This window comes from Pseudomonas sp. 3A(2025) (assembly GCF_054589175.1).
On record NZ_BAAILM010000050.1, the window covers coordinates 55,929 to 112,684 of the forward strand.

At 60.4% G+C, this 56,756-nt stretch carries 50 protein-coding genes, 1 tRNA gene and 2 pseudogenes (2 of these 53 cut by a window edge); 21 read left to right on the plus strand and 32 right to left on the minus strand.

The genetic code is table 11. The annotated features are described in order from the left end of the window. From ACYP2A_RS19670 to ACYP2A_RS19700, 7 genes are all read right to left on the minus strand, one after another. Positions 1–939, minus strand: partial view of an aldehyde dehydrogenase (NADP(+)) gene (locus tag ACYP2A_RS19670; protein WP_459747453.1) — the 5' portion only. 642 nt of this gene lie to the left of the window's left edge; 939 of the gene's 1,581 nt are visible here — the first part of the coding sequence; the start codon lies at positions 937–939; its stop codon lies beyond the left edge, outside the window. Positions 940–975: 36 nt separating this feature from the next. Beyond that, positions 976–2,517: a UxaA family hydrolase gene (locus tag ACYP2A_RS19675; protein WP_459747456.1), complete on the minus strand. Its 1,542-nt coding sequence runs from the start codon at positions 2,515–2,517 to the stop codon at positions 976–978. A 215-nt stretch (positions 2,518–2,732) separates the two neighbouring features. Then, a complete protein-coding gene (locus ACYP2A_RS19680; RefSeq protein ID WP_459747457.1) occupies positions 2,733–3,701 on the minus strand; it encodes a LysR family transcriptional regulator in 969 nt (322 codons plus the stop codon). Positions 3,702–3,757: 56 nt separating this feature from the next. Further along, on the minus strand, positions 3,758–4,453 hold the full coding sequence (locus ACYP2A_RS19685; protein ID WP_459747458.1) for a hypothetical protein: 696 nt from the start codon (positions 4,451–4,453) through the stop codon (positions 3,758–3,760). 21 nt (positions 4,454–4,474) lie between these two features. Continuing rightward, positions 4,475–5,368, minus strand: a complete 894-nt coding sequence (locus ACYP2A_RS19690; RefSeq protein ID WP_459747461.1) for a fumarylacetoacetate hydrolase family protein — start codon at positions 5,366–5,368, stop codon at positions 4,475–4,477. A 3-nt stretch (positions 5,369–5,371) separates the two neighbouring features. Further along, entirely contained in the window at positions 5,372–6,169 is a 798-nt protein-coding gene (locus ACYP2A_RS19695) for a 2-keto-4-pentenoate hydratase (RefSeq protein ID WP_459747463.1), read from the minus strand. 5 nt (positions 6,170–6,174) lie between these two features. Further along, on the minus strand, positions 6,175–6,969 hold the full coding sequence (locus tag ACYP2A_RS19700) for an IclR family transcriptional regulator (protein ID WP_459747464.1): 795 nt from the start codon (positions 6,967–6,969) through the stop codon (positions 6,175–6,177). A gap of 262 nt (positions 6,970–7,231) precedes the next feature. Here ACYP2A_RS19700 and ACYP2A_RS19705 point away from each other — a divergent pair, with 262 nt between their 5' ends. From ACYP2A_RS19705 to ACYP2A_RS19720, 4 genes are all read left to right on the plus strand, one after another. After that, complete coding sequence (locus ACYP2A_RS19705) at positions 7,232–8,659, plus strand: MFS transporter (protein WP_459747465.1); 1,428 nt, start codon at positions 7,232–7,234, stop codon at positions 8,657–8,659. Positions 8,660–8,770: 111 nt separating this feature from the next. Continuing rightward, the gene (locus tag ACYP2A_RS19710) at positions 8,771–9,553 is read left to right on the plus strand and encodes a shikimate dehydrogenase family protein (protein ID WP_459747466.1); all 783 of its coding nucleotides are present in this window, start codon (positions 8,771–8,773) and stop codon (positions 9,551–9,553) included. Between the two features lie 252 nt (positions 9,554–9,805). After that, complete coding sequence (locus ACYP2A_RS19715; protein ID WP_459747467.1) at positions 9,806–10,813, plus strand: Gfo/Idh/MocA family protein; 1,008 nt, start codon at positions 9,806–9,808, stop codon at positions 10,811–10,813. Positions 10,814–10,859: 46 nt separating this feature from the next. After that, positions 10,860–11,648, plus strand: coding sequence for an IclR family transcriptional regulator (locus tag ACYP2A_RS19720; protein ID WP_459747468.1), 789 nt, complete (start codon positions 10,860–10,862; stop codon positions 11,646–11,648). Between the two features lie 43 nt (positions 11,649–11,691). Here the strand turns inward: ACYP2A_RS19720 and ACYP2A_RS19725 are convergent, their stop codons facing one another. Next, positions 11,692–12,078: a sugar phosphate isomerase/epimerase family protein gene (locus ACYP2A_RS19725; protein ID WP_459747469.1), complete on the minus strand. Its 387-nt coding sequence runs from the start codon at positions 12,076–12,078 to the stop codon at positions 11,692–11,694. 152 nt (positions 12,079–12,230) lie between these two features. Between ACYP2A_RS19725 and ACYP2A_RS19730 the strand changes: the two genes are divergently transcribed. After that, a complete protein-coding gene (locus ACYP2A_RS19730) occupies positions 12,231–13,022 on the plus strand; it encodes an SDR family NAD(P)-dependent oxidoreductase (protein ID WP_459747470.1) in 792 nt (263 codons plus the stop codon). Between the two features lie 169 nt (positions 13,023–13,191). Here the strand turns inward: ACYP2A_RS19730 and ACYP2A_RS19735 are convergent, their stop codons facing one another. From ACYP2A_RS19735 to ACYP2A_RS19755, 5 genes are all read right to left on the minus strand, one after another. Beyond that, entirely contained in the window at positions 13,192–13,908 is a 717-nt protein-coding gene (locus tag ACYP2A_RS19735; RefSeq protein ID WP_459747471.1) for an ABC transporter ATP-binding protein, read from the minus strand. A 1-nt stretch (position 13,909) separates the two neighbouring features. After that, positions 13,910–14,683: an ABC transporter ATP-binding protein gene (locus tag ACYP2A_RS19740; protein ID WP_459747472.1), complete on the minus strand. Its 774-nt coding sequence runs from the start codon at positions 14,681–14,683 to the stop codon at positions 13,910–13,912. After that, positions 14,680–15,927 (minus strand): ABC transporter permease subunit, encoded by a 1,248-nt coding sequence (locus ACYP2A_RS19745; RefSeq protein WP_459747473.1) that lies wholly within the window; start codon positions 15,925–15,927, stop codon positions 14,680–14,682. Before ACYP2A_RS19745 ends, ACYP2A_RS19740 begins: the two co-directional genes overlap by 4 nt. A 13-nt stretch (positions 15,928–15,940) precedes the next feature. After that, the gene (locus ACYP2A_RS19750; RefSeq protein WP_459747474.1) at positions 15,941–16,879 is read right to left on the minus strand and encodes a branched-chain amino acid ABC transporter permease; all 939 of its coding nucleotides are present in this window, start codon (positions 16,877–16,879) and stop codon (positions 15,941–15,943) included. A gap of 144 nt (positions 16,880–17,023) precedes the next feature. Continuing rightward, positions 17,024–18,172 (minus strand): branched-chain amino acid ABC transporter substrate-binding protein, encoded by a 1,149-nt coding sequence (locus ACYP2A_RS19755; protein WP_459747475.1) that lies wholly within the window; start codon positions 18,170–18,172, stop codon positions 17,024–17,026. 361 nt (positions 18,173–18,533) lie between these two features. Between ACYP2A_RS19755 and ACYP2A_RS19760 the strand changes: the two genes are divergently transcribed. Beyond that, positions 18,534–19,259 (plus strand): FadR/GntR family transcriptional regulator, encoded by a 726-nt coding sequence (locus ACYP2A_RS19760; protein WP_459747476.1) that lies wholly within the window; start codon positions 18,534–18,536, stop codon positions 19,257–19,259. Positions 19,260–19,266: 7 nt separating this feature from the next. On the opposite strand, the gene ACYP2A_RS19765 is transcribed toward ACYP2A_RS19760, so the two are convergent. From ACYP2A_RS19765 to ACYP2A_RS19805, 9 genes are all read right to left on the minus strand, one after another. Further along, positions 19,267–20,718 (minus strand): NAD-dependent succinate-semialdehyde dehydrogenase, encoded by a 1,452-nt coding sequence (locus ACYP2A_RS19765; RefSeq protein WP_459747477.1) that lies wholly within the window; start codon positions 20,716–20,718, stop codon positions 19,267–19,269. Positions 20,719–20,784: 66 nt separating this feature from the next. Further along, positions 20,785–22,470 (minus strand): thiamine pyrophosphate-binding protein, encoded by a 1,686-nt coding sequence (locus ACYP2A_RS19770; RefSeq protein ID WP_459747478.1) that lies wholly within the window; start codon positions 22,468–22,470, stop codon positions 20,785–20,787. A 27-nt stretch (positions 22,471–22,497) separates the two neighbouring features. After that, the gene (locus tag ACYP2A_RS19775) at positions 22,498–23,694 is read right to left on the minus strand and encodes an NAD(P)/FAD-dependent oxidoreductase (protein ID WP_459747479.1); all 1,197 of its coding nucleotides are present in this window, start codon (positions 23,692–23,694) and stop codon (positions 22,498–22,500) included. A gap of 26 nt (positions 23,695–23,720) precedes the next feature. Beyond that, positions 23,721–24,533, minus strand: a complete 813-nt coding sequence (locus tag ACYP2A_RS19780; protein WP_459747480.1) for an NAD-dependent epimerase/dehydratase family protein — start codon at positions 24,531–24,533, stop codon at positions 23,721–23,723. Positions 24,534–24,559: 26 nt separating this feature from the next. Then, entirely contained in the window at positions 24,560–25,762 is a 1,203-nt protein-coding gene (locus ACYP2A_RS19785) for a pyridoxal phosphate-dependent aminotransferase (RefSeq protein WP_459747622.1), read from the minus strand. 15 nt (positions 25,763–25,777) lie between these two features. Further along, the gene (locus tag ACYP2A_RS19790; protein ID WP_459747481.1) at positions 25,778–27,442 is read right to left on the minus strand and encodes a hydantoinase B/oxoprolinase family protein; all 1,665 of its coding nucleotides are present in this window, start codon (positions 27,440–27,442) and stop codon (positions 25,778–25,780) included. Positions 27,443–27,469: 27 nt separating this feature from the next. Then, a complete protein-coding gene (locus tag ACYP2A_RS19795; protein ID WP_459747482.1) occupies positions 27,470–29,545 on the minus strand; it encodes a hydantoinase/oxoprolinase family protein in 2,076 nt (691 codons plus the stop codon). A 124-nt stretch (positions 29,546–29,669) separates the two neighbouring features. Next, a complete protein-coding gene (locus ACYP2A_RS19800) occupies positions 29,670–30,428 on the minus strand; it encodes an SDR family oxidoreductase (RefSeq protein ID WP_459747483.1) in 759 nt (252 codons plus the stop codon). Continuing rightward, positions 30,421–31,170, minus strand: a complete 750-nt coding sequence (locus tag ACYP2A_RS19805) for an SDR family NAD(P)-dependent oxidoreductase (protein ID WP_459747484.1) — start codon at positions 31,168–31,170, stop codon at positions 30,421–30,423. Before ACYP2A_RS19805 ends, ACYP2A_RS19800 begins: the two co-directional genes overlap by 8 nt. A 106-nt stretch (positions 31,171–31,276) precedes the next feature. Here ACYP2A_RS19805 and ACYP2A_RS19810 point away from each other — a divergent pair, with 106 nt between their 5' ends. Then, entirely contained in the window at positions 31,277–31,882 is a 606-nt protein-coding gene (locus tag ACYP2A_RS19810) for a TetR/AcrR family transcriptional regulator (RefSeq protein WP_459747485.1), read from the plus strand. Between the two features lie 491 nt (positions 31,883–32,373). Here ACYP2A_RS19810 and ACYP2A_RS19815 read toward each other — a convergent pair. Next, positions 32,374–32,449: transfer RNA gene (locus ACYP2A_RS19815), tRNA-Asn, on the minus strand. 162 nt (positions 32,450–32,611) lie between these two features. Here ACYP2A_RS19815 and ACYP2A_RS19820 point away from each other — a divergent pair. Beyond that, positions 32,612–34,237, plus strand: coding sequence for an NADP-dependent glyceraldehyde-3-phosphate dehydrogenase (locus ACYP2A_RS19820; RefSeq protein WP_459747486.1), 1,626 nt, complete (start codon positions 32,612–32,614; stop codon positions 34,235–34,237). A 61-nt stretch (positions 34,238–34,298) separates the two neighbouring features. On the opposite strand, the gene ACYP2A_RS19825 is transcribed toward ACYP2A_RS19820, so the two are convergent. The 4 genes from ACYP2A_RS19825 to ACYP2A_RS19840 all read right to left on the minus strand — a co-directional run bounded on the left by ACYP2A_RS19825 (position 34,299) and on the right by ACYP2A_RS19840 (position 39,950). Further along, a complete protein-coding gene (locus ACYP2A_RS19825) occupies positions 34,299–35,852 on the minus strand; it encodes a tetratricopeptide repeat protein (protein WP_459747487.1) in 1,554 nt (517 codons plus the stop codon). 212 nt (positions 35,853–36,064) lie between these two features. After that, positions 36,065–37,675: an amidohydrolase family protein gene (locus tag ACYP2A_RS19830; RefSeq protein WP_459747488.1), complete on the minus strand. Its 1,611-nt coding sequence runs from the start codon at positions 37,673–37,675 to the stop codon at positions 36,065–36,067. Positions 37,676–37,780: 105 nt separating this feature from the next. Beyond that, positions 37,781–39,010: an MFS transporter gene (locus ACYP2A_RS19835; RefSeq protein ID WP_459747489.1), complete on the minus strand. Its 1,230-nt coding sequence runs from the start codon at positions 39,008–39,010 to the stop codon at positions 37,781–37,783. A 49-nt stretch (positions 39,011–39,059) separates the two neighbouring features. Further along, positions 39,060–39,950 (minus strand): amidohydrolase family protein, encoded by an 891-nt coding sequence (locus ACYP2A_RS19840; protein ID WP_459747490.1) that lies wholly within the window; start codon positions 39,948–39,950, stop codon positions 39,060–39,062. 592 nt (positions 39,951–40,542) lie between these two features. Here ACYP2A_RS19840 and ACYP2A_RS19845 point away from each other — a divergent pair. Both ACYP2A_RS19845 and ACYP2A_RS19850 read left to right on the plus strand, forming a co-directional pair. Beyond that, a pseudogene (locus ACYP2A_RS19845) lies at positions 40,543–41,304 on the plus strand (MCP four helix bundle domain-containing protein); the annotation flags it as partial. Between the two features lie 135 nt (positions 41,305–41,439). Beyond that, positions 41,440–42,168, plus strand: coding sequence for a methyl-accepting chemotaxis protein (locus ACYP2A_RS19850; protein ID WP_459747623.1), 729 nt, complete (start codon positions 41,440–41,442; stop codon positions 42,166–42,168). A 24-nt stretch (positions 42,169–42,192) separates the two neighbouring features. Here ACYP2A_RS19850 and ACYP2A_RS19855 read toward each other — a convergent pair whose 3' ends face one another. Beyond that, positions 42,193–44,085 (minus strand): sigma 54-interacting transcriptional regulator, encoded by a 1,893-nt coding sequence (locus ACYP2A_RS19855; RefSeq protein WP_459747491.1) that lies wholly within the window; start codon positions 44,083–44,085, stop codon positions 42,193–42,195. Positions 44,086–44,324: 239 nt separating this feature from the next. On the opposite strand from ACYP2A_RS19855, the gene ACYP2A_RS19860 reads away from it, so the two are divergent. The 7 genes from ACYP2A_RS19860 to ACYP2A_RS19890 all read left to right on the plus strand — a co-directional run bounded on the left by ACYP2A_RS19860 (position 44,325) and on the right by ACYP2A_RS19890 (position 50,114). Then, positions 44,325–44,807 carry an MSMEG_0572/Sll0783 family nitrogen starvation response protein gene (locus tag ACYP2A_RS19860; RefSeq protein WP_459747492.1) on the plus strand — a complete coding sequence of 161 codons (483 nt, stop codon included), beginning with the start codon at positions 44,325–44,327 and terminating at the stop codon, positions 44,805–44,807. Positions 44,808–44,885: 78 nt separating this feature from the next. Next, positions 44,886–45,839, plus strand: a complete 954-nt coding sequence (locus tag ACYP2A_RS19865; RefSeq protein ID WP_459747494.1) for a Nit6803 family nitrilase — start codon at positions 44,886–44,888, stop codon at positions 45,837–45,839. After that, positions 45,832–46,956: an MSMEG_0568 family radical SAM protein gene (locus tag ACYP2A_RS19870; protein WP_459747496.1), complete on the plus strand. Its 1,125-nt coding sequence runs from the start codon at positions 45,832–45,834 to the stop codon at positions 46,954–46,956. Before ACYP2A_RS19865 ends, ACYP2A_RS19870 begins: the two co-directional genes overlap by 8 nt. Positions 46,957–46,971: 15 nt before the next feature. Further along, a complete protein-coding gene (locus tag ACYP2A_RS19875) occupies positions 46,972–47,529 on the plus strand; it encodes an MSMEG_0567/Sll0786 family nitrogen starvation N-acetyltransferase (protein ID WP_459747497.1) in 558 nt (185 codons plus the stop codon). Continuing rightward, entirely contained in the window at positions 47,526–48,524 is a 999-nt protein-coding gene (locus ACYP2A_RS19880) for a sll0787 family AIR synthase-like protein (RefSeq protein WP_459747499.1), read from the plus strand. Before ACYP2A_RS19875 ends, ACYP2A_RS19880 begins: the two co-directional genes overlap by 4 nt. Position 48,525: 1 nt before the next feature. After that, positions 48,526–48,852, plus strand: a complete 327-nt coding sequence (locus ACYP2A_RS19885; RefSeq protein WP_459747500.1) for an MSMEG_0570 family nitrogen starvation response protein — start codon at positions 48,526–48,528, stop codon at positions 48,850–48,852. Positions 48,853–48,881: 29 nt separating this feature from the next. Continuing rightward, positions 48,882–50,114 carry an MSMEG_0569 family flavin-dependent oxidoreductase gene (locus tag ACYP2A_RS19890; protein WP_459747502.1) on the plus strand — a complete coding sequence of 411 codons (1,233 nt, stop codon included), beginning with the start codon at positions 48,882–48,884 and terminating at the stop codon, positions 50,112–50,114. 15 nt (positions 50,115–50,129) lie between these two features. Here ACYP2A_RS19890 and ACYP2A_RS19895 read toward each other — a convergent pair whose 3' ends face one another. From ACYP2A_RS19895 to ACYP2A_RS19905, 3 genes are all read right to left on the minus strand, one after another. After that, positions 50,130–51,113 (minus strand): LysR family transcriptional regulator, encoded by a 984-nt coding sequence (locus ACYP2A_RS19895; protein WP_459747503.1) that lies wholly within the window; start codon positions 51,111–51,113, stop codon positions 50,130–50,132. A gap of 110 nt (positions 51,114–51,223) precedes the next feature. Next, on the minus strand, positions 51,224–52,162 hold the full coding sequence (gene ctlX / locus ACYP2A_RS19900; protein ID WP_459747504.1) for a citrulline utilization hydrolase CtlX: 939 nt from the start codon (positions 52,160–52,162) through the stop codon (positions 51,224–51,226). Between the two features lie 33 nt (positions 52,163–52,195). Then, positions 52,196–53,248 carry an ornithine cyclodeaminase gene (locus ACYP2A_RS19905; protein ID WP_459747506.1) on the minus strand — a complete coding sequence of 351 codons (1,053 nt, stop codon included), beginning with the start codon at positions 53,246–53,248 and terminating at the stop codon, positions 52,196–52,198. A 180-nt stretch (positions 53,249–53,428) separates the two neighbouring features. Between ACYP2A_RS19905 and ACYP2A_RS19910 the strand changes: the two genes are divergently transcribed. From ACYP2A_RS19910 to ACYP2A_RS19925, 4 genes are all read left to right on the plus strand, one after another. After that, the gene (locus ACYP2A_RS19910) at positions 53,429–53,851 is read left to right on the plus strand and encodes an Lrp/AsnC family transcriptional regulator (protein WP_459747507.1); all 423 of its coding nucleotides are present in this window, start codon (positions 53,429–53,431) and stop codon (positions 53,849–53,851) included. A 272-nt stretch (positions 53,852–54,123) separates the two neighbouring features. Continuing rightward, on the plus strand, positions 54,124–54,843 hold the full coding sequence (locus tag ACYP2A_RS19915) for an ABC transporter substrate-binding protein (protein WP_459747509.1): 720 nt from the start codon (positions 54,124–54,126) through the stop codon (positions 54,841–54,843). 50 nt (positions 54,844–54,893) lie between these two features. Then, entirely contained in the window at positions 54,894–55,682 is a 789-nt protein-coding gene (locus ACYP2A_RS19920; protein WP_459747510.1) for an amino acid ABC transporter permease, read from the plus strand. After that, positions 55,679–56,431: an amino acid ABC transporter ATP-binding protein gene (locus tag ACYP2A_RS19925; RefSeq protein WP_459747511.1), complete on the plus strand. Its 753-nt coding sequence runs from the start codon at positions 55,679–55,681 to the stop codon at positions 56,429–56,431. Before ACYP2A_RS19920 ends, ACYP2A_RS19925 begins: the two co-directional genes overlap by 4 nt. An 18-nt stretch (positions 56,432–56,449) precedes the next feature. Here the strand turns inward: ACYP2A_RS19925 and ACYP2A_RS19930 are convergent. After that, positions 56,450–56,756 (minus strand): annotated as a pseudogene (locus ACYP2A_RS19930) (LysR family transcriptional regulator) (it continues 661 nt past the right edge of the window).

A 56,756-nucleotide genomic window follows, 5' to 3' on the forward strand; every position in this document is an offset into this window, starting at 1 on the left:
CGCCGTCGAGCGAATCCCCAGTACCAGGCCAGGGTTGGTACAGAACTGGCCACACCCCTGAACAACCGAGGCCGTTAGTTCCCTGGCCATTTGCGCCCCCCGGCTGGCCAGAGCTTGCGGCAGTAACACCACCGGGTTGATGCTCGACATCTCGGCAAACACCGGTATCGGCTGCGGTCGGGCGGCGGCCATGTCGCACAGGGCCCGGCCACCGTGCAGCGAACCGGTAAAACCCACCGCCTGGATGCCTGGGTGCTTGACCAACGCCTCGCCGACGCCGCTGCCAAAAATCATGTTGAACACACCGGCTGGCATGCCGGTGCGCTCGGCGGCGCGGATCAGTGCTTCGGCCACCCGTTCGGCCGTGGCCATATGACCGCTGTGGGCCTTGAATACCACCGGGCACCCAGCTGCCAGGGCAGCGGCGGTATCGCCGCCGGCCGTCGAAAACGCCAACGGGAAATTACTGGCACCGAATACCGCCACCGGCCCGACCCCGATGCGGTATTGACGCAGGTCGGGGCGCGGTAGCGGTGTACGCGCCGGCAACGCCTGGTCGATACGGGCACCGTAGAAATCACCACGGCGCAGCACGTGGGCAAACAGGCGCATCTGGCCGCTGGTACGTCCGCGCTCACCCATAATGCGCGCACCGGGCAGCGCCGTTTCCTGACAGGTCAAGGCAACGAAGTCATCGCCAAGGCTGTCCAGCTCGTCGGCAATGGCCTCCAGAAACTCGGCCCGACGAGTCGCCGGCAAGTTGCGATACAGCGGGAACGCCGCGCTGGCAGCCGCCACGGCGGCATCGACTTCGCCCAGTGTGGCTTGGTAAAAAGCGCCAGGCAGGCGCTCGCCAGTGTGAGCATCGATGCTGTAGACCAGGGTCTGGCCTTGAGCACTGCGCTGGCCGGCAATGAAGTTGTATCCGCTAGGGTGCATGAGTAAATGCCTTGATATTCAGGAATGGGCTGTCAGTCAGGTCACGGCACCGATCTGCCAGGGCACGAACTCGTTCTGCCCATAGCCGTGCTGTTCACTTTTGCTGCGCGCACCGGAGGCGATGCGCAGCATCTGTTCGAAGATGTAAGCGCCGCGCTCTTCGATACTGGTAGAGCCATCGGCGATGCCGCCGCAGTTGACGTCCATGTCCTCCTCCTGGTGCTCGAACACCCGGTTATTGGTCGCCAGCTTGATGGAAGGCGCAGGCGCACAGCCGTAAGCCGAGCCGCGACCGGTGGTGAAGGCAATCAGGTTGGCGCCGCCTGCCACCTGGCCGGTGGCCGACACCGGGTCGTAGCCCGGTGTGTCCATGAACACCAGGCCTTGAGCCCGGACCGCTTCGGCGTACTGGTAGACATCGACAAGGTTGCTGGAGCCGGCCTTGGCCACTGCGCCCAGCGATTTTTCGAGGATGGTGGTGAGGCCACCGGCCTTGTTTCCGGCCGAGGGATTGTTGTTCAGTTCGGCGTTCATGCGCTGGCAGTAGTCTTCCCACCAGTGAATGCGGGCGATCAGCTTTTCGCCGACCTCACGGCTCACCGCACGACGCGTCAGCAGGTGCTCGGCACCATAGATTTCAGGTGTTTCCGACAGAATCGCGGTGCCCCCGGCTGCCACGAGGCGGTCGACGGCATTACCCAATGCCGGGTTGGCCGTGATGCCCGAGTAACCATCGGAACCGCCGCATTGCAGACCGACAATCAGGTGGCGCGCACTGACCGGCTCGCGTTCGACCTGATTGGCCTCTGCCAGTAGCGCCTTGACTTGCTCGATGCCGGCCGCGATGGTCTTCGACGTGCCGCCTGTGCCTTGAATCGTGAAGGCGCGCAAGTGTGCACCCGCCTTCAGCCCCTGAGTTTCGAGCAGGCTGTCGATCTGGTTGGTTTCACACCCCAGGCCAATGATCAGCACCGCAGCGAAGTTGGGGTGTACGGCATATCCCCCCAGGGTTCGGCGCAACAGGCCCAGGGCCTCGCCGGAGGGATCCACCGCGCAACCAGCGCCGTGGGTCAATGCCACCACACCGTCGATGTTTGGATAGTCGGCCAGCGCGTCGGGATGAATGTCGCGGCGAAAATGGTCGGCAACGGCGCGGGCTACGGTCGCCGAACAATTCACCGAGGTGAGGATGCCAATATAGTTGCGTGTGGCAACCCGTCCATCGGCACGCACGATGCCCTGGAACACCGCCTCGGTGCTCGGCGTGCTGCGGGTATCGACGCCAAAGGCGTAGTCGCGGGAAAAATCACCCATCTGTACATTGTGGACATGCACGTGGTCACCGGCCTCGATGGGCTGCGAAGCAAAACCGATGATCTGTCCATAGCGGCGCAAGGGCTGCCCCTGCTCAACTCGTTGCGTGGCGATTTTATGGCCCGAGGGAACCGACTGGCGCACGGTAATCGCCTCGGCTTCCAGGTGCAGTCCTTGCTGCAGGTTCTGGCGGGCGATAAGAACGTTGTCCAGCGGGTTGAGGCGGATAACGGCAGGGTCGCCGGATTTGGCAATCAGTTGCATAGGACCTCTCAGGGCGGTGCGGCTGACTTATTGTTATTGAGTTGCCCGTATAACGTCGGGCTAATTCAGATCTACTGTAAGAATTATCAGGCAACTTTCCCAATGATATAATTTGATCGCGCGATAACGTTGCTTCATTAAAAGCAGAATCAAAAAGTACGCCGTCATCAATACGGTATTATTTGACGATCACCGCTTACTTACCCCTGTTCTAATTATCGCTGAACTGACAGACTCTGTTCTTCACGCCGAGTCCAGACACCTTCCAGTAAAATATTCATGAATGTTCGAACTGAATCGCTCAGCGGCTCATCCTTGCGCGTGACCACGCCATACTCCAGCGCCGGGAGATACAAGGGACTGCGCAAAGCCTTGAGTTGGCCGCTGGCCAGTTGGCTGGCGACCATCGAACGCGGCAACATGGCAATCATCGGCGCCGATTGCAGCAGTTGCAGAAACATCGGCATCGAGATGGTTTCTACACTGTCGGAGGGCGTGGCAATCCCGGCCACCCGGAATGCCTGTTCCAGGCGGTCACGGATCGGCGTGCCCACCGGGTACAGTACCCACGGCCAATCGCCCAGCGCCGACAATGGCGTGCTGACCAGTTGGTTCAGAGGGTGCTCGCTATTGACCACCAGGCTGAAAGGCTCAGGCTCAAGTGGTTGGTAGTTGAACATCTGGCCGAAGCGCTCTTCGGTAAAACGGCCAATCATGATGTCGAGCCTGTTCTGTTCCAGCATGGTCAGCAGATGATCGCTGGAGTGCTCCACCACCTCGATCGACAGCAATGGACTGCGGGCCTTGATGGTGGCGATGGCCTGCGGCAGCACCAAGGCGATAGCGGCAAAAATTCCGCCGACACGTATGCAGCCGTGCCCGCCCTTGCGCAGACGGTTGACCTGGTCAACGAACTGTTGCGAGTCTGCCAGCACACGCTGGGCGTAACGCACCACATAGTCGCCCAGCTCGGTGGGCGGCATACTGCGCGTCAGACGCTCGAACAGCGCGAAGCCGAACTGATCCTCGAGGTCTCGCAGCATCTTGCTCAACGCTGGCTGGCTGAGGCTCATGCACGCCGCTGCGGTGTGCATGTTGCGGGTGCGCGCCAGGGTGTCGATCAACACCAGATGCTTATAGCGAATCCCGTTGCAAAAGTTGGAATGGGTAATGTCCAGTGTCATCGGCAACAGGCCTCAGGCAGATGAAAAACTGCAGTATTACCGCAGGCCGGCACTCCTCAACCCGCGCAGTCAGGTGTCTTGCATCGGGTATATTCCAGCTGATAAAGCGTGGTGCCGAGCGGCTGCGCAGAGTTGCCCAGCAAACTGCCAAGATCCGCCACCAGTTGCTCTCTGGCATGGGTGACATAGTCGGCAGCGCAGCCTTCGATCATGATCACCCAGGACGGAATTTCAGTGCCCTCCGATCGGGCCTTCTTCTCTGCGGTTTCAACCTTGCTGACCGCTTCATCGGCTGTGCCGAAGTGCACACCGGTGATGCCCTGGGCATCCACCAGCGGCGGCAAAACCCGATCACGCAGCGCTTGCAGAACATCGGTGTAGCGCTCGGCGGCGACATCGAAACGGACAGTCAGCAGATAAGCGCCATGACCCACGCCGGCGGTGTAGTGCACATCGCAAATCGACCGGGCGACATTGCGGTAGGACTGCACGACTTTCTGCGTCCATACCGTTGGCGCATTAAGACGATTCAGATAATCCGCGCCGCCCAACACTTGCACGGAGTCGGCCTCGTACAGATTGAAATAGACAGGCCCCTCATCCAGCGCAATGTATCGCCGTCCGCGCTGGAAGCCTGGAATACCCAGGCGTTCGGGCATGTGTTCACGGTTATGCCACTCATAGAACTCATCCCGCGCTTCGGGGAGAAGGTCATGCCAGATTGCAACGATACCCGTTCCTGCAAAACTCATAGGTTCTTCCTCCAGTAGGCATCAATCAACGTTCGGGTAACGACCGGCAGCCCAGGCTGCACCCATTTCCGAGACATAGGGCACGACCGTCTGAGACTGCTCGCCCAGACCTTGTCCCCCGACGCGCATGACGTCCCCGGCCTTGAGAAACACATGCGGCTTCTGGCCCAGCCCGACGCCCGGTGGCGTTCCGGTGATGATCACGTCGCCCGGCATCAGCGGCATGAAGCGGCTCAGGTAGGAGACGATGTGCGCCACGCTGAAAATCATTGTGCGGGTGTTACCGTTCTGGAAACGCTTGCCGTTCACTTCGAGCCAGAGGTCGAGATTCTGCGGGTCGGCGATTTCATCGCGGGTCACCAGCCAAGGGCCCAGCGGTGCAAAGGAAAAGCTGCTTTTGCCCTTGGTCCACTGGCCTTCGTATTCGAGCTGATAGGCCCTTTCAGAGACATCGTTGGCCAGGCAATAACCGGCAACGTGATCCAGCGCCTTGCTTTCTTCGATGTGCCAGGCAGGTGAGCCGATGACGATGGCCAGTTCGACTTCCCAGTCGAGTTTCTTCGCATCCCCCGGCAGGATCACGGGGTCGTTGGCACCGCTGATAGACCCGGTGTGCTTGTTGAACACGACCGGCTGGCTCGGTATCGGCGTGTTGGTTTCAGCGGCGTGATCAGAATAGTTAAGGCCGATACAGATCAGGTTCGGGACACTGCCTACACATGGCCCCAAGCGCGTTCCAGCCGCCACCCGTGGCAGACGTTCAATATCGACACTACGCAATTTTTCGAGACTGGACGGCGACAGCGCCGCCGCGTCGATATCATCGACGATGCCAGAGAGGTCCCTGACCTGCCCTCCAGCATCCAGAATTCCAGGCAGCTCTTGTCCTGGCAGACCAAAACGAACCAAACGCATACGTTACTCCTCAATAGTTGAGAAAAAGACCGGCAGAGATCCTGCCTCGCCAAACTGGATGTTCAGCGGCTGGTGAACGGGAACGTCTAGAACACCGGCATACGAGCCGGTGATCACGACCTGACCTGCGTGCAGGTCGATTCCACGTGCAGAAAGAAAATTGGCGAGCCAGACGATTGGCGACACGGGGTCATGATCCGGATGAACCCCGGAAATGCTCACAGGCTCGGCCCCGGAATGACTCAGGGTTACATCGAGATGAAGGGGAAGATTTCGTGCGTCCAGCGAAATGGCTTGAGGCCCCAACACCAGACCGTGGTTGAACAGCCCGTCAGCGAGTAGCTGCTCGAACGTAACCTTTTGCGGATCGGCATATCGGCAATCGATGACCTCCAGTGAAAGGTGTACCTGACTGATCGAGCGAAGGATGTCGTCGGCTGTATAAGGCGTCGAACGAGCCGGCAGGTCGGCACCGAGCATGCAGGCGAGCTCAGGTTCGATTCGCACACTGGAGGTCGCGAAATCGAGGGGATAGCGACTGGTACGCACAATGCTGTCGGCGTAGATCGGTGCGACTATCCACTTGCCGGGCTTGGGCATTGCGCACTTCCATCCGCCCACGGTCTTGCCAGCCAGCACGCCTACTTGTTGCTGTATCTCGAAGCCTTGCTCCAGGCTCAATAACGCCTCACCACAGGGCAAGGCGTCCAAGCGGCTGCCCGTCTGGCGTGCACGCACAAGCTCAGCGGCGGCCTGCAAGGTGGCTGATTCAGCCCTGTCGACCGATTGCGTCTGATGCATGACATTCACCCTTGCACACTGGCTTGTCGCGGCCATACCGTGCCGAGCTTGTTCGCCGCATCGTCGAGCAGCGCGTGCAAATCGGCGTAACGATCCGGGTGCATGCGCATGACCGGTCCGGCAATGCTCATGGTGCCGACCACGGCGCCGGTCGAAATCAACTTCACCGGAACCGCAATTGCCCAGACCCCGGCCTCGGCTTCTTCCACCACCAGCCCGTAGCCACGCGCTCTGGTCTCGGCCAGTTCAGCCAGCAACCGCTCGATAGTGTTGATAGCCCGCGGGCCTATTCCGGCCCCCTCGCTTTTACCCAGACCGCTGCGTATGGCAATCTCGACGGCTTGCTCATCAGGCATCGATGCAAGCCAGGCCTTGCCGTTGGCGGTGGTATAGAGATTGATAGGCTGGTCCATGGCCGGCGAATACATCAACCCCGGCGCAGCGCCCTGGGCTGAGGCAAGCCATGACAGACCGCTCTCGCATACGACCGTCAGACGCACCAGTTCGTGGGAGATGGCCGCTACGTTTTCAATGATCGGCTGAACCAGTTCGGGCAAACCGATGCCATTCAGATAGCGTTGCCCCAGAAGCGCCAGCTTGAGGGTAAGACGATACTGGGAAGTCGCTTCATCCTGCTCAGCCCACCCTTGCTCTACCAACTGGGCAAGCACACGGTGGGCCGGCCCTTTCTCCATGCCCAGCTCAGCTGCAATATCGGACATGCGCATCCAGCGGGCTTCACGGGCCAGCAGCTCGATGGCCTCCAGACAGCGGTCAACAGCACCTTTAACGACTCTCATGGGATTTTTCTCGACTGGTCATCAGCGACACCAGGTATCTGGTTACGCAGTTCTATTTGGAACACAGTTACAATAGTAGGCACTCCCTGATTGCCAAGTCAACGTGAGGGCAAGCAAAAACTGTCATCCCGTTGCCCTTGCTCACTTGGCGCTGGCCAGGTAACGCCATTCATGCGCGGGTATCCCCTTGACAAAGCCCTGATACCGAGAACAACATTACAACTGGAACGTCGTTACAATAATAAAATTTCGGAGACATCTCATGAGCCAAAGCATTCAGGCCGATCCAAATTCCAAACGTCAGTCAAGGAAGGCCGCCGCGAGCGGCTGGATCGGCTCGGCGTTGGAGTACTACGACTTTTTCATCTACGCCACCGCAGCGGCCCTGCTTTTCCCGCAGCTGTTTTTTCCGACAGACAATCCAACTGTGGGGATCATCGTTTCGCTGGCAAGCTTCGGCGTCGGATACATCGCTCGGCCAATCGGCGCCGTGGTATTAGGGCACCTGGGCGACCGACATGGACGCAAGACCGTACTGGTCTATTGCATGTTCCTGATGGGGTTTTCGACCGTGTGCATCGGGCTGCTTCCTACCTACCATCAGATCGGGGTCTGGGCGCCTGCGCTGTTGATCTTCTTGCGGCTGATTCAAGGATTTGCGGTCGCGGGAGAGGTGTCATGTGCAAGCTCCATGACCCTGGAACACGCGCCTGATGGACGTCGAGGGTATTTCGCAAGCTTTACGCTTCAAGGCGTACAAGCCGGACAACTTCTGGCGGCTGCGGTTTTCCTGCCACTCGCCCAGTTCATGCCCGCCGATCAATTTGCTGCCTGGGGCTGGCGAATTCCATTTCTGCTCAGCGCCCTGGTGCTGGTCGTCGGATGGATCATCCGCCGTGAAGTTCATGAGGCTCCCGTATTCACCGAGGCGCAGACCCAAGGCGAGATCCGTAAATTACCTGTGGTCGAAGTGATTACTCAGAGCTGGCGGGATGTGTTGCGCGTGATTGGCATGGCCCTGTCTGCGGTCCTTGCCATCCTCGCCTCCGTCTTCGGAGCGACCTATGCCGTCCAGCCTGCCTACGGCATTGGTTTCCCTTCCGGCGTGTTCATGTGGATACCGGTGTTAGGCAACTTGTGCGCCGTTATCCTTATTCCTTTCGTGGGCAAGCTCTCTGACAGGATTGGCCGCCGACCTCCGGTTATTGTGGGTGTTCTTAGCGGTGGACTCTTGTCATTTGCCTATCTCTATGCGATCAGCATTCACAACCTGTGGCTTTCGCTGATTCTCTCGCTGCTTATGTGGGGCGTGGCTTACCAGGGCTTTAACGGGGTATTCCCAAGCCTGTTCCCAGAGCTGTTCCGTACACGTGTACGTGTTACCGGCATGGCGATTGGTCAGAATATCGGCGTGGCCTGCACAGCGTTTCTGCCCGCGCTTTTCGTATCGATTGCACCTCCCGGGACGGAGAACATTCCTTTGAAAATCGGCGCATTGACGTTTGGCATCTGCGCAATCTCCGCGATTGCCGCTATCACTACGCGCGAAACGTATCGGATTCGCCTGAAGGACCTCGGTGATCCAAATGCGGTCCCGATGTCGAAAGAGGAATACGAACGGGTCCAGAAACAATCCATGGCCAGGCCGCAAGTCAATGCCGTCCAATCAGGATCAGCGACACACTCCTGACAACCTGTCCTGTTAACACCACTGCGCTGTTCAGTTGCTCTGAACAGCGACTTTTCTGTATGGGTTCATATGCATCCACGTATTACAGGCAGCACGCGTATTTATGGATTGATGGGTGACCCTATCAAGAGCGCCAAGTCCCCAATGTTGCTGAACAGGCTATTTGCCGAATCCCAGTCTGACGCCGTTTGCATTGCATTGCAGGTCGGCCCAGGCGGCCTGGCTGACTTTGTCAGAGGCATGCGAGCGGTAGGCAACCTGGCCGGCCTTCTGGTGACCATGCCGCACAAGCAGAGCATGCTCGACATCGTGGACGCTCTTCACCCTACCGCGCGTCAGGTCGGCGCCATCAACGTCGTTCGCTGCGAACCTGACGGGCGCTGGGTGGGTGCCGTGTTCGACGGACCTGGTTGCGTGCAGGGCATGCAGCGGCATGGCGTTACGCTGCTCGGGAAATCCGTTCTGCTTGTCGGAGCGGGTGGCTCGGGAAGGGCAATTGCGTTTGCCGTTGCCGCTGCGGGCGCCCGATCACTGACCATTTCAGACCTGGATCCGCGTCGCGCCCTGGAGCTTGCGCACCGCGTCGACACAGAGGGGCCTTGCGCTGTGCATGCAGGTCTCGCAGACCCAGCCGGTCATGACATCGTGATCAATGCCACCCCGCTCGGCATGAACCCCGATGACCCGATGCCGCTAGACGCACAGCGGCTGGACCCGGCGACGGTGGTGGTCGATATCATTACCCGGCCCGAACCGACTGCCTTGCTGCTCGCTGCACAGTCGCGCGGTTGCCAGACCCTTGATGGCCAGCCTATGCACCTGGGCCAGGCCCTGCTGGCCTTGAGCTTTCTGGGTTTCGAAGATATCGAGCGGCGCTACTCGGGCGGATTGTAAGTCCCCTGCTGAACGTGACCGGCTTTTCACTCTCCCCTCCTCAACATCTCCTCGAAAAAGCCAACGATGTGCACTGCCCTGGCCAGTGCACATTACCCCGTGCCTGGTGAAATTGCTGTCCAAACTGAGCACCCTGTAGGCCCACAAACAAAACGGAATCAACTTCCGTTCGTAACAGGCTCATGCTAGCCTGCTACGCAATCCCAAGGGTATCGGCAAGTTCGTCACACACTGTTTATAAGGAATGAATGCTTGAAAGTCGTTCTTCTGGAAGTAAGCCACTGGCACACCCCTCTCTACCTCGATGCCCTTGAGCGTCTGCCTGATGTGACCGTCACGGCGATATCCGATGCCACGAATTCGCGCGGTCCCGTCCTTGCGCAGCGATTCGGCGCGCAACTTTACGATCACTGGACAACCCTGCTGGATAATGAAGAGGCTGATTTTGCGTTCGCCTTTGGTCCGCACGATGAGTTGCATGCCATAGGCAAGGCATTGATCGAGCGCAATATTCCGTTCGCCATGGAGAAGCCCTGCGGGCTCACCCGGCATGAAGTCCTGGACCTGCAACAACGCGCCGAAGCCGCAGGCCTGTTCGTGGCGGTGCCGCTGGTCTGGAGGCACAGTGAGCTGCTGAACCGCCTCAAACAAGCAGCGCTGCAGAGTGGCGCCAAATGGAGAACCCAGTCGTTTCGATTCAACGCCGGGCCACCCGGACGCTACCTGACCAACAACTGCTCCTGGATGCTTGACCCAAAACGCTCGGGGGGCGGTTGCACGATCAACCTTGCCGCTCACTTCGTCGATCTGGTTCAGGAAATCTCCGGTGAACGCATTCGTAGCGTGTCTGCGGTGATGCACCGTGACCCGCAACTGACGGAAGTAGAGATCGGCTCGATGATGACTCTGGTGACCGAGAGCGGCTGCATCTGCACTATTGAAACTGGTTACAATTACCCGGCGAATACCCCTGAACAACGGGAATACTCATTTTCACTGTCAACCGATCAGTTTTACGTGCGCTCAACCCCGGATGGCTTGCGTTTGATCGACGCGACCGGACACGCCAGTGACCTTCATATGAGCCTGAACTCGGACGTGTACTACGACACCTTCGTCACCGACGTCCTCGCCCCTGACCGCGAGACTACGCATACAGGCGCCGGACTTGCAACGATGCACCGCGTCATGAGTGTCATAGAGGCTGCGTATGAGTCAGACCGCCTTGGTGGCATCCCCATCACGCTCCAGCATTCATGACGCAAGGATGGCTGGCCACGGCCAGCAACAAAGAGGACTGGAAAAATTGTCACATATCGGCCGTTACTTCAACACCCTGGAACTGCTGCTCTCGCACCCAGGCGGTCTTGCCCTGTCTGAAATCAGCGATCGGACCCAGGTCCCGATGGCCACGGCTCACCGCATATTGAGCGCGCTGCGAGAAAGAGGTTACGTTTATCAGAACGAACAGGATCATTACCGTCTGACGCTGATGATCCCCAGCATGGGCGTGAACTACATCGCTGAAACGGGCTTCGCCGGCATCATGCAACCCTTGCTCGACGAACTGGCCAGCGAAACCGGCGAACACGTTCGATTGGCGGCGGTAGCAGAGGATCACCTGACCTGGGTGCTACAGGCCACGAAAAATACCAAAGGCCTTCAGTATCGCCGTGCCCTGGATGAAAAAATCATTCCGCACACGACCGCAGCGGGCAAGGCATGGCTTGCCACCATGCGCGACGAGCGCGCCATGCGTATTCTCGCCGCCTGGGATATCGAAAACACCCGGGACTACGCGGGCCCCAATGCACGCGTTTCGATCCGCGACATCTTCGATGACATCGCCTTGATCCGCAAAGAGGGTCACGCAGTCGTTCGCGAAGAAGGTGAAGTGGGTGTGTGTGTCGTGGCGGTGGCCGTATTCGATACCTCACGACCAGACAGCTCGACCCCGGTCGCCACCCTGAGCATCGCCGGCCCCATCGCACGCATGCGTGAAGAAACGCTCGGCACTCATATCGAACGCCTGAAGCGCTCGACCATCAAGGTCGGCGAGCACTGGTCGCTGTGGACGGCGGTCAGTGGGGACTGATTCGCTGCCTGCGCGTTAATAGCGCGCAGGCGTGTTGCTGGCGTTACGGAATTTTCCAGCCTTTGGCACGCAGATCCTGCACACCCTTGTTCAGCTCATACAACGCGTTTTCTTCGCGGATGATTTCCAGCACGCAGTTTTCAATACCGCAGGTCGCGTGAACGGCCTCGCCCAATCCGATGAAGTCCACAACACCGGTACCGACCGGGTCATGACCCCATACATCTGTGCCAGTGTCGGACACATGTACAAAGTCGATGGCGGCGTGGTAAGCCAGCAGACTCGCCACAGGATCTTCACCTATATAAGCAGCATTGGCGATGTCATAGACGACCTTGACCACATCATCGTTGAGGGTGCTTACAACCTGCGCCAGCTCCGGCATGGTGGGGGTAAAGCAGTACGGCGTATTTTCCAGCAGCAAGCGCACGCCAGCTTGTTTTAGGCGACAGCCAGATCAATCACTGACTTGATGTGTTCGATGCTCTTGTGACGCATGTTCGCGGCGGGACTGGCCAGATTGATGTCATAGCCGCCGGCGTTAAGGGACCTGATCTTCGCGCCGTAAAAAAGGAGTGTCCAATGAGAGCTTTGGTCAGTAGCGGCAGTAGCGGTATCGGTGCATCTGCATGCCTGAGGATCGCGGAGGCGGCCCTTGCCCGTGGCTCGCAGCCGAAAATTGCGGTTTGCGGGCACACCCTCACCACTACGCAGGAAGAAGTCGTTGAATCCATCAGAGCCATGGGCGGTATCGCCATCGCCTTGTCCGGTGATCTCGGCAACCCTGAGGTGCCAGGCCAACTGGTGGCGGCGGCCATAGCGGAGTTCGGCGGGCTTGACGCACTGGTGGCGAATGCCGGCATCGCCAGCCCTGGTGCGATCTGTGACTTGTCCATAGAAGCCTGGGACGACATGTTCTCGGTCAATCTTCGCGGTGCCTGGCTGCTGGCCAAGGCCAGCTACCCGTATTTGCGCGAGAGCCGAGGTTCGGCATGCTTTACCTCGTCGATGTCTGGCCAGCTTCCGCATGCAGGCTCAGGCGCGTACAGCCCCACCAAAGCGGCATTGACCATGCTCGCCCAGACGCTCGCACTGGAGTGGGCGCCTGACGGCATCCGTGTCAACGTGGTGTCCCCGGGCATGACCCACACGCCGATGTCGGAAAAAATGTACGCCGATCCCCACATCAAGAAAGCACGGGAAGCAATCATCCCGCTGGCGAGAATCGGCGAGCCAATCGATATCGCCAACGTGATCGAATTTCTCGTTAGCCCCTTATCGGCCTATGTCACGGGACAGGATATATGCGTCGATGGTGGCTTCTCCAAATCGATACTGAGCCATATTCCGGGCCGGCCGAGCTCCAAATCCTGAGCATGATTGATTTACAGCTTCTTCAGTGCGCAGAAAGGAAAGCGGGTTAGTCACACAGCTTGAACCACACTGCCTTGAGTACAAGTGAGGCCGCACGAGCTTAAATGTTACGTGCGGCTTGAACTGGCCCCGGCAAATACTCAATCATTTCTGTACCGCACCCCATCGTTCACTCGCCCAGATAGGCTTTTTGCACCTGCTTGTCATGCAGCAAATCACTGGCCTGACCTTCCATCGCGATTCGCCCGCCGTCGATGACATAGGCACGCTGACAGGTTTGCAAGGCTAGCCGGGCATTCTGCTCGACCAGCAGCAGCGTCATGCCGCCTTTGACGACCTCAACGATGGTTTCGAAGATCTTCTGCACGACAATCGGCGCCAGCCCCATCGACGGCTCGTCGAGCAATAGCAGCTTGGGCTTGCCCATCAACGCCCGAGAGATGGCAAGCATCTGCTGTTCGCCGCCGGACATGGTCCCGGCCAACTGGTGCGCACGCTCCTTCAGGCGCGGGAAGATACCGAACATGCGCTCGATATCAGTCTCGATGGCTGTCTTGCCGTCGGTGCGAGAGAAGGCGCCCATTTCCAGGTTTTCATAAACAGTCAGCTTGGGAAATATGCCCCTGCCTTCGGGCACCAGCGCCAGCCCCTGACGAATCAGGTCATACCCCTTGATGCCGGCATGGGCCTGGCCATCGAAAGTTATTTGCCCGGCACTGGGGGTCAGGATACCGCCCAGGGTTTTCAGCGTCGTGGTCTTGCCCGCGCCATTGGCACCGATCAGCGCGACCATTTCACCCTCGCCGACATGAAAGTCGATACCCTTGATTGCCTGGATGGCGCCGTAGGACACCTGCAGGCCGCTTACTTGAAGAATGTTTTTCATATCAGGCCGCCGCCTCCGCCCCCAGATAAGCCTCGATCACTTTTGGATCTTTCTGAACATCCACCGGCAGGCCATCGGCGATCTTGCGACCGAATTCCAGCACGGTGACGTGATCGCACAGGCCCATGACCAGCTTGACGTCGTGTTCGATCAACAGCACGGTCTTGCCATCGCCCTTCATCTTGCACATCAGTTTGCGCAGGCCTTCGGTTTCCGAGGCGTTCATGCCGGCCGCCGGTTCATCGAGGGCGATCAACAACGGCTCGGTGGCCAGCGCACGAGCGATTTCCAGGCGGCGCTGGTCGCCATAGGACAGACTCTTGGCCAGCTCATGGGCAAGATGACCGATGCCGACATAGGCCAGCCAGTGGTGCGCCGACTGACGGATCTCACGCTCTTCCTGCACACAGGCGCGAGTGCGCAGAATGGCGCCGAAGACCCCGCTGCGGGTTCGCACGTGACGGCCGATCATCACGTTTTCCAGCACCGTCATGTTGTGAAACAGGCGAATGTTCTGGAAAGTGCGGGAGATGCCCGCCTCCACGACCTTGTAAGGCTTGCGGATATTCAGCGGTTTGCCGTCGAACTCGATGCGGCCCTCTTCAGCACGGTACAAACCGGTCAGCACATTGAACAAGGTGGTCTTGCCAGCACCGTTGGGGCCCAGCAAACCGCGAATCTCTCCACGGCGGATCGACAGATCGATGCCGTGCAGCGCCTGCAGGCCGCCGAAGAACTTGCTCACCGAATGCAGTTGCAGCAGTACGTCACTCATACCTTGTCCGCCTCTTTGACCGGATATTCGAAAGCTTGCGAAGGAGCGTCATGCACCGTCACGGTCAGCGCCGCCTCTGGCTGAGCCGGTTGCGGGTCGCCATCATGCAGTTCGGCACGGCGGCGATTCGATGGCCACAGGCCTTCGGGGCGGTAGCGCATCACCAGGATCAGCGCCAGGCCGAACACCAGCATGCGCAGGGTCGAGGCATCGAGGATGTTGCGCAGCACTTCTCGGCTGACGAAGGTCACGTTGTCCATGATGAACGGCTGGATCCAGTTGACCAGGTCGCGGAATACCTCAGGCATGGTCGACAGGATCAGGGCGCCCAGCACCACGCCGCGAATCGAGCCCATACCGCCGAGCACTACCATGGCCAGGACCATGATCGACTCCATCAAGGTGAACGATTCGGGGCTGACAAAGCCCTGATAGCTGGAAAACAGCACTCCGGAGACCCCGCCGAAGGTCGCGCCCATGGCGAAGGCCAGCAGTTTCAGGTTGCGCTTGTTCAGGCCCATGGCTTCGGCGGCCACTTCATCTTCGCGCAGCGCCATCCAGGCCCGGCCGATGCGCGAGACCTCAAGGCGCTTGGAGAGAATGATCGAAAAAATCACGATCACCAGAAAGAACAGGTAATAGCTGATCACCGGCGTAACGGTCAGCCCGAACAGGTTCCAGGTCTGTTGCAACGACACGATCGCCTCGGGCGCGTTGCCGGCGGCATACGACCAGCCGGCGCCGTCCATGTGCAGTGGCGCGATGTTGCTGATGCCTTGCGGGCCGTTGGTGAGATTGACCGGTTGATCGAGGTTGTTCATGAAGATGCGGATGATCTCGCCGAAGCCCAGGGTCACGATGGCCAGATAGTCGCCGCGCAGCTTGAGCACCGGCGCACCGATCAAGACCCCGCAAATGGCGGCGACCACGGCGGCGACCGGGATGATCATCCACAGCGGCCAGTTGAGTACGTCCTCGACCAGACCGGCCACGTGCAAATGCGGCGAGGCCAGCAAGGCGTACAGGTAGGCACCGATGGCGTAGAAGCCGATGTAGCCCATGTCGAGCAGGCCGGCATAGCCGATCACGATGTTCAGGCCCAGCGCCAGCAGCACATAGAGCATGGCAAAGCCGAGGATACGCACCCAGGTCGGGCCTAGAAACGGAATGGCTTCGACCAGGAACGGCAGGGCCACGAAGCCCAGGATCAACAAGGCGTATTGCAGGTTCGGATTGTTTCTCATCTGTGACAAGCTCCTAGGCACGATCGGCCTGGCGTTCACCCATCAGCCCGTTGGGACGGAAAAGCAGGACCAGAATGAGCACGGCGAAGGCGAAGATGTCCTGGTAGTTAGCGCCCAGAAAGCCCCCGGTCAGTTGCCCGGTGTAACCGGCAGCCAGCGATTCGATAAGGCCCAGCAGCAAGCCGCCGGCCATGGCGCCGAACAGATTGCCGATGCCGCCCAGTACCGCAGCAGAAAAGGCTTTCAGACCCAGCAGCAAGCCCATGTAGGCGTCGGCCTGGCCGTAGTTGACGGCGCGCATGACGCCGGCGATGGCCCCCAGCGCGGCACCGATCAGAAAGGTCGCGCTGATCACCCGGTTGATATTGATGCCCATCAGCCCGGCGACTTCCTGATTCTGTGCGGTGGCGCGCATGGCCTTGCCCAGGCGGGTCTTGTCGACCAGCAGCCACAGGCCGAGCATGATCACCACCGAGATGATCATGATGCTCATCTGCACGTTGGTGATGGTGGCGCCGAACACCTCGATCGGGTGAGTCTCGATCACCTCGGGGAAGGTTTTGTAGCCGCGCCCCCAGATCATCATGGCCAGGTTCTGCAGGAAAATCGAAATGCCGATGGCGAGAATAAGCGGGGTCAGGCGCGGCGCCTTGCGCAGTGGCCGATAGGCAAATTTCTCCATGCCCTGGGCCATCAGCATGCACACGATGGCCGCCACCATAATGGCCAGCAGCAAGGTGATGATGCCAGGGGCAAAGCCAAAGCCTGCGAGCATGGTCAGCACCGAAATGGTGACCATGGCGCCGATCATGACGACTTCGCCATGGGCGAAGTTAATCAGGCCGATGATGCCGTAAACCATGGTGTAGCCCAGGGCCACGAGCGCATAGATGCTGCCCAGAACCAGGCCGTTAAGAACCTGCTGGAACAAGATATCGAAGTTGCCTTCCACGAGCTGAATCCTCAAGACTGCATTTGGGTCGGCCGTGCCTGCGTACGGCAGCAGACACGGCGACGGGCTTGGCAGGTCAGAAATGAGCGTTTCTTATTGTCGCGAACCGGGCAGGTCCGCTTGTTGTAATGGGCACAGCAATGATCAGTCGCGTTCTACCGACAGGGTTTTCCAGGCACCGTCGGTGAACTGGAAGATGGTTGCCGCCGGGTTCTTCAGGTTGCCGAACTCGTCAAAGGCGATGGTGCCGGTCACGCCTTCGTAACTGGAAGTCTTGAGTACCGGCAGGTACACCGCAGGGTCCGCCGACTGCGCCTTGACCATCGCGCTGATTGCCGCCCAGGTGGCGTCGTACGCCGCAGGCGACGACTGCACCACGCCCATGCCGAATTTGTCCTTGAGCTTTTGCTCGAAGGCCGCACCCTTGGGCATATCTTGCAGCGGGGTGCCGTAGTTCCAGGCATAGGTGCCTTCGGCGGCGCTGCCGGCCATCTTCTTGAACTCGTCGTTGGGCAGGTTGCCGATGTTCATGAACTTCGCCTTGAGGCCCAGATTCTTCATCTGCTTGGCCATCGGTGCAGCCTGATAGTCGAGCGCGGCGAAGAACACGGCATCGGCCTTTTGTGCCTTGGCGGTGGTCAGGATCGCGTTGAAGTCGGTGGACTTGTCATTGGTGTATTCGCGCACCACCACGTTGCCGCCAGCGGCCTTGACCGCCTTGGTAACCTCGTCGGCCAGACCCTGGCCATAGGCGGTGCGATCATCGAAGATCGCAATGCGCTTGGCGTCGAGTTTGCTGACCAGGTAGTTGCCGGCGTAGCGGCCCAGGGTGGCATCATCGTTGACCACACGGAACACCGACTTGATGCCCTGCCTGGTGAGCGCCGGGTTGGTCGCCGAGGGCGAGATTTGCGGGATACCGGCGTCGCCGTAGATCTTCGAAGCAGGAATACTGGTGCCCGAGTTGTAGTGGCCGATGACCACCGCCACCTTGGCATCGACCAGACGCTGGGCCACGGCGGTGCCAGTGCGCGGGTCGGCCACATCGTCCTCGGCCACCAGCTTGAACTCGACGACCTTGTCATCCAGTTTCAGCCTTTGCTGGTTAGCCTCTTCGATGGCGATACTGACACCGTGCTCGACATCGAGCCCCTGATGCCCGGAGGGCCCTGTCAGCGGACCGGCAAAGCCGATCCGTACTACCTGCGCGCCATCTGCCTGCACTGTCCCGATACCCACCCATGTGGCCATGACGGTAGCAAGGGCGGTCAGACCCAGACTCTTCTTATTCATTCTCAGCTCCCCAGAATTGATCGGACGAACGTTCGAGCGCAAGGCGGGCCATGTTGAAGACCCGCAAGGACGGCCAGCCCCACACCCCACTTGTAAGATAACAGTCAGCAGGCAACTGTCAATTGGTATATGCTTGAGGAATTGTAAAAGGCCGGCGCTGCACAAAACCGAGGCATAAAAAGCCACGTAATGGCGGGGCCGCACCATTACAAGTCAGTTGTTTGATAACATACGGGCCAAAACCGATACGGCACCGCCAAGCGTGCGCAAGCCGTTAAAAACAGCTCATTTGCCGTTTGACTGAACAGGCGGGCTGTTCAAGTATTCACCTACCGTGATCAGTGTCAGGAGCTACATATCTATGAATGCGTCGTTAGGTACGCGCAGGGCCAATCTGGCCGAGACAGTGATTCAGGAGCTGTCCAACCGGATCGACACCGGCATCTATGGGCCGGGTCAGAAATTGCCGTCCGAGCAAGAGCTGTGCAAGGAATTCAGCGTCAGCCGCCCGGTGGTCCGCGAAGCGGTTGCTTCATTACGCCTGGGCGGACGCCTGATCGCACGCCAGGGCGTGGGCGTGTTCGTGGTCGAGCAAGACGTCAAACGCCTGGGCTTTGCCCTCAGCACCGCTGTCGACGACATCCGCGCCGCCGCGCAGATTCTTGAATTGCGTCTTGGCATCGAGACCGAGTCGGTGGCCCGAGCTGCCGAGCGCCGTAGCCCCACCAGCATGGCGCAGATCACTGAGGCCTTCGACCGCTTCAATGCCCTGGACGGCTCCAGCCTGGAAGAAGAAGCCAAAGCCGATTTCGAGTTTCATCTGGCCATTGCCCGGGCGACCAACAACCCGCACTTCACGCAACTGCTTGAGGCGCTGGGCCCAGACATTATCTTCGACCTGAACCTCAAGCACGGCCAGTCCACCGGCAAGAATCGTCTGGCGCACATCAAAAAGATCGGTCGCGAGCACGGCGCAATTGTGTCGGCGATCAGCATGGGCGATGTCGGCGCAGCCCGCACCGCGCTGCGCAAGCACCTTGAAGAAAGCCTGTCGCGCTATCAGCGCCTGGTCGATAGCGGAGCCTAGGTCCTGCTCAACCCAGGCCCAGACAGACGTATTTGATCTCCAGGTAGTCCTCGATCCCGTAGCGCGAGCCTTCACGCCCCAGCCCCGACGATTTCACGCCGCCAAACGGTGCGACCTCGGTGGCGAGCACGCCGACGTTGACGCCGACCATGCCGTATTCCAACGCCTCGGATACGCGCCAGATACGGCCCACGTCGCGCGCGTACAGGTAACAGGCCAGACCGAATTCAGTGTCATTGGCCTGGCGGATGACCTCTGCTTCGCTGCTGAAACGAAAGATCGGCGCCACCGGGCCGAAAATTTCCTCACGGGCCACGCGCATGCCAGGCTGCACGTCGGCCAGCAAGGTCGGCTCGAAGAACGCCTCTCCAAGGGCGTGGCGCTTGCCACCGGCGACCAGCCGCGCACCGCCGTCCACGGCCTCGCGCACCAGTTGCTCGACCCCGGCTACGGCCTTGGCGTCGATCATCGGCCCGATGTTGGTGCCGGCATCAAAGCCGTTGCCGATACTCAGATCATTGACCCGCCAGGCAAACTTCTCGACGAAACGGTCGTAGATGCCGTCCTGAATGTAAAAGCGGTTGGCACACACGCAGGTCTGACCACTATTGCGGAACTTGGCGATCAGCGCGCCTTCTACGGCGGCGTCCAGATCTGCATCGTCGAACACGATAAACGGCGCATTGCCGCCCAGTTCGAGGGTGACTTTCTTCACAGTGGCCGCCGACTGTTGCAGCAATTGGATGCCGATCGGCGTCGAGCCGGTAAACGACAGCTTGCGCACCACCGGGCTGGCGGTCAGTTCGCCGCCAATGGCTGCCGAATCACCGGTGACCACGCTCAGCACGCCGACCGGAATACCCGCCCGCTCGGCCAGTACACACAGGGCCAAAGCACTGTACGGCGTCTGTGAGGCTGGCTTGAGCACCAGGGTGCAACCCGCGGCCAGCGCCGGTGCCGCCTTGCGGGTGATCATCGCGGCCGGAAAGTTCCACGGCGTGATCGCGGCACAAACACCAATCGGCTCCTTGGTGACAATCAGCCGCCGGTCGGCATTGGGCGATGCAATGACATCGCCATAAATGCGCTTGCCCTCTTCGGCGTAGAACTCGACATAGGCGGCGGCAAAGGCGATTTCAACTCGCGACTCGGCCAGAGGCTTGCCCTGCTCGGCGGTCATGATCTGCGCCAGGTCTTCCTGATGCAGCATGATCTCCCGAAACCAGGCCTGCAGCCGTACTGCGCGCTCTTTGGCAGTCAGCTTGCGCCAGGCCGGCAAAGCCGCTTCAGCGGCGGCAATCGCGCGACGGGTTTCGCCCGCGCCCATGCGCGGCACGGTGCCTAGCGCATGACCGGTGGCCGGGTCTGTCACAGTGAGGGTCTGGCCGCTGTCGGCGGCTAGCCATTGTCCATCGATGTAGCAACGGTCACGCAGCAGATCGGGATCGGCGAGTTTCATACGCAGAGGCTCTTGGGCAACTTGAGAAAAAAGCGGGAGGCAGAACGCACTCCCGCAAGAGGTTAATCAACGCGAGGCCAGAGCCTTTTCGCGGATCTGGCTGAGGGTCATGCGCGGGGTCAGGGCTTCGGGGTCGATCTGAATTTCGATCAGCGCTGCCGTACCCGCCGCCTGGGCGCGTCGGAACGCCTCCACGAACTGCTCGGTGCGAGTCACGGTTTCACCGTGCAGGCCGTAGGCGCGAGCCAGGGCGGCAAAATCCGGATTATGCAGGTCGGTGCCCGAGACACGGCCCGGATAGCTGCGCTCCTGGTGCATGCGGATGGTGCCGTACATGCCGTTGTTGATTACGATCACGATAAGACCCGCACCGTAGTGCGCCGCCGTCGCCAGCTCCTGGCCGTTCATCATGAAGCAGCCGTCGCCGGCAAAGGCCACCACGGTGCGCTGCGGATAAGTCAGCTTGGCCGCGACCGCCGCCGGCACGCCGTAGCCCATCGAGCCGTTGGTTGGCCCCAACAATGTGCGGAAGGTGCGGTGCTGGTAACCGCGATGCACCCAGCCGGTGTAGTTGCCGGCGCCACAGGTCAGGATACTGTCGTGGGGCAGGTTGTCGTTGAGCCAGGCAATGACCTCACTCATCTGCACCTGACCCGGCGAGCGCGGGCACTCGAAGTTGGCGCGATAGCCGCTGCTGAGGCGTGCAACCCACTCGCTGAAAGCCTGCGGCTTGCCAGCGGGCAGCGCCGCCAGTTGCGCGGTGATGCGGCTAATACCGGCATTGATTGCCAGAGTCGGCTGATAGACCCGACCCAGCTCTTCGATACCCTGGTGGATGTGGATCAGTTTCTGCCTGGGCACCGGAATGTTCACCAGCGAATAACCACCGGTGCTCATTTCGCCCAGTCGGGCACCGATCACCAGCAGCAGGTCGGCGCTTTTCACCGCCTCGACCAGTTCGGGGCCGGCGGCCAGGCCAAGATCGCCGGCGTAGTTGGGTTGCGTGTTATCGAACAGGTCCTGGCAGCGGAACGAGGCCGCCACCGGCAGATTCTGGGTTTCGATAAAGCGCCGCACATCGCTGACCGCCTGCTGGTTCCAGCCGCCCCCGCCGAGGATCACCAGCGGCCGCTGCGCTTCACCGATCAGACTCTGTAGCTGTTTCAGATCCTCAAGCGCCGCCGCCGGCTCGATGCGTTTGGCGGGACCGGCGTCGACCACCGTCACCAGGTCGGTGAGCATGTCTTCGGGCAAGGCTACCACTACCGGACCCGGACGGCCGTTGATGGCACGATGGAAAGCCTGACTCAGCAGTTCAGGCAGGCGTGCGGCGTCGTCGACATCGACGATCCATTTGGCCATCTGGCCGAACATGCGTCGGTAGTCGATTTCCTGAAAGGCCTCACGCTCGACCTGATCGCGGGCCACCTGGCCGATGAACAGGATCATCGGCGTGGAGTCCTGAAACGCGGTGTGCACGCCCACCGAGGCGTTGGTCGCGCCAGGACCACGGGTGACGAAACAGATACCCGGCTTGCCGGTCAGCTTGCCATAAGCCTCGGCCATGTAAGCCGCACCACCTTCCTGGCGGCAGACGATCAGCTCGATATCGTCCCTGGCGTCGTGCAGCGCATCGAGTACCGCCAGGTAGCTTTCGCCGGGCACGCAGAAAGCGCGGTCGACGCCGTTGCTGCGCAGGGCATCGACCAGTACCTGACCGCCAGTGCGCGGCGTGTTGTCAGCAGTGTTCATCTTGTTGTTCTCCATCAGGCGCGTGGGTCAGATGACCGAGTCTTCCAGAAAAGGCTTGTTGTCGATGACCCGCTGATAAGACAGCGCGCCCAAGTCCAGCGAACGATAGCCGCCGTAAGCAATCAGCTCGGACAGACCGCGCCCGATGGCCGGAGCCTGCTGCAGACCGTGGCCGCTGAAGCCGTTGCAGAACAGAAAGTTGTCGACTTCGTTGTGCGGCCCGACGATAGCGTTGTGGTCGAGTACGCAGAAGTCGTAATGCCCGGCCCAGAAGTTGACCACTTTGATGCCTTCGAACGCCGGCACGCGCTCGGCGAGGATCGGCCAGACCTCTTCGTCGAACTCTTCGTGCAGCACATCGAAGTCGTCGAAATCCACTTGCGGATCGTGTTTGGGGTAAGTGCCGCCCAGATAGAACTGGCCTTCGGGGCGAAAGAACACGCCGGTCGGGTCGATGGTCAGCGGCACGGTGCCTTGCAGCGGGGTGCGGCAGTCGAAGACGAACAGCGAGCGGCGACGCGGCTCGACCGGAATGTCCAGCCCGGCCATGCGCGCCACCTGGGTGCCACGGGTGCCCGCACAGTTGACCAGAATGCCGCAGCCGATGGTTTCGCCGCTGGCCAGGGTCACGCCGGTAACGCGGTCGCCCTGGCGCTGGATACTCACCACCTGGTTTTCGATGTACTCGATGCCCAGCGAGCGCGCCTTGCGGCGAAAGCCCTGGAGCATGCCGAGGCTGTCGAACCAGCCCTCGCCGCTTTTGCCATAGCTGGCACCAGCAAGGCTGTCAGGGTTGACCCACGGGAATTTCTGCAGCAGTTGGTCGACATCCAGCAGCTTGACGTCGGCGCCATGCGCGATCTGGGTGTCATGCAGGCGGCGCAGCACTTCATAGCCCTTGTCGTCGCCCAGGAACAGGTAGCCATTCTCGTGGAAAGCCAGGTCCGGGCGGTCGCCGTCAACTTCCATCACGTCCGGGAAGTTGCGCACGAACTCGGCGCCGAACTTCGAGATTTCAATGTTGATCGGGTTGGAAAACTGCTGGCGGATCGAGCTGCTGGACAACGCGGTGGCCGACTTGTTGTAGGTCCAGTCGCGCTCGATGACCAGCACCGAGCCGGTGAAATCCGGATTATTGGCCAGAAAGTAGGCGGTGGAACTGCCGTTCACCGCGCCGCCGACGATCACCACATCGTAATTGTGTTGTTTAGCCGTTGAAGCCATGGCGCAAGCCCTCTTCTGATGTGGCGTTATTGAGCGTCTTCAAAGTGACCGGCACCGGCAAAGTTGCCGCCGTGATAGCGCGCCGCCGGCTCGTTGGCGTCCAGCGGAGGGTGCTCGGCCAGGACCTGTTCGCGGTAGTTGTCGGCGCTGTCCTTGGGCTGGTAGCCCAGCGAAGAGGCCATGCGGTTGTCCCACAGGCTTTCGCGGTTGTTCGACATGCCGTAGACGATCATGTGCCCGACCCGTGGCGCCAGCAGCGAGCGCTCGCACAGTTGCGCGAAGTCGTCGAACGACAGCCAGGTGGCCAGCATGCGGCGGTCCAGCGGCTTCTCGAACGAAGAGCCGATGCGCAGGTTTACCGACTCGATGCCGAACTTGTCCCAGTAGTAGCGGCCCAGGTCCTCGGCAAAGCACTTGCTCAGCCCGTACAGGCTGTCGGGGCGGTGTGCGACGCTGGCGTCGAGCGTCTCGGTGCGGTCGTAAAAGCCAATAGCGTGGTTCGAGCTGGTATAGATGACGCGCTTGACGCCCTGCTGGCGAGCGGCTTCGTAGACGTTGTAGGTGCCGACGATATTGCCGTTGAGGATGTTGGCGAAGGTGTTTTCCAGCGGCACGCCACCGGCATGCAGAATCATATCGACGCTTTCAGCCAGCGCCAGCACATCGGCAAAATTGCCCAGGTCGCAGCGCACCAGCTCTTCGTGCGCGGCAGCGGTGCCCAGGTCGGCGATGTCGGTCAGGCGCAGTTCGTCGGCAAAGGCCTGCATGTGCTTGCGCAGCACACGGCCCAGACGGCCGGCGGCACCGGTGATCAACAAACGTTTGAATGGCTTGCTCATGACTTGCCTCAATGAATTCGTGGGAATCAGGCCAGACTGGCAAAGGCGTCGCGCAACTGCGCCAGCGCCTGTTCCAGTTCGTGCCGCGAGGTGGCGAAAGACAAACGGATGTAGGGCTCCAGACCAAACGCCGAGCCCGGCACGCTAGCCACCTTGCCGACGCGCAACAGATAAGCAGACAGCTCGGCGTCGTTGCTGATCACCTCGCCGCCAGGGGTGCGCTTGCCAATGAACGCCGCGACATTGGGGAAGGCATAGAAAGCACCCTCGGGCATTTGCAAGGTCAGCCCGTCGATGGCCGCCAGGCCCTCGACCACCATGGCGCCACGCGCCTGGTACTCGCGATTGGCGTCGCGAACAAAATCCTGCGGACCGTTGAGCGCCGCCACGGCCGCCAGTTGGGAAATCGCCGACGGGCACGTCGTGGTCTGCGACTGGGTCTTGTTCATCGCCACGATCAGGTCTTGGGGACCTGCCGCATAGCCCAGGCGGTAGCCGGTCATGGCGTAGGCCTTGGACACGCCATTGATCAGCAAGGTGCGCCCGCGCAGTTGCGGGCAAGCGTTGACGAACGACACGAACGGTTGCGCGCCCAACACGATGTGCTCGTAGATCTCGTCAGAGATCACCAGCACTCTAGGGTGACGGTCCAGCACTTTGCCCAGCGCAGCGAACTCCTGCTCGGTGTAGATCGATCCAGTAGGGTTATTCGGCGAGTTCAGCATCAGCCAGCGGGTCTTGGGTGTAATCGCCGCTTCCAGGGCATCGGCATCCAGCTTGAAGCCGGTTTCGGCACCGCACGGAATCACCACCGGCACACCACCATTGAGTTTGACCATGTCGGTGTACGACACCCAGTACGGCGCCGGGGTGATCACTTCGTCGCCCGGCTCCAGAGTCGACAGGAAGGCGTTGAATAACAGTTGCTTGGCACCGTTGGCCACGCAGATTTCGTCCAGGCCGAAGACCAGGCCGTTTTCACGGGCGAATTTGTCGACGATCGCCTGGCGCAGTGCGGTATAGCCGTTGGGCGCGGTGTAATGGTTGTTGCCCGCCAGCATGGCCTGGTGAGCGGCTTCGATGACATGGGCCGGCACATTGAAGTCCGGCTCGCCCAAGCTCAGGTTGATGACCGGTTCGCCCTTGGCCAGCATCTGCTGGGCCAGCACTGAAACGGCCATGCTTGGCGAGCTTTTCACCGACTGTACGCGGGAGCTCTGGAAATTCATGGGAGCGTTCATGGTTCAGGACTCCTGGGCGGCTTTAAAGCCGTAATCGTTCAGCGCCTGCTCGGCACTGATGTAGCCAAACCGGACATCGCGCTCGACCTCTTCAGGCCGGCGCTGGCGCGGGTCGCCATAGCCGCCGCCACCGGGCAGACGCAACACCAGACGCCGCTCGGCGGGCACGAACTGCTGGCCCTTGCCGCGCAGCAAGGTGCCGTCGTCGAGGCCGACAAAGCCTTCGGCGCCTTCCTTGCCGCCTTCCAGGCCGCGAGCCGGGTACTGGATACGGTCAAACATCGCACTGAAACGGAAGCTGTAGCCTTCGGACGCCGAGACTTCGATTTCCTGGCCCAGACCGCCGCGCAGCTTGCCGGCGCCCCCGGATCCTTCGCGCAGCTCTTTGCGCCAGACCACCACAGGGCCAGCATGCTCGGTGGCTTCGACCGGCATGGTGTGTACGCCGCTGGGGAACGCAGTGGCGCTCAGGCCGTCGCCGCCGGAACGGGCGCCCATGCCGCCGCTGTTGAACATGAGCATTTCAGCGTTGCGACCAGTGGGGTTGTCGGCCAGCGGGCGCACACTCAGGTGCAGGTTCCACAGGGCGCTGGCGCCTTCGGCCGGGACCTGGCCGGGCAGGCACTTGTGCAGTGCGCCCAGTACCAGGTCCGGCACGAAGTGGCCCAGCACATGGCGCACCGACACCGGCGCCGGGTGCTTGGCATTGAGGATGCAGCCTTCGGGCGCGGTGACTTCGAACGGCGCCAGAGAAGCGGAATTGTTGGGAATTTCCGGCGCCACGATGCATTTGAGGCCATAGCAGGCGTAGGCCTTGGCGTAACCCAGCGGCACGTTGATGCCGAACTGGCTCATGCCCGACGTGCCGGTAAAGTCGGTGGCGATGCCGTCCGGACCGACCGTCAGCGTTACCGCCAGGGTTACCGGCACGTCGTAGCCGTCCAGGGTCATGCTGTTGGTGTAGGTGCCATGCGGCAACGACTTGAAGCATTCCAGGGTGGCACGACGGCTGTGTTCGAGAATGAAGCCGCCGATGTGTTCCAGGTCATCGAGCTTGAACTCTTCAAGCATGTCCAGCAGGCGCTTGTGCCCGGTTTCGTTGCAGGCTGACAGGGCATAGAAGTCGCCGACCACCCGATCGTTTTCGCGCACGTTGTTGCGCAGGATGTTGACCAGGTCGCGGTTGACCTTGCCGCGCTCGAACAACTTCATGATCGGGATGAACAGGCCTTCTTCGTAGACCTCACGAGCATCGGGACCGAAGCCGCGACCACCGATGTCGACCACGTGAGCGGTGCTGGCGAAGTAACCGATCAGTTGGCCCTTGTAGAACGACGGCGAGACGATGGTGATGTCGTGCAGGTGACCGGTGCCCTTCCATGGGTCGTTGGTCACATACACGTCGCCTTCGAAGATGTTCTCAAGACCAATGTCGTTGATGAAGTGCACCACTGCCTCGGCCATGGTGTTGACGTGCCCCGGCGTGCCGGTCACGGCCTGGGCCAGCATGTTGCCGGCTCGGTCGAAGACGCCGGCCGACAGGTCGCCAGCCTCACGCACGCTGGTAGAGAACGCTGTACGGATCAGGGTCAGGGCCTGTTCCTCGACCACCGACACCAGGCGATTCCACATCACCTGCATTTGAATATCGATCATTGTTTCGCTCATGGTTATCGCCTTTCAAATGAATGCGGCTTAGCGCCGGACGACCAGCAGGCAGCCGTCGGGCTGGACCGTGGCGGTGAACGAGGACGACACGAAAGTCGAGGTTTCGCGCTCGGCAATGATCGCTGGACCCTCGACGCAGGCGCCGACCTGCAGGCCTTCGCGCTGATAGATACCGGCATCGACGTAACCGCCGGCGGCGACATCGAAGACTTCGCGGCGCGTCACTTCTTCGGCACGGTACGAAGCCTTGACCTGCTCGATGGTGTCGACCGCCGGCAGCGGCGAACTGGCCTTGACCGACCAACTGACGATCTCGATGTCCGGGCCTTCGATCGGGCGCCCGAAAAACACGGTGTAGGCCTGCTCGAACAGACGCTTGAACTCAGCGGTGTCGCTGTTGCTGAAGGCTTTGAAAGGCAGGTAGACCGGGATCTCCCAGCCCTGACCGACGTAGCGCATGAAAGCGGTACACTCCAGTTCAGGCTCGCCGAGAGGCATGCCCTGACGCAAAAAGCCAACCGCCTCGGTCTTCATGTCATCGATCAGTGCGTTGACCTGCGCGGCCTCGAACTCCGACAGGCGCACGAACGCACTGCGCACCGCTTCATAGCCGAACGGCGCCCGCAAGAAGCCGATGGCCGAACCGACCCCAGCGCCGGCCGGTACCAGAAAGCGCGAAACGCCCATTTTTTCGCACAGGCGCGCGGCGTGCAGTGGGCCGCCGCCGCCGAAAGTGATCATGGTGTAGTCGGCGATATCCTTACCACTCTCGACCGCGTGCACGCGGCCGGCGTTGGCCATGTTTTCATCGACCACTTCACAGATACCGAACGCCGCAGTGCGCGCGTCCATGTTCAGCGGCTGGCCGATGACGCGCTCGGTGGCGCTGGCGGCGTTGTCCACCGAGAGCTTGAGCGCACCGCCGGCGAAGTTGTCAGCATCCAGACGGCCGAGCAGCAGGTTGGCGTCGGTGATGGTCGGCGCCACGCCGCCCCGGTTGTAGCACGCAGGACCGGGCTCGGAGCCGGCGCTGTGCGGGCCGACGCGAATCTGGCGCATGCTGTCGATACTGGCAATCGAACCGCCGCCGGCACCGATCTCGACCATTTCCACCACCGGGATGGAAATCGGCATGCCGCTACCCTTCTTGAAGCGGTAGGTGCGCGCCACTTCAAAGGTCTTGGCGGTCTTGGGCACCTGGTTTTCAATCAGGCAGATTTTCGCCGTGGTGCCGCCCATGTCGAACGACAGCACCGATTCAAGCTGGTATTTACGCGCAATGTCGGCGGCGAAGATCGCCCCGCCCGCAGGACCCGACTCGACCAGACGCACCGGAAACTCCGCTGCACTCTGCACCGAGATGATGCCGCCGCCGGAGTGGATCATGAACACCGGGCAATCGGCGCCCTGCGCTTTGAGGGTGACCACCAGCCGGTCCAGGTAGGACTTGATCAGCGGCTTGACGTAGGCGTTGGCACACACGGTGTTGAAGCGCTCGAACTCGCGCATCTGCGGCGAAACTTCGCTGGAGATCGAGATTGATACATTCGGCAAGCGCGCCTGCAAGGCATCGCGCAATTGCCGCTCGTGAACACCGTTGACATAGCTGTGAATAAAACCGATGGCCACGCTCTGGTAGTCGCCTTCGGCAACCCGCTGCACCAGGGTGTCGATTTCATCCTGCTGCGGGGCGATCAGCACCTTACCGCGCACATCCAGGCGTTCGCGCAAGGTGTAGCGGTGTTCACGCTCGATCAGCGGCGGCGGCAGGACAATATTGATGTCGTACTGCTCGAAGCGGTTTTCGGTGCGCATTTCCAGCGTGTCGCGAAAACCTTCGGTAGTGATGAACGCTGTGCGCGCACCACGACGCTCGATTAGCGCGTTAGTGGCCAGGGTGGTGCCGTGAATCAGCTGATCGATGTCCGACAGCGTGAGGCCTGCGGATTCGACGACGCTTTTCACGCCGTTGAGGATGGCGCGTTCGGGCAGCTCATAATCGGTCAGCACCTTGGTGGAGTGCAGGACGCCGTCGACATCCAGCGCGATATCCGTGAAGGTCCCACCTATATCCACGCCGACCCGGCATGATGTAGCAGTCATCGTCATATCCCCTCGAGTGCTGATCTTGTCCGGCCAACTGGCTGGTCGCTTTAATGTAAGTTATATGTTGTCTTACAGGTGGTCAAGTGGCGATTCTTTCAAATGCGCCACATTCATGCATGCCTCAATCCAGCGTCTTGACCATCCGCGCCCCCCCCACGGCCTGGGCAGTGGGAAACACTTCCAGGCGCGAGACATCGACCTGCTCGGGCAGGCGCAAGGCGGCCAGCAGCAACTGGGCGATGTCCTCGGGCATGATCGACTCATAGCCGTCATACAGCTCGCTGCCCACCTTCTGCATGCCGATGGCGGTGCGGTACAGCTGGGTCTGTACCCGCCCTGGCGCAATTTCGGTGACCCGCACGCCGGTGCCCAGCAAATCACAGCGCAACGCGTCACAGAACAGGCTGATCCCGGCCTTGGACGCGCCATACACGCTCGCCCCCGGATGCGGGGCGCGACCAGCGCTGGAACCGATGAAAAACAGGTGGCCATGCTGACGCTCGACCATGCCCGGCAGCACCTGACGAGTCAGGTGCAGCGGCGCCTTGAGATTGATGTCGAGCATGTTGTCGATCTCGACCGGATCAATGTCCTGGAACGCCGCACGACTGGTCAATACCCCGGCGTTGTTGACCAGCACATCGACCTGATGCTCGCCCAACACCAGGGCAAATGCATCGAGCTGGCGTACATCGGCCTCGACGGCGATCACTCCAGGCTCTTCGCCAAGGACTTGCAGCGCCTCGCGGCTGCGGCCGACAGCAATCACCTTGAGCCCGGCATCACGCAGCGCCAGAACGATGGCCCTGCCAATGCCACTGGTGGCACCGGTAACCAGCGCCGTGCGGTAAACCTCAGGCAAAACACCATGATCAGGCATAGATATAGCCCCCGCTGACGATCACGTTCTCACCGGTGGCATAGCTGTTGCGGCTACTGCCCATCATCACGATCCACTCGGCGATTTCCGCAGGCTCGGCGGCGCGACCCAGCGGGTTGGCAGCGGCCAGCTCTCCAAGAAAGCCCAGTTGACGGGCACGCTCGGTAGCAAAGCCGGCAGGCGCCACCGAGTTGACCAGAATCTGGTCCTTGGCGACCGCTTGAGCAAAGGATTTGGTCAGGCTTACCACGGCGGCCTTGGTAGCAGCATAGTGGGCGTTTTGCGGGTGAGCCTTGAAGGCGTCGACCGAGGTCACGTTGACGATCCGCCCGGTGACTGCCGGCGCTTCGACATAGGCCTGCATGTGGCGCACGGCGGCGACCATCATGTGGTAGGTGCCCTTGATATTGATGGCGTTTTCCAGGTCCCACTCATCATCAGTGATGTCGAGAATGTCCTTGCGCGGGTAAATCGCAGCGCTGTTGACCAGGCAATGCACGCGACCAAGTGCATCGACGATTTGCTGAAAAGCACCCTGCGCGCTTTGCTGCCGGGAGATGTCGCCCACCGCTGTCACCACTTCGGCACCCTGGCTGCGCAGCAGCTCGGCAGCCTGCGCCAGCAGGGGCTCGTTGCGGTCGATCAGACCGATTTTGGCTGCGCCGTGCTTGAGCATCAATCTGGCCGTTTCCAACCCCAGACCCGATGCGCCACCTACGATAACTACCGTTTGTTGATCCATGATCCCCTCCGCAATTTGATCTTTACGTAAGATGCCTGTTGTCTTACATTTGGTCAAACGCATTTTGTGCGGATCACTGTCGCTCAAACACCTTCAGGACTTCATCATGCCCGCGGCCAGCCTCTCGCCCAGCCCTTCCCACCAGGCCCGTGACCGCGTGCTGGATACCGCGCTTACGCTGTTCGCCACGCACGGGTTTCACGCCATCGGACTACGCGACCTGGCCGGCCACCTGGGCATGCACGCAGGCTCCTTGTACCACCACATTGAGAACAAACAGTGCCTGCTGTTCGAACTGATCGAATCGGCCCTCTCCGACCTGGTGTTCAGCACAAGGCGCAGCCTCAAGAATCGCAAGCTCCCTGCCGAGCGCTTACAGCGGTTTATTGATGTTTTTGTGGCTTTTAGCCTTGCCGAACCAGACCGTCTGAAGCTATTGGTGCGCGACGCGGTCTACCTGAGCCAGGAACAAAGCGTACAGATTCAAGCCCTCAAGGACGCGTATAGCTCAATGCTGATCGATATCGTCGCCGCCCGGCTTGACCAGCCTGCGTCACCGCCTTCGGTTAATGTCAGGATGATCGCCAGCGCCATAGTCGGCTTGTTGTTTGGGCATTCTCAATGGTTAGCCCACGAGGTACCCGTGACGCACTTGAGTCAAATGCTGACGCGTTATGTGCTCGGGATTATTGAGACAGGTAGAGGAAAATGAGAGGCGATGCCGCAAGGAAGAAAATCGAACTGATTGCAGGAGGCGCGCAGGAAATAAAAGCCCTTACTTATTTCTAGTGATTAGACGAGCCGCCTCGATCCTTTCCTTGATGAACGCCTCGGTTATAACCTCGGATGGCGAGATGGACAATCGGCCATTAAAGACCTTCAGGGTCTTGAGCTTCCTGATCGACTTGAAAATCTCACGATCCTCTTCGCTCATGCGCTCACCGGGCTTACCAAAAACAAGATCAAGAACTCCCATACTGACGACCCCCTCGGAGTGACATGCACCTGAAGCGCTTCAGGTAGCATAGATGTAACACACATGCCGATCCGCAACTCATGCAGCCTGATGCCATGGGCCAAGTCCGGGATGGAGGTCACATTTCGCATATTGATGGTTGGCGTACAAACCATGCTCTTGCGCTCGAAAACAACGCAAACGAAAAATGGCGATCATCTTTCGATGATCGCCCTTTAACTTCTATCTGGCTCCACGACCTGGACTCGAACCAGGGACCCAGTGATTAACAGTCACTTGCTCTACCAACTGAGCTATCGCGGAATGAGGGCTATCTTACTGATTTAAATAAGGTAGTCAAGCACCATTGCAAAAAAAACCTGAAAAAAAATCATGCGATTCAACGACATCGGGGGTTCATCGCCCTCCCCGGCAGGCGTAGTGTGTTGAAACAGTCTTTCCAGCCAATCACAGTGAGGTGAGCTCATGCAGCAGGGCAACCGTCTTGAATCCCTATTTCCCAATGCCGACCAGATTCCTGAAGTCTGGCGTCCGGGTCCTGCCATCGAGCAGCGCGAGTATCTGGTCGACGGCGCTCTGCAGTCCTGGCCCGGTGCCTTGGCGCCGGTACGCAGCCCGATCAGCCTGCGCAACGGCGAGACGCTGGAGCCGGTGATTCTCGGCAGCACGCCGCTGATGGACGCAGACACCGCAATGACCGCGCTGGATGCGGCGGTGCGTGCTTATGATCGTGGCCAGGGTGCCTGGCCGACGCTGCGGGTAGTCGATCGCATTCGGCATGTCGAAGCCTTTCTCAAGCGCATGCGCGAGCAGCGCGAGCCGGTAGTGCGGTTGCTGATGTGGGAGATCGGCAAGAACCTCAAGGACTCTGAAAAGGAATTCGACCGCACCTGCGATTACATCGTCGACACCATCAATGCCCTTAAAGAACTCGACCGACGCTCCAGCCGTTTCGAGCTGGAACAGGACACGCTGGGGCAGATTCGCCGTGTGCCGCTGGGCGTGACCCTGTGCATGGGCCCTTACAACTACCCGCTCAATGAAACCTTCACCACGCTGATTCCGGCGCTGATCATGGGCAACACGGTGGTGTTCAAGCCGGCCAAGTTCGGCGTGCTGCTGATCCGGCCGCTGCTCGAAGCCTTTCGCGACAGCTTCCCGGCCGGTGTGATCAACGTGATTTACGGCCGTGGCCGCGAGACGGTCAGCGCGCTGATGGCTACCGGCAAGATCGATGTATTCGCCTTCATCGGCACCAACAAGGCCGCCAGCGACCTGAAAAAACTGCACCCGCGCCCGCACCGCCTGCGTGCCGCCCTGGGCCTGGATGCGAAGAACCCCGGCATCGTGCTGCCAGACGCCGACCTCGATAACGCGGTCAGCGAGTCGGTCACCGGCGCTCTGTCGTTCAATGGCCAGCGCTGCACGGCGCTGAAAATCCTCTTCGTGCATGAAGAGGTGGTCGATGCGTTCCTGGAAAAATTCAAGGCCCGCCTGGCGCAGCTCAAGCCCGGCATGCCATGGGAACCGGGTGTGTCACTGACGCCGCTGCCTGAGCCGGGCAAGACCGGTTACCTGCAAGGCCTGGTCGCCGATGCGGTAGAAAAAGGCGCTGCGGTGATCAACGAAGGCGGTGGCGAGGTGCTGGAAAGCTTCTTCTACCCCGCCGTGCTGTACCCGGTGACGGCGGACATGCGCGTCTACCACGAAGAGCAGTTTGGCCCCGTGGTGCCGGTGGTTGCCTATCGCGATGTGCAGACCGTGATCGACTACGTGCTGGACTCCGATTTCGGCCAGCAACTGAGTATTTTCGGCACCGACTCGACGCAGGTCGGCCGGCTGGTGGATGCCTTTGCCAATCAGGTCGGGCGTATCAATATCAATGCCCAGTGCCAGCGCGGCCCGGACCAGTTCCCGTTCAACGGGCGCAAGAACTCCGCCGAAGGCACTTTGTCGGTCCACGATGCGCTGCGGGTGTTTTCGATCCGCACGCTGGTGGCGACCAAGTTCCAGGAGGGCAATAAAACCCTGATCAGCGACATCATTCGTAATCGCGAGTCGAGCTTTTTGACGACTGATTATATTTTCTGAAGTCCACTGCACCCTGCGCCGTGACATTTGGCGCAGGGTGTCCCTGACTACAAAGAGCCTTCTACCTCTTGAAAATCAGAAAATCCAAAAAGTCCAACCAACACCACCCTAGATAATAAAAGCCACTTCTCTTAGGTGTGGAGAGGTAAGCGTCCACTGCCATCAGGCCCATCTTGTGCATCTGTGCCTGAAGCATGGAAGATTGCAACAGTTCTTCCTCCGCCATATACGACGTTAATTGTGTTAGTTCGCGCTCGCCCGAAAGGTTACCGTCTGCCAACAGAAGAGATTTATTGGTGAGCGCATGAGCCACTACCAGATTGCTTGACACGCCCAACCCCTTGGCATACATCTTCCCCAAGTACCAGAGTCCCCTTCCGCTGGTATCACTTAACCTGATAGATTCCCGAAACATGGAAACAGCTTTGGTATGATCCGTCGGCACGCCCCATCCACTGGCATACATATAACCGAGCTCAGCGCACGCCTCAGGCATACCCTGACTACTTAACGCCGTCAGTATGCTTAACGCTTCACCATAACGCTGATCCCTTGCCCCTTCGTCCATCAAGTACAAAGCAACCTTGAACTGTGCCGGGGGATGGTTTTGCTCCGCAGCACGCTTATATTGCTTGAGGGCCAGGTCCGGGTTCTGTCCAATCCCCCTCCCATACTGGTAAGCCTCACCCAACATCATTTGCGCATGGGGAAGATTTTTTTCAGCCGCCAAGACAAACCAGCGCACCGCCTCATGGGAGCTTTGCTGAACACCCAGACCTTGCAGATAAAGTATCCCGATCCTGAGTTCAGCGGGGGCCAGCCCTTGCCTGGCCGCCAGACGGTACCAGTACATGGCCTGCGGATAATCGACCTCCACACCGACCCCATATTGATACATTTTCGCCAAACGAAATTGTGCCCTTGCGTCACCACCGCCGGCCGCAAGCCTCAACCAGTGACGGGATCTGTTCAACTGTTCCGGTACAACAATACCTTCATCATAGAGCATCCCCAAGTTGCGTTGCGCCGGTGCAAATCCCTGATCAGCGGCCAAATTCAAAAACTTCAGACAGGCCGGTACATCTCTTTTCAATTCCACGCCCGCACAGTACAGCTCACCCAAGGCATTTTGCGCTGCGGGCTCACCTTTATCGGCAGCCTGCAAGTAAAGCGCCTCAGCTTTTTTGTAGTCTATCTCTACCCCTAATCCGTCTACGTATAACCCGCCCAAATTTGCTAATGCTTCCCTGTACCCCTGATCGGCCGACCTCTGGTACCACTCCCTGGCTTTGATATAGTCCTGTTCAACACCGCGTCCCTGTCGATAGCTGTTTGCCAACCAAAACTGAGCAATCGCGTCTCCTTTGGCGGCAGATAACTTATAAAGTGCAACGGCCTTGGCCAGATCCAGTTCTACGCCGTTACCATTTTCATACACGGTGGCCAAATACCGCAAAGCAACCCTGGACCCTTTGTCGGCCTCAACCTGCAACAGCTTTTTCGCCACACTGTAATCTTTTCGTTGAAGTGCCTTGACCCCTTTATCCAGAGAAGCCAGCACCCCATCAGAAAAAATCATGATTACGACAACCAGAACATACCTGAGCTCTTTCAAGCCACCTCTCCCTGAGGACTTGGGTTTGGCACCCTGTGCGCTGAGCGCTTTCCCTTGATCTCATTACGCCAGCATTTTCATACGACACAGAGAGTATCTGCAAAGAGAAAGCAGACTTGAGCTATCGATAGTAGAAAGTCGTTGGCTTTACCAGCAGCGACTGCACCGCTGCGCCCGATGATCAGGCGCAGCGCTGTACACACCGACACCACTCAGAACCCATACAACCGCGCCGGGTTATCGACCAGAATCCGGCCGATCAGCGCGTCATCGTTATCGGCCCAGTCAAACAACATATCCAGCAGGTCGGCATCGTTGGGCATGGGCACCGGTATGCACGGGTGCGGCCAGTCACTGGCCCAGAGCACTTGCGCCGGATTGGCCGCGATAAGCGCCCTGGCATAAGGCGTCACGTCATCGTAGGGGTAGTCCTTGCTGGCAGTGAAGCGATAGGCACCCGAGAGTTTCACCCAGGCGCGGCCCTCTTCCAGTAGCCGCAAGAGGTCGACGAAACCTGGATGGTCAAGCCCGCTGCTGGTGGGCATATGGCCCATGTGATCGATGACCACATCCACCGGCAGGCTCACGACCGTCTCGTACAGGTCGGCAAACTCGGTAATGTCGATCAGCAATTGAAGGTGCCAGCCCAGCCCGGCGACTTTTTTGGCCAGTGCCGCCACATCCGAGACTTCAACACCGCTCTTGAAGATCAGGTTCACTCGTACGCCACGCACGCCCAGATCGTGCATCGCTTGCAGTTCGTCAATGCCGGCGTCGGCATCGATCACCACCACGCCACGTAATTTATTACCGCCCTCCTTGAGGGCCTGCAAGGTGGTGCTGTTGTCGGCGCCGTAGACGCTGGGCTGAACAATGACGCCGCGGCTCAACCCCAGGGTTTTCTGAACCTTCTGAAAAGCCTTGAGCGAGGCTGGCGCAGGCGTATACGAGCGATGCGGGGTAAAGGGTTGGCCGCTTTCATCACCAAACACGTGAAAGTGACAGTCGCATGCATTTTTTGGCAGGGCACGCAGCGGTTTGCGCGGCGCCGGGTCAGGTCCGGGACAAGGCGGAGCATAGGTTTCACCCAGTGAACTCATGCGGGTGATTTCCCAGCCTTGTAAGCCTCGCAGGCCGTTGCGTTCGGCGGAATTGATGATCTGCTGCCAGGTCGCGCGCCGGGCCAGATCGGGATCACCAAGTTTGATCGCCTCGAAGATCGCCTGGTGCTCGGCCAGCAACACCTCACCAAGGTCTTTTGAACTGACCAGCCGGCGCTCCAGCGACGCGGCCTCGAACACGTGACCGCACAGAAAGATGATGAAGTTGCGGAAGTACTCATTGCCGGTGGCGTCGGCAATGGCGCGCTTGAACTCAAGGCTGTGCTCGACAATCGACTCGGCATTGTGGATACCGGCGCGCAGGGTCTCCAGAGACTCGGCGATCCTGGCCAACTGGCTCAGCGAGCGTCGCCGGGCCGCCATACTGGCCGCCGCCACTTCAAGGTCCAGGCGCAGTTCGTAGAGCTGGCGCAGTTTGGCGGTGTCGGCCAGTTCCTGGGGCTCGATACGAAAGCTGCTCTGGCTGGTTGGCGTGGCGACAAAGGCGCCCAGCCCCTGACGACTGACGATCAGGCCTGACGACTTGAGCCGGGCGACAGCTTCGCGCACGACATTGCGACTGACGGCAAAGGACTCGGCCAGGCGCGTTTCGCTGGGGATACGGTCGCCAGGACGCAACCGCCCCTCGCGTATCTCGCCTTCCAGATAACGGGAGATTTCAATCGTAAAATGGTCGCGTCGGCCAATCGCTTTTATAGTCATGTTGCTCAGTCATCGAAAGTCGGGGCGCCCGCTACGAAACCTGAAACGCCAAACGCCCACGGATCGTACGATGCGTGGGCGTTACTTTAACAAAGAGCTGCGTTGTCAGTGCAACTGCTTGCCCTTGGTTTCCGGCAGGAAGCAGGTGACCACCAAGACCAGGCAATAGGCGCCACCGGCAAACATCGCGATGGCCGTGCCCAGGCTGTACTTGGCACTGATATAGCCCACCAACCCTGGAAACAGCGCGCCCACGGCACGACCGAAGTTATAGGAAAACGCCTGACCATTGGCCCTGACGGCCGACGGATACAGCTCGGTCAGAAAGGCGCCCATGCCACTGTAGATACCCGAGGCGGTGAAGCCCAACGGAAAGCCCAGGATCAGCATTTGCGTATTGGTCAGTTCCAGTTGCATGTAGCAGAACACGCTGATGGCCGACAGTACCGCGAAAATGATGAAGTTCGGCCGACGCCCCAGGCGGTCGGCCATGAACGCGCCGCAGACATACCCGAAGAACGAGCCGAGAATGACCACCATCAGGTAACTGCCGGTGCCAAACACCGAAAGACCCTTTTCAAGTTTCAAATAGGTCGGCAACCACGTGGTAATGGCGTAGTAACCGCCTTGCACGCCCATGCACAACAACGCCGACAGCAGGGTGATGCGCAGCAGTGAAGGCGAGAAGATATGCCAGAACGGCACGTTCACGCCCGATTCAAGTTGATGCTTTTTAGTGTGCTGGAACACTTCAGGCTCCGGCACGTACTTGCGGATGTACAACACCAGCAGCGCCGGCACGACACCGATCCAGAACAACGAGCGCCATGCATAATCTTCAGGCAAAAAGCTGAAAGCCAGCGTATACAGCAATGCCGCCCCGCCCCAGCCCACTGCCCAGCCGCTTTGCACAATGCCAACGGCTTTGCCGCGATGCTGGGCGCGCACCATCTCGCCGATCAACACCGAACCCACGGCCCACTCGCCGCCAAATCCCAGTCCCTGCAAGGCCCGCAGCACGAACAACTGTTCAAAGTTCTGCGCGAACCCGATCAGCACCGTACAAATCGAGAACCAGAGAATACTGATCTGCAACAAGCGCACCCGCCCGTAACGGTCGGCCAGAATCCCCGCGCCCCATCCGCCAATCGCCGAGAACAGCAAGGTGACGGTACTCAATAACCCGACAGCGCCTTTATCGATGTTCCACAACGTCATCAGGGAGGCGATGACAAAGGTAAACACCATGAAGTCCAGGGCATCCAGGGCCCATCCGCCGAAGGCCGAATAAAACGTGCGTTTTTCAACCGTGCTCAGTTCACTGAACCAACTCATTATTATTCTCCGCACCGTCAGCACGCTATTAACGTGGCTGAAGCTTTTGTTATTGAAAGTTGTAAAGCGTGGCCGGGTTATCGACCAGAATCTGCTGCCGTTCACGCGCCTCGGGCACCCACACCGGCAGGCGATCGAGTAACGAGCCCGTTTCAGGTGTGCGTGCCAGCGCCACATGCGGCCAGTCGCTGCCCCACACCATTCGTTGCGGTGCGGCCTGGATCAATGCGCGCGCCAGTGCATCGGTGTCGGCATAGTCAGGCGCTGAATCACTGAGCCGGTAGATCCCCGACAACTTGACCCACCAGCCATGCTCCGCCACGTTGCGCAGCAACAGCGCAAAGCCTGGCGCTTGAACACCCAGATGGGCCGGGAAGTGCCCCAGGTGATCGATGACCACCGGGCACGGCAGCCCGACCATGCGCGATTGCAGTTCAGCCAGGTCGCGCACATCGATCAGAAACTGCATATGCCAGCCCAGCCCGGCGATCCGGCTTGCCAGGCGCTCCATCAACTCAAGATTGACGCCGCCGCGAAACAGCACATTGATGCGCACCCCACGCACACCGCAGGCGTGCATGGCTTCAAGTGCCTCATCGCTGACCTGATCGTCGACAACCGCCACACCGCGCAAGCGGTCGCGATGACGCCCCAGCACCTCGAGCATGTAACGGTTATCGGTGCCGTAGACACTCGGCTGCACCAGCACACCGCGTTGCATGCCCAGGCCATCGAGCATTTGCAGATAAGCCTCTTCGGGTGCCGGCGCTGGCGTGTAGCTGCGATCCGTCACCAGCGGATAGCGCGTGCAATCGGCCGAAATCACATGTGCATGGGTGTCACAGGATCCGGGTGGCAGCGTGAAAGACGGTGTCCTCACCGGCAGTATGGGAGCGGCACAACCGGGCGGCGGCTGGGCGCTTTGAGTAAGGCGAGACATGAATGCATCTCCTGGCAAACCCTGGTCGTCTCTTCACGTCAGGGCAGTTCTTGTAGTTGTTGGTTGTTGGTTGTTGGTTGTCCAACAAGTGAGCGCATGGTGAATTTCTCTCTGGCGAATGTCAATCCCCTCACCGCCAACCTCTGCCCTGCCCGCTGACCTCCCCCATCGGAGCAGCTCAACCCATAGAAAGCATGCTTGCAATGCCTTGATTGTTTAAAACCATTCAACTTGGTTTAAACAAAACGCATTATCCGGATCCAATAATGCCCCCAGTTCAAACACACTAAACGAAACTTAGAAAACGTTGCCTGTGAACGATAACGCCTCAAGCTTCAACCTGAAAAGCCGATACATCCTTAAGTAAGATCAATGTTTTCCATCACAACAAGAAACTGAATCAGTTGAAGACCGGCTTGCACATTAACAGGCACGGGTAACAGGCAACTGACTGAATAGAGCATCTGCTCGGCAGGGAATGCACATCTGTTTTATCCCGCAGAGAATCCGTGGCGCGTTCGTTGCGTCGAGCGTGTGCAGGCGCGCCGGCCACTGATTCCCTCTGCTCCTGACCTGACGAGAGTGTTCTACCGTGCTGACAAAAACAACGATTCGTACCCGCCTGCTGACCCTGGCGATCCTGCCGCTGCTGGTGCTATTGGCGGTCATTGCCATGGCGGTGTTCAACGCCAGCCGCCTCAATAACAACCTGGACCATTTATTCACCGACCGCATGAAACCGGTCAGCCAGTTAAAAACCGTTTCCGACAGTTATGCCGTGATCATGGTCGACACCCTGCATAAATACCGGGCCGGCCTGTTCGACGCCGCCAGGTTGCATAAGGAGTTCGATGCGGCGCGGCAAAAGGGCTCGCAAGCCTGGAAGGAATACACTGCCACCCGCCTGACCGAAGAAGAAAAACGCCGGGTCAGCGAACTGGATCAGGCCCTGAGTCAGGTCAACACATTGGTCGGCCAGTTGCTTCAGGAGGCCGACGCGGGGCAATTGCGTACGGCAGAGGCCAGCGCGTTCAACCAGCGGCTCTATGGCACTTTCGACCCGTTGCAGTCGCAGCTTTCAGGGCTTATCGAGTTGCAACTCCACGAAGGCGCGAATCTCTATGCGGCATCGACTGAGCACTATGAATCGATGCGCGCTACCTTCCTGCTGATTGGCGCGGCGGCGCTGATTCTAGTGATGCTGGCGGCCATCGTGATCATTCTGTCCATCCTGCGGCCGTTATCGCAGTTGCGCAGCGTCATTACCCGCGTGCAGGAAACCTCGAACCTGACACTGCGTGCAGAAGTGCTGGGTAACGACGAAGTGTCCGAAACGGCGCGGGCGTTCAATGCGCTTGTCGAGCATCAACAGACCCTGATCCTGCACCTGGTGCAGACCGCGTCGCAGTTGGCGGTGGCTTCGGAAGAAATGAACGCGATCAGCACGCAAGTCAGCAGCACCGCGACTCAACAGGGCGACCAGACCCATATGGTCGCCACCGCAGTTCATGAGATGAGCATGGCCGTGCAGGAAGTGGCCAACAATGCACTGGCCGCCGCCGGCAGCGCCTCGGACGCCAACCAGCAGGCGCGTCAAGGCAGCGGCCTGGTGCATGCCAGCGTCCGCTCTATCCAGGATGTCTCGGTGTCGGTCGGCAAGGCTGGCGAGGTGATCGATTCGCTGCACAGCCAAAGCGCAGAAATCAGCAAGGTGCTCGGCGTGATCCAGAGCATTGCCGCCAAGACCAATCTACTGGCGCTCAACGCCGCCATCGAAGCGGCGCGCGCCGGTGAAGCCGGTCGCGGCTTTGCAGTGGTGGCCGATGAAGTCCGCGCCCTGGCCAGCAGCACTCAGGAGGCGACCGAGTCGATCAGGGTCATGATCGACTCGTTGCAGAGCGGTGCCCGCGGCGCCGTAGAGGCGGTGCAGCAGTCTCGCGAACAGGTCAACGCCTGCGTACAGCAAGCCAATGAAGCGGGTGACGCGCTCAATTACATCACCCGTGCGGTCGAAACCATCGCCGCCGGCAACGAGCAGATTTCGACCGCGACCGAAGAGCAGACCAGTGTCGCCAATGAAATCAGCCAGAACATCACCCGCCTCAACTCCAGTATTTCCGAGGTGGTCAACGGCGCCCAACAGAGCCTGTCGGCCAGCCAGGAACTGGCAATCATGGCCAGCCGCCTGAAGGACCAGACGCAACGCTTCACCGCGTGATGTTGCAGGCCGTCCACTCGCGCTTCAGCCCTGGTCGATACCCAACCGTTTGAGGCGCGAGGCCAGCGTCGTCGGCTTCATTCCCAACAACTGCGCCGCCCCGTCCTTGCCAAACAGTTTTCCCTGGCAGGCACGCAGGGCGGCCAAGGTGTTCTCACGCTCGAACACACGCATTTGCTCATCGGTCAGAATCACCGCTGCCGCCTGCGCAGCCGGCAAATGCGCGGTATCGTCCGGCAGGTCAATCTTCAGGTTGATGTCTTGCGAGGTGATCAGCGCCCGCTCGATGACGTTCTGCAATTCACGAATATTGCCCGGCCAAGAGTAGCGCTGCAGGCGCTCCAGATCGACTTGGCGCAAGCGTTTGCCGGGCAGGTTCAGGCGCTGGCCAATCTGCTTGATGAAGTGCATCGCCAATGGCGCGATGTCTTGCGGACGGTCGCGCAGCGTCGGCGACTGCAACGGAAAGACGTTAAGGCGAAAGTACAGGTCCTCACGAAAGTGCCGGGCCTGCACCTCTTCACGCAGGTTGCGATTGGTCGCCGCGACGATGCGCACATCGACCTTGCGCGTGCGCTCTTCGCCTACCCGCTCGAACTGCCCTTCCTGCAACACACGCAGCAGTTTGCTTTGCAGATCCAGCGGAATCTCGCCGATCTCGTCGAGAAACAGCGTGCCGCCGTCGGCCAGTTCGAAACGCCCGACCCGGTCACGCACCGCGCCGGTAAAGGCACCACGAATATGGCCAAAGAACTCGCTCTCGAACAGCTCGGCCGGAATCGCCGCACAGTTGACCCGGATCAGCGGATGCGCGCTGCGCTTGCTGGCCTGATGAATGGCGCGGGCGATCAGTTCCTTGCCGGTGCCGGACTCGCCATGAATCAACACACTGGCATCGGTGGGCGCGACCACGTCGATCTGCTTGATGATCTTGAGGATCGGCTCGCTCTGGCCGACGATCTCGCGGTAGCTGTGCTCGATGTGGATTTCTTCCTGCAAGTAAGCGTTCTGCTCTTCAAGACGCTCCTTGAGCTGGTGCAGCTCTTCCAGCGCGTTGTGCAGTTGCTGCTCGGTGCTGCGCCGTTCGGTGATGTCGCGAAACACCACCACCGCGCCGACCAGGCGGCTTTCGGAAATCACCGGGGTGCTGGTGAATTCCACCGGAAAGCAACTGCCGTCGCGACGCCAGAACACCTCCTGACGCCCTTCGTGCACCACGCCATCGTGTACCGCGCGGTAAATCGGGCAGTCCTCGACCGGGTAATGCGAGCCATCGGCGTGGCTGTGGTGATGAATGCGGTGAATGTTCTTGCCGATCATTTGCTCGGGCTCCCAGCCGAGCATCCGCGCGCCGGCCGGATTGACGAAGGTCGCCAGGCCTTCACTGTCGATGCTGTAGATACCGTCGCCCACCGCGCTGAGCAGCAACTGGTTGTCGCGCTCCGTTTCTTTGAACAGGTTGAGGATAGTGCGCCACTCGATCAGCCCGCCGCGCATGGTCCGTTCGGTCTCCGACTGGTCGCGCTGGTAACGTTGCTGGCTTTGCTCGCGCAGTACCACGATGATCTGCAACTGGCCCTTGATGCTCAGCGCGGTGGCGGTGATTTCCAGCTCCATGCGCTCGCCGCTCTTGCAGTTGCAGCTCAGCTCATCGGTCCAGCCCTTGCCCTTTTCCAGCACCGCCTGGCTGAACACGATCAGGTCGGCCATCTGATGGCCGAACAATTTACTCACCGGCACGTTAAGCAACTCCTGGCGCGGGTAACCCAGCAAGCGGCAGGTGGCGATGTTCAGGTCCTTGAAGCGATCGCTGTAAGGGTCGAGCAAGGCAATGGCTTCGGCGCAGTGCTCGAACACCATGTGCCGCGAGGAATAGGCCAGATCGGCCCAGCCACTGAGAAAGTCGTCATCGGCCATATCACGAGATCTCGCTGATTGCGCTACGAATATTCGTATTTCTACGGGAGTTCGTAGAAGCGCAACAGGATCAGAATCTTTGGCAAAAACCGGATCAGATTTAAAACCTGTTTTTAATCAAAAACATAAGCAGGAAAAAATATTTCACCGCCACGCTGGCACGCCCTTCGCTCTAGTGAACTGCAACCGAGACGCCGAACACGGCCATCGACCACCGCACGATCACTGGAGATGCAGACATGCCTAACGTGGACATTGCCCACTATCAAGACGGCGACTTTTTGGTCAACTACGAAGAAAAAGTCTTCGAGGACGTCAAGGCCGAACCCGGCGAAAAAGCGTTGCTGACCTTCCACACCATCGCCTTCGAAGGCTCCATCGGCCTGGTCAACCTGTTGCAGGCCAAGCGCCTGCTGCGCAAAGGTTTCGAAACCAAAATCCTGCTGTACGGGCCTGGCGTGCAACTGGGTGTGCAACGCGGCTTTCCGACCCTGGGCGCCGAAGCCTTTCCCGGCCATCTGGCGGTGAATAACCAGATCAAGGCGTTCATGTCCGAAGGCGGCGAAGTCTACGCCTGCCGTTTTGCCTTGCAGGCTTTGTACGGCCAGACCGAGAAAGCCCTGATCGAAGGCATCCGCCCGATCAACCCGCTGGACGTGATGGACCTGCGCCTGCTGATGCGCCGCGAAGGCGCGCTGATCATCGACACCTGGACCGCATAAACCAGCGCCACACCCTCATGAGGACCTGCGCAGGTCCTCATGCCCGCTGCCATCGCTCTATCGACAGGAATCCACCGCATGCCGTCCATCCGCGCCGCCGCCGTCCAGTTCAGCCCGGTGTTGTACTCCCGCCAGGGCACCGTCGCCAAGCTGTGCCAGACACTGCTCGAACTGGGCCGCGAAGGCGTGCAGTTCGCGGTGTTCCCGGAAACTGTAGTGCCCTACTACCCGTATTTTTCCTTCGTGCAGCCGCCGTTTGCGATGGGTAAGCAACACCTGCTGCTGCTTGAAGAGTCGGTCATCGTGCCCTCCGATATCACCCGCCAGATCGGCGAGGCTTGCCGCGAAGCCGCCATTGTCGCTTGCATCGGCGTCAACGAGCGCGACGGCGGCACGATCTATAACGCCCAGTTGCTGTTCGATGCCGACGGCACGCTGATTCAGCATCGACGCAAAATCACCCCCACTTACCATGAGCGCATGGTCTGGGGCCAGGGCGACGGCTCCGGGCTGCGCGCCACCGACAGCGCGGTCGGGCGTATCGGGGCGCTGGCCTGCTGGGAGCATTACAACCCGCTGGCCCGTTATGCGCTGATGGCCGACGGCGAGCAGATCCATGCGGCGATGTTTCCGGGATCCTTGGTCGGCCAGGTGTTTGCCGAGCAGATCGAAGTCACCATTCGTCATCACGCGCTGGAAAGCGGCTGCTTCGTGGTCAACGCCACCGCCTGGCTGGATGCCGAGCAACAGGCGCAGATCATGGCCGACACCGGCTGCGCGCTGGAGCCCATATCCGGTGGCTGCTTCACCGCCATCGTCTCGCCCGAAGGCAAGGTGCTCGGCCAGCGCACTGAGGGCGAAGGCGTGGTCATCGCCGACCTGGACCTGGCGCTGATCGACAAACGCAAACGCATGATGGATTCGGTCGGCCACTACAGCCGCCCCGAACTGCTAAGCCTGCTGATCGACCGGCGCAGCACTGCGCATGTCCACGAACGTCGTGACACCTTCGAGCACATCGCCCATGAATAACGCCCTCGCACTGCCCGTGAACCTGATCCCGGTAAAGCACCTGAGCAGCGATCTGCTGGCCGAACTGCAATGCCATGGCGTGCGCTGGCAAGGCGCCGACGGCCTGTCGCGCAAGGGCGGCGCCGGTCCTTCGGACCACAAGGCGCTGAGCCTCGGTGAACACACCGCCATGGTGCCGATGCTCAACCGTGCTTCGCTGGACTCGCCGTACAGCGCCGTACCCGATGCCTTGGGCAGCCAGGCGCTGATCTTTCGCGATGGCCTGCAAGTCGGGCAAGTGCAACTGCCGGGGGTGCCCAACTTCTATGCGTTGCACACCGACGACGGCACGCCGTACTGGAAAATCGCCACCCTGCACAGCAAGGACGTGCTGGCCACGACCATCCTGCAACACTGCATCCGTATGAACGAAGCCGCGACGTCGTGCCAGTTCTGCGCCATCGGCCAGTCGCTGGCCAGCGGCAAGACCATTGCTCGCAAGCGCCCGGCGCAACTGGCGCAAGTGGCCAAAGCAGCGGTCGAACTCGATGGCGTCAAACACATGGTCATGACCACCGGTACGCCACAGACCCGCGACCGTGGCGCTGCCGTACTGTGTGAGTCGGCCGCCGCCGTCACCGCCGCCGTTGACCTGCCGATCCAGGCACAGTGCGAGCCACCGGATGACGACGCCTGGTTCCAGCGCCTCAAGGACAGCGGCGTGGTCTCGCTGGGCATGCACCTGGAGGCGGTCACCGACAGCGTGCGCCAACGCATCATGCCGGGTAAGGCCGAGGTGCCGCTAAGCCGGTACTTCAGTGCCTTCGACGCCGCCGTGCAAGTGTTCGGTCGCGGCCAGGTCAGCACCTACATCCTGGCCGGGCTGGGCGACAGCGAAGACGCCATCGCGCAGATGAGCGAGCGCCTGGCCGCCGCCGGTGTGTACCCCTTCGTGGTGCCGTTCGTGCCCATTGACGGCACACCACTGGCGCAACACCCCAAACCCGACAGCGCGTTCATGCAGCGTTTGTACCCGCGCATCGGCGCCAGCCTGCGTCGGCACGGCCTGCACTCGGACAACATCAGCGCCGGCTGCGCCAAGTGCGGTGCCTGCTCAGCCCTGAAACATTACGAATAGCGGGAGCTTAAAACCATGGCCGACCACCTCTTTGCCTTGATCGAAGACAGCTACCCCGAATTTCTCGCCGGCGACCTGCTGGTCAAGCCGGCCGATCAGGCCTGGGAGCGCCAGCATTACTACGCCCTGCGCCGCGAAGTGTTCTGCGAAGAGCAGCAACTGCTGACCCAGGACCGCGACGAGAAGGACTTTCAGGCCATACCGATCGTCGCCATCGCCCACCACTGCGGCATGCCCGAACAGGTGGTCGGTGCGGTGCGCATTTACCAGACTGAACCGGGTCTGTGGTACGGCGGCCGGCTGTGCGTCGATAGCCTGTACCGACGCCACGCGATGATCGGCAAGGCGCTGGTCAATGAGGCGGTGTCGCGGGCCATCGAGCTGGGCTGCCAGCAGTTTCTGGCCACCGTGCAGCAGGCCAACGAGCGTTATTTCCAGCGCTTGCACTGGGACACGCTGGACACCCTCGACCTGCACGGCCACCCGCACTGCCTGATGCAGGCGCAACTGGTTCGCTATCCCTCGCAGCCCCGGCAAACCGCTCTGTTGCGCCCCACAGGCAAGCCTGCATGAACCCACTACCCACGATGCTCGACCGGCTACGCAACACGCCGGCCATGCGCGCCAAACTGGCGATCCAGCACCCCGCCAGCGCGCTGGCGACACCGGCCGGCAGCCGCAACGACCTGTACGCCTTGCCCGGCGACGACACCGCCGCCATCCGCTGCGGCGACCAGTACCAGTTGCTCGCCATCGAAGGCATGCTTCCGGCCTTCGTCGAACAGGCGCCGTGGTTTGCCGGCTGGTCGGCGGTGATGGCCAATGTCAGCGACATCACCGCCATGGGCGGTCGTGCCACGGCCGTCGTCAATGCCTATTGGCACCACGACAGCGCGGCCGCCGCCGAGGTGTTGGCCGGCATTCGCGCCGCCTGTGCCGCCTATGGCCTGATCATGGCCGGCGGGCATACCAGCCAGGCGCCCGGCAATCCCGCCGCGCTGGCCGTGGCAATCACCGGCTGGGCGCGCACATTACTCTCGACCCTGCACGTCGCGCCCGGACAGATCATCGCCATGGCCGTGGACCTCGACGGCCAGTGGCACGGCGACGCGCCTTACTGGAAAGCCTTCGAAAACGATACTCCGCAGCGCCTGCGCGACAAGCTTGAAGTCATCCCGCGGCTGGCCGAAGCCGGCCTGCTGCACGCCGCCAAGGACATCAGCAACGCCGGCATTCTCGGCACCTTGCTGATGCTGCTGGAGCCGACCGGCCACGGCGCAGTCATCGACCTGCTGACCCTGCCCCGGCCTGCGCAAACATCGCTGGAGCGCTGGCTGCAGGTGTTCCCCAGCTACGGCTTTGTGCTGACCCTGGCGACTGAAGATTTCGCCACCGTACAGGCCGCTTTCGCCTTTGAAGGCCTGGCCTGCGCCTGCATCGGCAAAGTCGATGACAGCGCCTGCCTGACCGTCAGCCTGGACCACGAGCAGGCGCCATTCTGGGACCTGTCGCAAACGGCCTTCACCGGCTTCAGTTACCCGCCCTTTTCTACGCCCGAGGAATCCTGATATGCCCGCCGTCAATGTTCGCCTGCGCTGGCCGGATGGCCAGGAAAGCAACGCCTACTCACCGTCCACCACCATCTTTGAACACCTTGAAGAAGGCCACACCTACACCCTCGCCGAGTTTCTTCAGCGTGCCGAAAGCGGGCTTAACGCCGCCTCCGAACGGGTCAAGCAGGTCAAGGGGTTCTATTGCAGCTCGGCGATGGACAGCCTCAGCGGCATCCGCCTGATCGCCCGGCGTTTTGCCGACCCGCAGGCACAGGTCGAAGTGCTGGAAATCAAGGCACACGGCACCGGCAAAGTCCATTACTCGGGCTTCGGCGAGATCTGATCCATTTCAAGCTTCACAAGGACATCAGCATGACTCACTACAGCGCAATCATCGTCGGCGGCGGCCAGGCCGGTCTGTCGGCCAGCCACTACCTGCAACAGCACGACATCGATCACCTGGTGCTGGAAAAGCACAGCCTGACCCACACCTGGCGCAACCAGCGCTGGGATGCCTTTTGCCTGGTCACGCCCAACTGGCAATGCGCGCTGCCCGGTTATCCGTATGCCGGCGACGACCCGCACGGTTTCATGAAAAAGGAGCAGATCATCAGTTATCTGGACGGCTTCATCGCCCAGGTCAACGCCCCGGTGCGCGAAGGCTGCGCCGTGCAGCGCCTGGTTGCGCGCAGCGAAGGCGGTTATCTGCTCAACACCTCGCAGGGCGATTTCAGCGCCGATCAGGTGATCGTCGCCAGCGGTGGCTATCACACCCCGATCATTCCGCGCCTGGCCGAACGCTTGCCGCCCGGCATCACCCAGCTGCACTCCGAGCAATACCGCAATCCGCAAGCACTGCCCGAGGGCGCGGTGCTGGTGGTCGGCTCCGGACAATCCGGGGCGCAGATTGCCGAAGACCTGCACCTGGCCGGGCGCAAGGTCTATCTGGCCGTGGGCGATGCGCCGCGCTGCGCACGCTTTCACCGTGGCCGCGATGTGGTCGACTGGCTGGCCGACATGGGCTACTACGACATTGGCGTCGACACCCATCCGCTGCGCGAAGGCGTGCGCGACAACACCAACCACTACGTGACCGGCCGCGATGGCGGGCGCGACATCGACCTGCGCCGCTTTGCCAGTGAAGGCATGCAACTGTTCGGGCGCCTGAACAGCCTGCAGGGCACCACGCTGCAATTCTCCGCCGACCTGGCCGCCAACCTTGATGCTGCCGATGCGGTGTACAACCGGATCAACGCCAGCATCGATAAATACATCGCCGAGCACGGCATCGACGCCCCCGAAGGCAAAGCCTACGAACCACTGTGGCAACCAGAGAATGCCGCCACCGAGCTGGACCTGGCCGACACCGGCATCACCAGCATCATCTGGTGCATCGGTTTTCAGCCGGACTTCACCTGGGTCGATGTGCCCGTGTTCAATGGCCGCAGCTATCCGGGGCACCAGCGTGGCGTCACCGCCTCAAGAGGCCTGTATTTTCTAGGCCTGCCGTGGCTGCACACCTGGGGTTCGGGACGCTTTTCCGGGATTGCCCGCGATGCCGAGCATGTGGTGCAACAGCTGGCTGCGCTGCGCCAGGGTGTATGAGCCTTGCGCTGTTTTTCATGCCTGCGCAGACGCCTCCTGAGTCATCGCCTGCAACCCCTGCAAGAACGCCGCCTCTGCCGCTGTCATCTTCTGCTCGCTATTCCACAGCAGATGGATGTCGATGTCTGCAACGCCCTCTTCAGGCGGCAGCCGCCAGAGGATGCCGCGCTGAACATCCTCGACCATCAGGTGCTCGGGCAGGCAACCGATACCGTAGCCGGCACACACCAGCCGGCGCACTTCATCGACACTGGAGGACACTGCGACCACGCGCCCTTCAAGCCCGTGCTGATCACGATAGATCGCCAGTGGCGAGAGGTTGCCGCCCAGCAGGTCACTGGTGAAGCTGACCACGTTCTCGTCACGCAGGTCCGCCACCGACAAGTCGCTCATGCCGAAAAAGCGGTGCAGCCTGCCGCAGAAAAAAGCGTAGCGCTGAGGCACCAGCAGCCTGCGCGCCAGCTTGGGTGGCAGCCTGCGGCACAGGCCCAGCCCCAGCGTGGCCGTGCGTTGTTGCAAGGCATTGAGAATATCGGCGCTGCCCATCACCACCACTTCGATGTCGACCCGTGGATAACGCCGGTGAAAATCGATCAGGAAGGCATCGTAAGCGGCGAACTCGACACGGCTGATGGTCAGCAACCGCACCTTGCCCACCACGCTGTCGCCGTGTTCGCCGAGCGCTGCGCCAATGCGTGACACATTGCCGTAGATATCGGCGGCAATGCGCAGGATTTCCTCGCCGGCATCGGTCAGGTCGAAGCGCTGGCCGTGGCGCAGCACCAGCACGCAATCGAGTTGTTCTTCAAGCCGGCGCAGCGCCTGGCTGACCGCCGACTGAGTGATGTACAGCCGCGCTGCAGCCTTGCTCAGGCTGCGTTCCTGGCCGATGAATAAAAATGTGCGCAACAGGCTCCAGTCAAGCCGGTCGTTGAGAAAGCGCTGCGCCGTGCTGCGCAGGCTGCCAGGCGCTGCATGAGGCTGCGACTCGTTGTCCATATTAGCTCCCCTAATAGCGGACATTAGAATTGGAAAATTGACTGATTCCAAGTCTGCAGCGCTAAATCCGCCAGCCACGCAACACGGTGCTTACCTACATGCAGCGTTTCTTAGTTACGCACCGACAAATGAATGCCGGCGATCATGCAACGAACCGACCCACCGGCCATTTCTATCGTCGGTACGCTCAGCGGCACCAGCCGCGCACTGCGCTCGATGCGTGTGCGCTGCTCGGCGTTCAGGCTGTCATAGGCCCGCTGCGAGAGGGCCAGAATACGGCCGTCGCGACCGGACAGTTCAATGGCATTGCCGGCAAACTGTTTGATCTGGGCGTTATCCAGATCGATGACCTCACGACCCGACTCCTGCAAGCGCCGGCGCACTTCTTCGGCACGCGGTGCATCGCTGAACGTACCAAACCCGACCAGGGCAAAATCGGTGGCTACGCACATCAGCACATTGGTGTGATAGACCGGCTGGCCGGCCTCGTCGGCGGTGTCGAAGACCATCGGTTCGAAATTGAAATGGGTGCTGAATCGCTCCAGAGCCAGCGGGTCGGCGCGGTTGGAGCGCGCGGTGTAAGCCACCCTGGCAAGGTGATCGAAGACCATTGCACCGGTGCCCTCCAGGAACAGCCCGTCGGCTTCCAGGCCCGAGTAGTCGATCACATCCTGCACCCGGTAATCGCGCTTGAGCATTTCAATGACATCGGCACGCCGTTCGCGGCGACGGCTCGGCGAGTACATCGAGTAAATCGCAATGTGCCCGCCGGGATGGGTCGAGAACCAGTTATTGGGAAACACCGAATCCGGGGTGTTTTGTTCGCCAAGATCTTCGAACAGGTGAACACGCACACCCTCGGCCTCAAGCCGGCCGACTGCCGCCGTGACCTCGTTGTAGGCCGCCTGGGCGACCGATTGGGCGAGCTGTTTTTCGACGCTGCTCTGAAACGCATTGTCAGCAGCGGTTTCCGGGTTGGGGGTAAAGGCATGCGGGCGAATCATGACCACCGCTGCGGGGGCCTGGATGGAACGGGTATGAACGGGCATGGGCAAATGGACCTTATCGTTATAAACAGACACTCAAGCCACGCGACGAATGCGTCGTTTGGCAGAACCGCTGCGGGTGTGGCGGAACAGGTCCTTGGGATCGTCATCGACCCACGGCACCAGATCCACTTTCACGCCCATGCCGCGCTGCTCGGCCTGGTCGTTGACGTAGCGCAGCACCGAGTAGTCCTCAAGCGCAAAGCCGACCGAGTCGAACACCGTCACCTGGCTGTCGCTCTGCCGGCCTTCGGCGGTGCCACACAGCACCCGCCACAAATCAACCACCGGAGAATCGGCCTCCAGCTGCTGAATATCGCCTTCGATACGGGTCTGCGGTTCGTACTCGACAAACACCCGCGCCTTGCGCAGCACGTCGGCATGCAGCTCGGTCTTACCGGGGCAGTCGCCGCCGACACCGTTGATGTGCATACCCGGCTCGATCATGTCGGGGGTCAGAATGGTGGCGTAGGCCTTGTCGGCGGTCACGGTGGTGACGATGTCGGCACCCCGCACCGCCTCGGCGATGGAGTCGGCGCGAATGATTTTAAGGTCAGTGAACTCGGCCAGGTTGCGGATCAGCTTGTCAGTGGCTGCCGGATCGATGTCGTAGGCGACGATTTCTTCGATGCCCAGGTGCTTGTGAAACGCCAGGGCCTGGAACTCGCTCTGCGCACCGTTGCCGATCAGCGCCATGCGCCGCGAACCGGGCCGGGCCAGTGCCTGCGCCGCCATCAACGAGGTGGCGGCCGTACGCAATGCGGTGGCCACGGTCAGCTCCGACAGCAGCACCGGGTAGCCGGTGTCGACATCGGCCAACACGCCAAAGGCCATGACCGTGTGCAGGTTACGCGCGGTGTTGCCGGGGTGGCCGTTAACGTATTTGAATGCATAACGGCTGTTATTGGAGACCGGCATCAATTCAATCACGCCGACGTCGGAATGGTTAGCGACGCGCGCCGACTTTTCAAACTCCGGCCAGCGCATGAAGTCGCTGCGAATGACCGCCGCCAGCTCACCGATAAAGGTAGCAACACCAATACTTTCAACCAGCCTGGACATGGTAGGCACATCAATAAAACACGTCATTCAAACCTCCGGCTCACGTTAAGGAACTGACGCATGAAACAGAACAGTGTCGTGCGTCGTTATCAGGCAAACAGTGTGATCGCGAGGGCGGCCAGAATGAAGTGAGCATCCTGACCATTTATTGCTTTTCCTGATCATATTGATCAGCCTTATTGGCACTTTGAACAACCAGGTACTTTTATGGACGACATTGACCGCGCCCTTGTCTCGCTGCTACGCGATAATGCGCGCCTGCCAGTGGTCACCTTGGCGAAGAAACTGCGCGTGGCCCGCGCCACGGTGCAAAACCGCATGGCGCGCCTTGAAGAAGACGGCATCATCGCCGGCTACACCGTGCGCCTGCGGCCCGATTCCGAGGACCACGGCATTCGCGCAATCACCAGCATCGGCATCAGCGGCCACCACGCCGCCGAAGTGAAACGGGCCTTGCGCGGGCACCCGCAAGTGGTGGCCATTCACACCACCAATGGCCGCTGGGACCTGATGGCCGAATTGCGCGCCGACACCCTGGAAGCCTTCGACAAGGCCCTGCATTCCATTCGTTCGATCCAGAACATCACCAATACCGAGACCAGTATTTTACTGTCGACTTACAAAATGTAAGGCCCGATGAGCAGACTGCCAGAAAAACCCGTCTCTTTGCACACTCTGCCATGTTCTGCTTGGCACAGGGTGGTGGCAAACTTTAACCACCCGCTCAACCCTTATTAATAAAAACAGCTCAACTGCATCATTTACCCACTGCCAGAGTGCGTGATTCAAGTACCCGGTGCGCCGACCGCTTGTTTCACGCCACCGTCATAACGACTAATAAAAGGAAGAAGGCATTGAACATTAAACTTACCGCATGCTCGTTAATTGCAGGCGCACTTCTAGTGTCCGGTATTGTCCAGGCACGCCCGTATGAAGAGATTCGCCAAAGCGGAAAGATCCTGATTGCCGCCGGCGGTGAATTCCCCCCCTTCAATTACTTTGAGGGTCGCAAACTGTCGGGCTTTGAAATCGAGATCGGCGAAGCGGTCGTCAAGCGCATGGGCCTTGAAGTGGAATGGAAAACCCTCGGTTTCGACTCGCTGCTGGCCGGCCTGCAACAGGACCGATGGGACATGGTGTTGTCCTCGCACGGCGTGACTGAAGAACGCGCCAAGGCGGTGACCTTCCTGGCGCCGCACTATTGCTCCGGTGGCTCGATCGTCTCGCGTGACCCGGCCATTCGCAGCATCGCCGACCTGAACGGCAAGCTGATTGCCATTCAGACCGGCTCAACCTACGCCGACAACGTACGCAGCCTGACCCAACCCAAGGAAATCAAGAACTACCCGCAGGACCGCGATGCGCGTACCGCGCTGGCCACCGGCCGCGCCGAGGTCTGGGTCACCGACAAGTTCGTCGCCCTGGCCGCCATCAAGGCGGCGCCCAACGCGAAGCTGCAACTGGGCGACCTGTTGTTCGTCGAGAAAATCGCCGGGGCCGTGAGCAAGGGCAACACCGGTCTGGCCGAGGCCTACAACAAGGCACTGGCCGAAATCATGAGCGATGGCACCTATGAGGCCATCTCCAGACGCTACTTCGGTGAAGACGTGCGCTGCCGCTGAACGGGCGACCAACACACGGTCCTTTTTGTCTGAACAAGAGCGATAACACCATGACTTTCCTCTTCTCGAGCTGGCCAAAATCCTGGTCACGCCAACAGCGGAGCACCCTGGCCATTGCATTGGGGGTGACGCTCCTGATGCTGGCCATGTGGCTGATCGCGATTCCGCTTTCGTATGTACCGGAGCCCATCGCCTCGAATGCGGCCATGTTTGCCGACGGCACCCGCACCACCCTCAAGATGACCCTGGTGGCGGCGGTGTTCGGCATCCTGCTGGGGCTGATGGCCGCGCTGGGAAAAATGTCGGGATTTGCGCCAGTACGCTACCTGGCCGCGTTCTATATCTGGATCATTCGCGGCACGCCACTGCTGGTGCAGATCCTGTTCGTGTTCCTGGCGTTGCCGTCGCTGTTGCCCTGGCTGGTACTCGATGACTTCACCTCGGCCTGCGTAGCCCTGGCCTTCAATGCCGGGGCCTACAACGCCGAATCGATTCGGGCCGGCCTGCTCGCCGTGCCACGCGGGCAAACCGAAGCCTCGCGCTCGCTGGGCCTTTCACGCGGCTATACCTTTTTCGATGTGGTCTTCCCGCAGGCTTTCAAGATCTCTTTGCCGCCATTGGTGAACAACTTCATCGCCCTGCTCAAGGACTCGTCACTGGCCTACGCCATCGGCGTGGTGGAGTTGACCAACGTCGGCAACCGCTTGCAGGCGGCGACCTTCGAGCCGCTGCCGGCGCTGATGACCACAGCACTGATCTACCTGCTGCTCACCACGCTGCTGACGCAGATTTCCAATGCCGTGGAAAAACGTATGGATGTAGAGGGTCGCCAATCATGACTGCCGCCAGCAATGTGTTGATCGAAGTGCGCAACCTGCATAAATACTTTGGCACCCACCATGTGCTGCAAAACGTCTGCACCGAATTCCGTGCCGGTGAAGTGACGGTGATTGTCGGCGCTTCGGGCTCTGGCAAAAGTACCCTGCTGCGTACGCTCAATCGCCTCGAACGCCACGACAAGGGGCAGATCATCATTGATGGCACCGAAATCGACGACAACAACAAGCGCCTGGATCGACTGCGCCAGGATGTCGGTATGGTGTTCCAGCAATTCAACCTGTTCAGCCACCTCAGCGTGCTCGACAACATCACCCTCGCCCCTCGGCGCATGCGCGGCATGCGTCGCCCGGAGGCCAACGAGCGGGCCATGGAACTGCTGCGCCGGGTCGGCTTGCAGGATCATGCGCACAAGCACCCTTACTCGTTGTCTGGCGGGCAGCAACAGCGGGTGGCCATTGCCCGCGCCCTGGCCATGCAGCCACGGGTGATGCTGTTCGATGAGCCGACCTCGGCGCTGGACCCGGAGATGGTCAAGGAGGTGCTGGATGTCATGCGCGAGCTGGCGTCGTCGGGCATGACCATGATCGTGGTCACCCACGAGATGGGTTTCGCCCGCGAAGTGGCCGACCGGGTGATGTTCTTCGATCAGGGCCGGATCGCCTTCGACGCCTCGCCCGAGGCGTTCTTCCAGCGCGACCACGAGAACCCGCGCATCAACTCGTTCCTGAGTCGCGTGCTCAATCACTGAGCCCGGCAGGCCGGCGCTTCAGGGCGCCGGCAGCGGCTCCAGCACGCGCTGGAACGATTCGAGAAAAACCCGCTCGGCGCGGTTCATGCGCTGCTCGCGGTTCCACATCAGGAACACATCGACATCGACCACACCTTCCGCCGGCGGCAAGCGCCAGATCAGGCCGTTGTGCAGGTCGATATCCACCAGGTGCTCGGGCAAACAGCCGATGCCGTAGCCGGCAATGATCAGCCGGCGGATCTCCTCGAAGCTCGATGACGACGCCACGATCTTGCCGGTGAAGCCCTGCTGGTCCCTGAACACGGTCAGCGGCGACAGGTTGCCG

What these genes read in the sequence shown, in the direction of transcription:
- ACYP2A_RS19770 (WP_459747478.1), bottom strand. Translation starts at nt 22,470, where the DNA reads ATGAACACTGCTGACAACACGCCGCGCACTGGCGGTCAGGTACTGGTC.
- ACYP2A_RS19765 (WP_459747477.1), bottom strand. Translation starts at nt 20,718, where the DNA reads ATGAAACTCGCCGATCCCGATCTGCTGCGTGACCGTTGCTACATCGAT.
- ACYP2A_RS19870 (WP_459747496.1), top strand. Translation starts at nt 45,832, where the DNA reads ATGAATAACGCCCTCGCACTGCCCGTGAACCTGATCCCGGTAAAGCAC.
- ACYP2A_RS19730 (WP_459747470.1), top strand. Translation starts at nt 12,231, where the DNA reads ATGAGAGCTTTGGTCAGTAGCGGCAGTAGCGGTATCGGTGCATCTGCA.
- ACYP2A_RS19895 (WP_459747503.1), bottom strand. Translation starts at nt 51,113, where the DNA reads ATGGACAACGAGTCGCAGCCTCATGCAGCGCCTGGCAGCCTGCGCAGC.
- ACYP2A_RS19710 (WP_459747466.1), top strand. Translation starts at nt 8,771, where the DNA reads ATGGGTGACCCTATCAAGAGCGCCAAGTCCCCAATGTTGCTGAACAGG.
- ctlX (WP_459747504.1), bottom strand. Translation starts at nt 52,162, where the DNA reads ATGCCCGTTCATACCCGTTCCATCCAGGCCCCCGCAGCGGTGGTCATG.
- ACYP2A_RS19820 (WP_459747486.1), top strand. Translation starts at nt 32,612, where the DNA reads ATGCAGCAGGGCAACCGTCTTGAATCCCTATTTCCCAATGCCGACCAG.
- ACYP2A_RS19920 (WP_459747510.1), top strand. Translation starts at nt 54,894, where the DNA reads ATGACTTTCCTCTTCTCGAGCTGGCCAAAATCCTGGTCACGCCAACAG.
- ACYP2A_RS19850 (WP_459747623.1), top strand. Translation starts at nt 41,440, where the DNA reads ATGGTCGCCACCGCAGTTCATGAGATGAGCATGGCCGTGCAGGAAGTG.
- ACYP2A_RS19910 (WP_459747507.1), top strand. Translation starts at nt 53,429, where the DNA reads ATGGACGACATTGACCGCGCCCTTGTCTCGCTGCTACGCGATAATGCG.
- ACYP2A_RS19695 (WP_459747463.1), bottom strand. Translation starts at nt 6,169, where the DNA reads ATGCATCAGACGCAATCGGTCGACAGGGCTGAATCAGCCACCTTGCAG.
- ACYP2A_RS19790 (WP_459747481.1), bottom strand. Translation starts at nt 27,442, where the DNA reads ATGAGCGAAACAATGATCGATATTCAAATGCAGGTGATGTGGAATCGC.
- ACYP2A_RS19785 (WP_459747622.1), bottom strand. Translation starts at nt 25,762, where the DNA reads ATGAATTTCCAGAGCTCCCGCGTACAGTCGGTGAAAAGCTCGCCAAGC.
- ACYP2A_RS19675 (WP_459747456.1), bottom strand. Translation starts at nt 2,517, where the DNA reads ATGCAACTGATTGCCAAATCCGGCGACCCTGCCGTTATCCGCCTCAAC.
- ACYP2A_RS19875 (WP_459747497.1), top strand. Translation starts at nt 46,972, where the DNA reads ATGGCCGACCACCTCTTTGCCTTGATCGAAGACAGCTACCCCGAATTT.
- ACYP2A_RS19805 (WP_459747484.1), bottom strand. Translation starts at nt 31,170, where the DNA reads ATGGATCAACAAACGGTAGTTATCGTAGGTGGCGCATCGGGTCTGGGG.
- ACYP2A_RS19700 (WP_459747464.1), bottom strand. Translation starts at nt 6,969, where the DNA reads ATGAGAGTCGTTAAAGGTGCTGTTGACCGCTGTCTGGAGGCCATCGAG.
- ACYP2A_RS19840 (WP_459747490.1), bottom strand. Translation starts at nt 39,950, where the DNA reads ATGTCTCGCCTTACTCAAAGCGCCCAGCCGCCGCCCGGTTGTGCCGCT.
- ACYP2A_RS19705 (WP_459747465.1), top strand. Translation starts at nt 7,232, where the DNA reads ATGAGCCAAAGCATTCAGGCCGATCCAAATTCCAAACGTCAGTCAAGG.
- ACYP2A_RS19685 (WP_459747458.1), bottom strand. Translation starts at nt 4,453, where the DNA reads ATGAGTTTTGCAGGAACGGGTATCGTTGCAATCTGGCATGACCTTCTC.
- ACYP2A_RS19885 (WP_459747500.1), top strand. Translation starts at nt 48,526, where the DNA reads ATGCCCGCCGTCAATGTTCGCCTGCGCTGGCCGGATGGCCAGGAAAGC.
- ACYP2A_RS19890 (WP_459747502.1), top strand. Translation starts at nt 48,882, where the DNA reads ATGACTCACTACAGCGCAATCATCGTCGGCGGCGGCCAGGCCGGTCTG.
- ACYP2A_RS19680 (WP_459747457.1), bottom strand. Translation starts at nt 3,701, where the DNA reads ATGACACTGGACATTACCCATTCCAACTTTTGCAACGGGATTCGCTAT.
- ACYP2A_RS19745 (WP_459747473.1), bottom strand. Translation starts at nt 15,927, where the DNA reads ATGAGAAACAATCCGAACCTGCAATACGCCTTGTTGATCCTGGGCTTC.
- ACYP2A_RS19830 (WP_459747488.1), bottom strand. Translation starts at nt 37,675, where the DNA reads ATGACTATAAAAGCGATTGGCCGACGCGACCATTTTACGATTGAAATC.
- ACYP2A_RS19880 (WP_459747499.1), top strand. Translation starts at nt 47,526, where the DNA reads ATGAACCCACTACCCACGATGCTCGACCGGCTACGCAACACGCCGGCC.
- ACYP2A_RS19800 (WP_459747483.1), bottom strand. Translation starts at nt 30,428, where the DNA reads ATGCCTGATCATGGTGTTTTGCCTGAGGTTTACCGCACGGCGCTGGTT.
- ACYP2A_RS19755 (WP_459747475.1), bottom strand. Translation starts at nt 18,172, where the DNA reads ATGAATAAGAAGAGTCTGGGTCTGACCGCCCTTGCTACCGTCATGGCC.
- ACYP2A_RS19775 (WP_459747479.1), bottom strand. Translation starts at nt 23,694, where the DNA reads ATGGCTTCAACGGCTAAACAACACAATTACGATGTGGTGATCGTCGGC.
- ACYP2A_RS19835 (WP_459747489.1), bottom strand. Translation starts at nt 39,010, where the DNA reads ATGAGTTGGTTCAGTGAACTGAGCACGGTTGAAAAACGCACGTTTTAT.
- ACYP2A_RS19855 (WP_459747491.1), bottom strand. Translation starts at nt 44,085, where the DNA reads ATGGCCGATGACGACTTTCTCAGTGGCTGGGCCGATCTGGCCTATTCC.
- ACYP2A_RS19760 (WP_459747476.1), top strand. Translation starts at nt 18,534, where the DNA reads ATGAATGCGTCGTTAGGTACGCGCAGGGCCAATCTGGCCGAGACAGTG.
- ACYP2A_RS19690 (WP_459747461.1), bottom strand. Translation starts at nt 5,368, where the DNA reads ATGCGTTTGGTTCGTTTTGGTCTGCCAGGACAAGAGCTGCCTGGAATT.
- ACYP2A_RS19860 (WP_459747492.1), top strand. Translation starts at nt 44,325, where the DNA reads ATGCCTAACGTGGACATTGCCCACTATCAAGACGGCGACTTTTTGGTC.
- ACYP2A_RS19865 (WP_459747494.1), top strand. Translation starts at nt 44,886, where the DNA reads ATGCCGTCCATCCGCGCCGCCGCCGTCCAGTTCAGCCCGGTGTTGTAC.
- ACYP2A_RS19810 (WP_459747485.1), top strand. Translation starts at nt 31,277, where the DNA reads ATGCCCGCGGCCAGCCTCTCGCCCAGCCCTTCCCACCAGGCCCGTGAC.
- ACYP2A_RS19925 (WP_459747511.1), top strand. Translation starts at nt 55,679, where the DNA reads ATGACTGCCGCCAGCAATGTGTTGATCGAAGTGCGCAACCTGCATAAA.
- ACYP2A_RS19905 (WP_459747506.1), bottom strand. Translation starts at nt 53,248, where the DNA reads ATGACGTGTTTTATTGATGTGCCTACCATGTCCAGGCTGGTTGAAAGT.
- ACYP2A_RS19735 (WP_459747471.1), bottom strand. Translation starts at nt 13,908, where the DNA reads ATGAAAAACATTCTTCAAGTAAGCGGCCTGCAGGTGTCCTACGGCGCC.
- ACYP2A_RS19780 (WP_459747480.1), bottom strand. Translation starts at nt 24,533, where the DNA reads ATGAGCAAGCCATTCAAACGTTTGTTGATCACCGGTGCCGCCGGCCGT.
- ACYP2A_RS19740 (WP_459747472.1), bottom strand. Translation starts at nt 14,683, where the DNA reads ATGAGTGACGTACTGCTGCAACTGCATTCGGTGAGCAAGTTCTTCGGC.
- ACYP2A_RS19795 (WP_459747482.1), bottom strand. Translation starts at nt 29,545, where the DNA reads ATGACTGCTACATCATGCCGGGTCGGCGTGGATATAGGTGGGACCTTC.